This is a genomic window from Saccharopolyspora soli (assembly GCF_022678645.1).
Lineage (GTDB): Bacteria > Actinomycetota > Actinomycetes > Mycobacteriales > Pseudonocardiaceae > Saccharopolyspora > Saccharopolyspora soli.
In genome coordinates, this window is the sequence record NZ_JALBWV010000003.1 from 169686 (window position 1) to 226649 (window position 56964).

General features: G+C 68.9%; 54 protein-coding genes and 1 pseudogene (2 of these 55 running past the window's edge). 36 read left to right on the plus strand and 19 right to left on the minus strand.

What is annotated here, in order from left to right:
- From MOQ72_RS03640 to MOQ72_RS03665, 6 genes are all read left to right on the plus strand, one after another.
- Positions 1-909, plus strand: partial view of an ABC transporter permease gene (locus MOQ72_RS03640; RefSeq protein ID WP_242180525.1) — the 3' end only. Its footprint begins 1440 nt before the window's first position; only the last 909 of its 2349 coding nucleotides appear in the window; its start codon lies off the left edge, out of view; its stop codon occupies positions 907-909.
- Between the two features lie 205 nt (positions 910-1114).
- Positions 1115-1969, plus strand: a complete 855-nt coding sequence (locus MOQ72_RS03645; protein ID WP_242180526.1) for a siderophore-interacting protein — start codon at positions 1115-1117, stop codon at positions 1967-1969.
- Between the two features lie 469 nt (positions 1970-2438).
- The gene (locus MOQ72_RS03650; protein WP_242180527.1) at positions 2439-3056 is read left to right on the plus strand and encodes a LysM peptidoglycan-binding domain-containing protein; all 618 of its coding nucleotides are present in this window, start codon (positions 2439-2441) and stop codon (positions 3054-3056) included.
- A gap of 718 nt (positions 3057-3774) precedes the next feature.
- Positions 3775-3951: a hypothetical protein gene (locus MOQ72_RS03655; protein WP_242180528.1), complete on the plus strand. Its 177-nt coding sequence runs from the start codon at positions 3775-3777 to the stop codon at positions 3949-3951.
- Positions 3952-4013: 62 nt separating this feature from the next.
- Entirely contained in the window at positions 4014-5360 is a 1347-nt protein-coding gene (locus tag MOQ72_RS03660; RefSeq protein WP_242180529.1) for a Mur ligase family protein, read from the plus strand.
- Positions 5357-6082 (plus strand): type 1 glutamine amidotransferase, encoded by a 726-nt coding sequence (locus MOQ72_RS03665; RefSeq protein WP_242180530.1) that lies wholly within the window; start codon positions 5357-5359, stop codon positions 6080-6082. Before MOQ72_RS03660 ends, MOQ72_RS03665 begins: the two co-directional genes overlap by 4 nt.
- A 15-nt stretch (positions 6083-6097) precedes the next feature.
- Here the strand turns inward: MOQ72_RS03665 and murJ are convergent, their stop codons facing one another.
- Positions 6098-7726: a murein biosynthesis integral membrane protein MurJ gene (murJ, locus tag MOQ72_RS03670; protein WP_242180531.1), complete on the minus strand. Its 1629-nt coding sequence runs from the start codon at positions 7724-7726 to the stop codon at positions 6098-6100.
- A gap of 112 nt (positions 7727-7838) precedes the next feature.
- Here murJ and MOQ72_RS03675 point away from each other — a divergent pair, with 112 nt between their 5' ends.
- Complete coding sequence (locus tag MOQ72_RS03675) at positions 7839-8312, plus strand: YkvA family protein (protein ID WP_242180532.1); 474 nt, start codon at positions 7839-7841, stop codon at positions 8310-8312.
- 4 nt (positions 8313-8316) lie between these two features.
- Here MOQ72_RS03675 and MOQ72_RS03680 read toward each other — a convergent pair whose 3' ends face one another.
- The gene (locus tag MOQ72_RS03680; protein ID WP_242180533.1) at positions 8317-8748 is read right to left on the minus strand and encodes a DoxX family protein; all 432 of its coding nucleotides are present in this window, start codon (positions 8746-8748) and stop codon (positions 8317-8319) included.
- A gap of 223 nt (positions 8749-8971) precedes the next feature.
- Between MOQ72_RS03680 and MOQ72_RS03685 the strand changes: the two genes are divergently transcribed.
- The 10 genes from MOQ72_RS03685 to MOQ72_RS03730 all read left to right on the plus strand — a co-directional run bounded on the left by MOQ72_RS03685 (position 8972) and on the right by MOQ72_RS03730 (position 20349).
- A complete protein-coding gene (locus tag MOQ72_RS03685; protein WP_242180534.1) occupies positions 8972-10282 on the plus strand; it encodes an Nramp family divalent metal transporter in 1311 nt (436 codons plus the stop codon).
- A 314-nt stretch (positions 10283-10596) separates the two neighbouring features.
- Positions 10597-11706: an NDMA-dependent alcohol dehydrogenase gene (locus MOQ72_RS03690; RefSeq protein ID WP_242180535.1), complete on the plus strand. Its 1110-nt coding sequence runs from the start codon at positions 10597-10599 to the stop codon at positions 11704-11706.
- An 11-nt stretch (positions 11707-11717) separates the two neighbouring features.
- Positions 11718-13190 carry an aldehyde dehydrogenase family protein gene (locus tag MOQ72_RS03695; RefSeq protein WP_242180536.1) on the plus strand — a complete coding sequence of 491 codons (1473 nt, stop codon included), beginning with the start codon at positions 11718-11720 and terminating at the stop codon, positions 13188-13190.
- A gap of 16 nt (positions 13191-13206) precedes the next feature.
- The gene (locus MOQ72_RS03700; RefSeq protein WP_277953515.1) at positions 13207-14160 is read left to right on the plus strand and encodes an LLM class F420-dependent oxidoreductase; all 954 of its coding nucleotides are present in this window, start codon (positions 13207-13209) and stop codon (positions 14158-14160) included.
- The gene (locus MOQ72_RS03705; RefSeq protein ID WP_242180538.1) at positions 14157-15275 is read left to right on the plus strand and encodes an NDMA-dependent alcohol dehydrogenase; all 1119 of its coding nucleotides are present in this window, start codon (positions 14157-14159) and stop codon (positions 15273-15275) included. The genes MOQ72_RS03700 and MOQ72_RS03705 overlap by 4 nt, the downstream gene beginning before the upstream one ends.
- 27 nt (positions 15276-15302) lie before the next feature.
- On the plus strand, positions 15303-16592 hold the full coding sequence (locus MOQ72_RS03710) for a phenylacetate--CoA ligase family protein (RefSeq protein WP_242180539.1): 1290 nt from the start codon (positions 15303-15305) through the stop codon (positions 16590-16592).
- Between the two features lie 12 nt (positions 16593-16604).
- Positions 16605-17153: a UGSC family (seleno)protein gene (locus tag MOQ72_RS03715; protein ID WP_242180540.1), complete on the plus strand. Its 549-nt coding sequence runs from the start codon at positions 16605-16607 to the stop codon at positions 17151-17153.
- On the plus strand, positions 17150-18226 hold the full coding sequence (locus tag MOQ72_RS03720) for a hypothetical protein (RefSeq protein ID WP_242180541.1): 1077 nt from the start codon (positions 17150-17152) through the stop codon (positions 18224-18226). Before MOQ72_RS03715 ends, MOQ72_RS03720 begins: the two co-directional genes overlap by 4 nt.
- Before the next feature lie 6 nt (positions 18227-18232).
- Positions 18233-19336 (plus strand): zinc-dependent alcohol dehydrogenase, encoded by a 1104-nt coding sequence (locus MOQ72_RS03725; protein WP_242180542.1) that lies wholly within the window; start codon positions 18233-18235, stop codon positions 19334-19336.
- A gap of 11 nt (positions 19337-19347) precedes the next feature.
- Positions 19348-20349, plus strand: coding sequence for an amidohydrolase family protein (locus MOQ72_RS03730; RefSeq protein ID WP_242180543.1), 1002 nt, complete (start codon positions 19348-19350; stop codon positions 20347-20349).
- A gap of 12 nt (positions 20350-20361) precedes the next feature.
- Here MOQ72_RS03730 and MOQ72_RS03735 read toward each other — a convergent pair whose 3' ends face one another.
- From MOQ72_RS03735 to MOQ72_RS03745, 3 genes are all read right to left on the minus strand, one after another.
- Positions 20362-21189, minus strand: coding sequence for an IclR family transcriptional regulator (locus MOQ72_RS03735; RefSeq protein ID WP_372495272.1), 828 nt, complete (start codon positions 21187-21189; stop codon positions 20362-20364).
- 66 nt (positions 21190-21255) lie between these two features.
- Positions 21256-21921 (minus strand): response regulator, encoded by a 666-nt coding sequence (locus MOQ72_RS03740; RefSeq protein WP_242180544.1) that lies wholly within the window; start codon positions 21919-21921, stop codon positions 21256-21258.
- An 8-nt stretch (positions 21922-21929) separates the two neighbouring features.
- Positions 21930-23237, minus strand: a complete 1308-nt coding sequence (locus MOQ72_RS03745) for a GAF domain-containing sensor histidine kinase (RefSeq protein ID WP_242180545.1) — start codon at positions 23235-23237, stop codon at positions 21930-21932.
- Between the two features lie 546 nt (positions 23238-23783).
- Between MOQ72_RS03745 and MOQ72_RS03750 the strand changes: the two genes are divergently transcribed.
- From MOQ72_RS03750 to MOQ72_RS03795, 10 genes are all read left to right on the plus strand, one after another.
- Positions 23784-25385 (plus strand): ABC transporter substrate-binding protein, encoded by a 1602-nt coding sequence (locus MOQ72_RS03750; protein WP_242180546.1) that lies wholly within the window; start codon positions 23784-23786, stop codon positions 25383-25385.
- Positions 25382-26398 carry an ABC transporter permease gene (locus MOQ72_RS03755; RefSeq protein WP_242180547.1) on the plus strand — a complete coding sequence of 339 codons (1017 nt, stop codon included), beginning with the start codon at positions 25382-25384 and terminating at the stop codon, positions 26396-26398. The genes MOQ72_RS03750 and MOQ72_RS03755 overlap by 4 nt, the downstream gene beginning before the upstream one ends.
- Positions 26385-27251: an ABC transporter permease gene (locus MOQ72_RS03760; RefSeq protein WP_242180548.1), complete on the plus strand. Its 867-nt coding sequence runs from the start codon at positions 26385-26387 to the stop codon at positions 27249-27251. The genes MOQ72_RS03755 and MOQ72_RS03760 overlap by 14 nt, the downstream gene beginning before the upstream one ends.
- Positions 27248-28339, plus strand: a complete 1092-nt coding sequence (locus MOQ72_RS03765; protein WP_242180549.1) for an ABC transporter ATP-binding protein — start codon at positions 27248-27250, stop codon at positions 28337-28339. Before MOQ72_RS03760 ends, MOQ72_RS03765 begins: the two co-directional genes overlap by 4 nt.
- Positions 28336-29397, plus strand: coding sequence for an ABC transporter ATP-binding protein (locus MOQ72_RS03770; RefSeq protein WP_242180550.1), 1062 nt, complete (start codon positions 28336-28338; stop codon positions 29395-29397). Before MOQ72_RS03765 ends, MOQ72_RS03770 begins: the two co-directional genes overlap by 4 nt.
- A gap of 232 nt (positions 29398-29629) precedes the next feature.
- Positions 29630-30184 carry a UGSC family (seleno)protein gene (locus MOQ72_RS03775; protein ID WP_242180551.1) on the plus strand — a complete coding sequence of 185 codons (555 nt, stop codon included), beginning with the start codon at positions 29630-29632 and terminating at the stop codon, positions 30182-30184.
- A complete protein-coding gene (locus MOQ72_RS03780) occupies positions 30181-31260 on the plus strand; it encodes a hypothetical protein (protein WP_242180552.1) in 1080 nt (359 codons plus the stop codon). Before MOQ72_RS03775 ends, MOQ72_RS03780 begins: the two co-directional genes overlap by 4 nt.
- A complete protein-coding gene (locus MOQ72_RS03785) occupies positions 31257-31502 on the plus strand; it encodes a hypothetical protein (protein WP_242180553.1) in 246 nt (81 codons plus the stop codon). The genes MOQ72_RS03780 and MOQ72_RS03785 overlap by 4 nt, the downstream gene beginning before the upstream one ends.
- A gap of 148 nt (positions 31503-31650) precedes the next feature.
- Positions 31651-32766 carry a zinc-dependent alcohol dehydrogenase gene (locus MOQ72_RS03790; RefSeq protein WP_242180554.1) on the plus strand — a complete coding sequence of 372 codons (1116 nt, stop codon included), beginning with the start codon at positions 31651-31653 and terminating at the stop codon, positions 32764-32766.
- A gap of 14 nt (positions 32767-32780) precedes the next feature.
- Positions 32781-33713: an SDR family NAD(P)-dependent oxidoreductase gene (locus MOQ72_RS03795; protein WP_242180555.1), complete on the plus strand. Its 933-nt coding sequence runs from the start codon at positions 32781-32783 to the stop codon at positions 33711-33713.
- A gap of 35 nt (positions 33714-33748) precedes the next feature.
- Here MOQ72_RS03795 and MOQ72_RS03800 read toward each other — a convergent pair whose 3' ends face one another.
- On the minus strand, positions 33749-35125 hold the full coding sequence (locus MOQ72_RS03800) for an MFS transporter (protein ID WP_242180556.1): 1377 nt from the start codon (positions 35123-35125) through the stop codon (positions 33749-33751).
- Positions 35126-35631: 506 nt separating this feature from the next.
- On the opposite strand from MOQ72_RS03800, the gene MOQ72_RS03805 reads away from it, so the two are divergent.
- Positions 35632-37005: a PucR family transcriptional regulator gene (locus MOQ72_RS03805; RefSeq protein ID WP_242180557.1), complete on the plus strand. Its 1374-nt coding sequence runs from the start codon at positions 35632-35634 to the stop codon at positions 37003-37005.
- On the plus strand, positions 37002-38852 hold the full coding sequence (locus MOQ72_RS03810) for a bifunctional homocysteine S-methyltransferase/methylenetetrahydrofolate reductase (RefSeq protein WP_242180558.1): 1851 nt from the start codon (positions 37002-37004) through the stop codon (positions 38850-38852). Before MOQ72_RS03805 ends, MOQ72_RS03810 begins: the two co-directional genes overlap by 4 nt.
- A gap of 6 nt (positions 38853-38858) precedes the next feature.
- On the opposite strand, the pseudogene MOQ72_RS03815 reads toward MOQ72_RS03810, so the two are convergent.
- Positions 38859-39650: pseudogene (locus MOQ72_RS03815) on the minus strand (glycine/sarcosine N-methyltransferase); the annotation flags it as partial.
- Between the two features lie 269 nt (positions 39651-39919).
- Complete coding sequence (locus MOQ72_RS03820) at positions 39920-41074, minus strand: acyl-CoA dehydrogenase (protein WP_242180559.1); 1155 nt, start codon at positions 41072-41074, stop codon at positions 39920-39922.
- Between the two features lie 128 nt (positions 41075-41202).
- Between MOQ72_RS03820 and MOQ72_RS03825 the strand changes: the two genes are divergently transcribed.
- Positions 41203-41946 (plus strand): TetR family transcriptional regulator, encoded by a 744-nt coding sequence (locus MOQ72_RS03825; protein ID WP_242180560.1) that lies wholly within the window; start codon positions 41203-41205, stop codon positions 41944-41946.
- 95 nt (positions 41947-42041) lie between these two features.
- On the opposite strand, the gene MOQ72_RS03830 is transcribed toward MOQ72_RS03825, so the two are convergent.
- The 4 genes from MOQ72_RS03830 to MOQ72_RS03845 all read right to left on the minus strand — a co-directional run bounded on the left by MOQ72_RS03830 (position 42042) and on the right by MOQ72_RS03845 (position 45689).
- Positions 42042-42992, minus strand: coding sequence for a TIGR03621 family F420-dependent LLM class oxidoreductase (locus MOQ72_RS03830; protein ID WP_242180561.1), 951 nt, complete (start codon positions 42990-42992; stop codon positions 42042-42044).
- 304 nt (positions 42993-43296) lie between these two features.
- Positions 43297-43692: a VOC family protein gene (locus tag MOQ72_RS03835; protein ID WP_242180562.1), complete on the minus strand. Its 396-nt coding sequence runs from the start codon at positions 43690-43692 to the stop codon at positions 43297-43299.
- An 89-nt stretch (positions 43693-43781) separates the two neighbouring features.
- On the minus strand, positions 43782-43943 hold the full coding sequence (locus MOQ72_RS03840) for a hypothetical protein (protein WP_242180563.1): 162 nt from the start codon (positions 43941-43943) through the stop codon (positions 43782-43784).
- Positions 43944-44141: 198 nt separating this feature from the next.
- Positions 44142-45689: an N-acyl-D-amino-acid deacylase family protein gene (locus MOQ72_RS03845; RefSeq protein ID WP_242180564.1), complete on the minus strand. Its 1548-nt coding sequence runs from the start codon at positions 45687-45689 to the stop codon at positions 44142-44144.
- A gap of 99 nt (positions 45690-45788) precedes the next feature.
- Here MOQ72_RS03845 and lplAB point away from each other — a divergent pair, with 99 nt between their 5' ends.
- Positions 45789-46838 carry a lipoate-protein ligase LplAB gene (gene lplAB / locus MOQ72_RS03850; protein WP_242180565.1) on the plus strand — a complete coding sequence of 350 codons (1050 nt, stop codon included), beginning with the start codon at positions 45789-45791 and terminating at the stop codon, positions 46836-46838.
- Between the two features lie 77 nt (positions 46839-46915).
- Here the strand turns inward: lplAB and MOQ72_RS03855 are convergent, their stop codons facing one another.
- From MOQ72_RS03855 to MOQ72_RS03865, 3 genes are all read right to left on the minus strand, one after another.
- The gene (locus tag MOQ72_RS03855) at positions 46916-47134 is read right to left on the minus strand and encodes a DUF5703 family protein (RefSeq protein WP_242180566.1); all 219 of its coding nucleotides are present in this window, start codon (positions 47132-47134) and stop codon (positions 46916-46918) included.
- Between the two features lie 277 nt (positions 47135-47411).
- Entirely contained in the window at positions 47412-48413 is a 1002-nt protein-coding gene (locus tag MOQ72_RS03860) for a YncE family protein (protein WP_242180567.1), read from the minus strand.
- Positions 48414-48633: 220 nt separating this feature from the next.
- Positions 48634-49617: an aldo/keto reductase gene (locus MOQ72_RS03865; RefSeq protein ID WP_242180568.1), complete on the minus strand. Its 984-nt coding sequence runs from the start codon at positions 49615-49617 to the stop codon at positions 48634-48636.
- A gap of 266 nt (positions 49618-49883) precedes the next feature.
- Here MOQ72_RS03865 and MOQ72_RS03870 point away from each other — a divergent pair, with 266 nt between their 5' ends.
- Positions 49884-50714 (plus strand): undecaprenyl-diphosphate phosphatase, encoded by an 831-nt coding sequence (locus tag MOQ72_RS03870; protein ID WP_242180569.1) that lies wholly within the window; start codon positions 49884-49886, stop codon positions 50712-50714.
- Positions 50715-50831: 117 nt separating this feature from the next.
- Entirely contained in the window at positions 50832-51521 is a 690-nt protein-coding gene (locus tag MOQ72_RS03875) for a histidine phosphatase family protein (RefSeq protein WP_242180570.1), read from the plus strand.
- 8 nt (positions 51522-51529) lie between these two features.
- On the opposite strand, the gene MOQ72_RS03880 is transcribed toward MOQ72_RS03875, so the two are convergent.
- Positions 51530-52339, minus strand: a complete 810-nt coding sequence (locus MOQ72_RS03880) for a hypothetical protein (RefSeq protein WP_242180571.1) — start codon at positions 52337-52339, stop codon at positions 51530-51532.
- Positions 52333-52863: a hypothetical protein gene (locus MOQ72_RS03885; protein WP_242180572.1), complete on the minus strand. Its 531-nt coding sequence runs from the start codon at positions 52861-52863 to the stop codon at positions 52333-52335. Before MOQ72_RS03885 ends, MOQ72_RS03880 begins: the two co-directional genes overlap by 7 nt.
- A 360-nt stretch (positions 52864-53223) precedes the next feature.
- Here MOQ72_RS03885 and MOQ72_RS03890 point away from each other — a divergent pair, with 360 nt between their 5' ends.
- The gene (locus MOQ72_RS03890) at positions 53224-53886 is read left to right on the plus strand and encodes a class I SAM-dependent methyltransferase (RefSeq protein WP_242180573.1); all 663 of its coding nucleotides are present in this window, start codon (positions 53224-53226) and stop codon (positions 53884-53886) included.
- 36 nt (positions 53887-53922) lie between these two features.
- Here the strand turns inward: MOQ72_RS03890 and MOQ72_RS03895 are convergent, their stop codons facing one another.
- Together MOQ72_RS03895 and MOQ72_RS03900 are read right to left on the minus strand one after the other, a co-directional pair.
- The gene (locus tag MOQ72_RS03895; RefSeq protein WP_242180574.1) at positions 53923-54801 is read right to left on the minus strand and encodes a PhzF family phenazine biosynthesis protein; all 879 of its coding nucleotides are present in this window, start codon (positions 54799-54801) and stop codon (positions 53923-53925) included.
- A gap of 24 nt (positions 54802-54825) precedes the next feature.
- Positions 54826-55098: a helix-turn-helix domain-containing protein gene (locus tag MOQ72_RS03900; protein ID WP_242180575.1), complete on the minus strand. Its 273-nt coding sequence runs from the start codon at positions 55096-55098 to the stop codon at positions 54826-54828.
- A 50-nt stretch (positions 55099-55148) separates the two neighbouring features.
- Here MOQ72_RS03900 and map point away from each other — a divergent pair, with 50 nt between their 5' ends.
- Complete coding sequence (map, locus tag MOQ72_RS03905) at positions 55149-55916, plus strand: type I methionyl aminopeptidase (RefSeq protein ID WP_242180576.1); 768 nt, start codon at positions 55149-55151, stop codon at positions 55914-55916.
- Between the two features lie 124 nt (positions 55917-56040).
- On the plus strand, positions 56041-56964 hold the 5' portion of the coding sequence (locus tag MOQ72_RS03910) for a macrolide family glycosyltransferase (RefSeq protein WP_242180577.1). It continues 252 nt past the right edge of the window; only the first 924 of its 1176 coding nucleotides appear in the window; its start codon is at positions 56041-56043; the stop codon falls past the right edge of the window.

The window sequence follows — 56964 nt, forward strand, 5'->3', positions numbered from 1 at the left end:
CCCGGCCTCACCGACGTGCGGCGCGTGATTATCGCCGATTCCGATTACCAGTACGGCCAGCAGGTCGGGTCGGTGATCATCGGGGACTGCGCTGAACTGGCGCGCCTCGTACCTGTGCCGGACTGCCGCGACGGCGACGCGTTCGTGCCGCAGTCGACCGAAGGACCGGTGCGTCCCGGTGAAATGGTCCGGTTCACGGATCCCTACTACGACAGCAATACCCGTCCCATGACCGACGGTGTGAGCTGGCAGGTTCCGGGACAACTGCGTCAGGTGGGGCCTGTGGACATGGTCAACTACCAGAGCGCGGGGCTGCTGCTGACCCCTGCGGCGGCCACCGGCATCCCGGACAGCGTCCGCAAAGTCACCGTGGAGCTCAAGATCGCCCCGGCGGCCTCGCCGGATCTGCTCGAACACGTCCGCAACATCGCAGCGGCGTACCTGCCTGATTCAGGCGTGTCGTACCCAGCTGACCTGGAGTCGGTAGCGGCGTCCCAAGCGCGGCCGTGGTTGGCTGCCGTCCGGGCGGCGTTGCTGGCTGGCGCGCTGCTCACGTTCGCGCTGATCGGCTGCAGCATGTTCGTATCGGCGGCCGAACAGATCCAGGAAAGGCGTCGGCCGCTAGCAGTGCTCGGCGCGGTCGGCGTGCGCCGCCGAACCCTGTGGTGGTCGCTGCTGTTGCAGAACGCGGTCCCGATGCTGGTCGCCACTGCGCTCGCCGCGGTCGTCGGTGTACTCCTCGGCGTGCTGGCCGCAGTGGCGACCGACGCCGCAGAACGGCTGGTGTTCGACATCCCCGGCATGCTCGGCCTGTTCGTCTTCGCCGCGGCTGCGGTGCTCGTCATGACCGCGCTGACGCTCCCGGCACTGGGCCGCGCCACCAACCCAACCGGCCTGCGCACCGAGTAGACGGCGTGTGGTGGGCACTCGGTTGACTGGGTGCCCACCACGCCGTTAGTTGTAGCTGTTGTTTCAGTTATGAACGAAATTAGTCTGCACCGAGCAGTCGAAGCCAGGTGGGGGTGCGGACTGCCGGATTGGCGGTTAGGTTAGCCTTCGTTAAAGCGTTGATCGTTTCGCTGCGCTGACGAGTGCTGATCCGGAGTTTCACCGCATGACGATCTTGACCCCGCCGCGGCCCGACCTGGTCGCCGAATCTTCGCCGTTCCGGCTGTTCCGGATCGAGGTCGCCGAGGTGCGGCGGGTGAGCCGACACCTGGTCCGGATCACCTTCACCGGCCCCGAGTTGTCGGCGATGACCAGCGGCGGGCTCGATCAGCGGGTCAAGATGATCTTCCCGCTGTCCGGCCAACTGGAACCGGTGGTGCCTTCCGGCGCCCGGCCGTACCAAGCGCTGCGAGCGCTACCGCCGGAGATCCGGCCGAAGCTGCGCAGCTACACGGTGCGTGCGCACCGGCCCGAACTAGGCGAGTTCGACGTCGATTTCGTGCTGCACGGCGACACCGGACCGGCTTCGGCGTTCGCCGGGCGGGCCAAGCCGGGGGATCGGCTCGTCGTGTACGCGCCCAACGCCGAATGCCCGGCTGATCCGCAGCGCAGCGGCGTGGAGTTCCGCATGGATGCACTGCGGGACAGGGCGCTGCTCGTCGGCGACGAGACCGCACTGCCCGCGATCAGCGGCATCCTGGCGGCGCTGCCGATGGGCGTGCGGGCCCAGGTGTACGTCGAGATCCCGGCTGCGGCCGACGCGCAACACCTCGCCAGCGCGGCGAAGGTGGAGGTGCATTGGCTGCCCCGAAGCGATCGGCGCCCCGGCGCCGCGTTGTTGTCGGCCGTTCGCGCGGCCTCGCTGTCCGGCGGCGAGTGGTACGCCTGGCTCGCCGGTGAGACCGGCATGGTCACTTCGGTGCGCCGCCACCTGCTCGACGAGCGTGGGTTCGACCGGGATGCCGTGACGTTCATGGGCTATTGGCGCTACGGCAAATCCGAGGACGAACCGAAGGACTGATCAAGGCCGCGGACATCGTTTCCGCGCTCTCTGTCGCGTCCGCCAGGGGACTGATCGAGTCCATTTGAATACGCTCCGCAACCACACTAAAGAGTGAGACGTGGCCCATGTCTCACTCTGCGTGATCGACTTTGGCGACCGACTGATTCGTTGATCAAGATTTGAGCTGGGAAAATAGGGTAATCGCGGCGATCTTGCCGATGTTTCTGTGACGATGGCCACTCGCTCACAGTTTGGTCTCCGGATTTCCGCTACGTAGCGTGGCCCCCCGTCGGCACCCCCGAGCCGACGAAGGCAAGACCGGAAACCCGCTTCGCCGAACCCTGCCCCGCGGGCTTTCCGACCCCCGACACGCACATCAGGGCAGGGGCCTGACGACCACCGGTGAGTCCGACGTCCCGGCCGCGACCGATCGGCCGCGTCGATCGCCGCCCCAGCGTCAGCGCAGGTGTTGCTGGAGACGAAGAACATGGCTAGCTCCCGAGGCAAGCACCGCAAGAACGCCACCAGCCGCAACGTCGCGCGGGTGGCCCTGGCTGGCGCGGTGGTCGCCGCGCCGTTCGCCCTGGCCCTGCCCGCCAACGCCGCGTCGGAGTCCACTTGGGACGCTGTCGCCAAGTGCGAGAGCGGTGGAAACTGGCAGATCAGCACCGGCAACGGCTACTACGGCGGCCTGCAGTTCAGCCAGTCCACCTGGTCCGCATACGGCGGCACGGACTACGCCTCGAACGCCGCGAAGGCCAGCCGCGAGCAGCAGATCGCGGTTGCCGAGCGGGTCCTGCAGGCGCAGGGCCCAGGTGCCTGGCCGGTGTGCTCCAAGAAGGCGGGCCTGACGGCTGGCGGCGGTGTGCAGCACCAGGACGTCTCGTCGGGTGGTGCCAAGCAGGCCACCCCGAAGACCGAGACCAAGACCGAAACCAAGAAGACCGTTTCGGTCGAGGGCGCCTACACCGTGCAGGCCGGTGAGACGCTGAGCTCCATCGGCGCGAAGGTCGGCGTGAGCTGGCAGTCGATCTTCGAGAAGAACCGCGACGTCGTCCGCGACGCCAACCTGATCTTCCCGGGTCAGCAGTTGACCGTGAAGTGACCCGCTCGGTCCACGAGACCGGGCGATACGCAAGGGACCCCGCCTGCCTCTCTCCGGCGGGGTCCCTTGCATTTCTCGGCCGAGTGCGGGCGCACAACTTCTCGCGAAATTGCAGCGGCTACGCCGAGGGAGCCTGGCTTTCTCCGTGGCAGTGTTGGTCGTCGGCTGAAAGTGGTTGCGCCGCTTGCCTGACTCGTCTTGAGCTTCGCGCCAATCCGCGTGTCGTTACTTCAGCTTGCGGCGGCGCAGATCGCTGCGGATGTCCCAGGCGGTCCAGCTGATGCCCCCGAGGGCGAGGCTGGTCATCAGGATCAGCACCAGAGCTTCGGTCACGGCGAGCTCCCTTCGGGTGGTGCGGTACCGATCGGGATTGGTTCTGAGCCTAGTGACGGACCCAGTGATCGCCGTGCGTATTGCGCGATTCAACCCAATTGGACGAAGTCCATGAATCGGCGTGACGTCTTGACAGTGCTGAAATGCGTGCGCAGACGCCAAATCGGCGCACTGTTCGAATCAGCACCGACGCTTCTTCTTCTCCGCTGCGCTCACGTTCCGTGTCATCGACTCAGCGTCGAGGGTGAATGGCTCTCGGTGGGGTGATTCGTCGGCATGTTGGGGCCGGGCTCGGTACGGGCTGCCGGGGATCATGGCCGTGATCGGGTTCCGGCCGTTTCCCAGTGCCGAGAACGATCCGAAACCGCAGAAAGGGGGCACCACGATGTCCTCCGGCCAGCACTCCGCATTGGTCGAGCTGTCCTCCTTGCACGGCTGGGTGGGACCTGCGGCGATCGTCGCCGGTGTCCTGCTGTTGATCGTCGCGCTGTTTCGCCGAACCCGCGCCACACTGGCGAAGAAGCGACGGGCGACGCGACCAAGTGCGGCCGAGTGGTGGTGATGCGCCGCCCCGAGCTGAGCTGAGCGCGCCGTGTGCGGCGTGCGCCGCGGGGGAGGGGACGCATGACCGACACCACACGAGACCCCGGCGAAGTGGGGGCGGCCGGTACGTCGACCCAACAGCCACCGGCTGGACAGCGCTGGCGGGTGATCCCAGGTCCAGCTCTTCCACCGACACGCGGCGTGCACCGGTTGGACTTGCGGACCACGATCGCGGTGGATCTGGGGCGGTTGGCTTCGTCGATGTCGCGGCGGCTTGGTCTGGGCAGCGGCGGGATGATCGGCGGCAGACTGGCCCTCAGCCTACAGCCGCGGGTGTTGCAGCGATTGGCGATCGGCCGGCGTGTCGTGATGGTCACCGGTACCAACGGCAAGACGACGACCACGCAACTGGTGGCCGAGGCGCTGCGCTCCCTGGCGCCAGCGGTCAGCAACGGCACCGGTGCGAACATGCTGGACGGACACGTCGCGGCGCTGATGACCCGGCCGGACGCGCCGTTCGCCGCGCTGGAGGTCGACGAGTTGCACCTGGCGCAGGTGACCCGGGAGTTCGAACCCGCGACGATCCTGCTGCTCAACCTCAGCCGGGACCAGCTCGACCGGGTCGGCGAGATCCGCACCGTCGCCGCGAGCCTGCGGCGAGCCCTGGCGCAGGCGCCCGGCACGCACGTGATCGCCAACCGCGACGACCCCAACATCGTGTTCGCGGCGGCCGAACACCCGGCCGTCACGTGGGTGTCCGGTGGGGTGCGCTGGAAGGACGACGCGTTGAACTGCCCGAGCTGCGGCGCGTTCATCGGCGATACCGACCGGGATTGGCGCTGCGCCTGTGGTCTCGCGCGCCCTGACGCGGACTGGACGGTCACCGACACCGCAGCGGTGGCCGCCGACGGAACGCGCGTCGAGCTGAGCTTGTCGCTGCCCGGCCACGTCAACCGGGTCAACGCGACGTTCGCGCTGGCCGCGGCGCTGCAGCTGGGCTGCGAGCAGGAGTCCGCGCTGGCGCGCATTCGCCGGGTCTCGCAGGCCGCCGGGCGCTACGGAACCGTGCGGCTGGCGGGGCGTCCGGTGCGGCTGCTGCTGGCGAAGAACCCGGCGAGTTGGCTGGAAATGCTCGACCTGGTCTCCGGCGACGACCATCCGCTGGTGCTGGTGGTCAACAGCCGGGAGGCCGACGGCTACGACGTCTCGTGGCTGTGGGACGTCGACTTCGAGGTGCTGCGCGGCCGCCCGGTGCGGGTGGCGGGGGACCGGGCGCTGGACCTGGCGGTGCGGCTGCGCTACGCCGGGGTGCCCGGTGCGGTGGCGTCCAGTGTGGACGATGCGCTGACCGGCTCGGCCAGAGGTGTGCCGAACGTGATCGCCAACTACACGGCGTTCCGCGATCTCGTCGCCAGGAGCCGACGGTGACGCGCGACCGGGTCCGCCTCGCCCTGGTGCTGCCCGATCTGCTGGGCACCTACGGCGATCGCGGCAACGTCATCGTGCTGGCGCAGCGGCTGAAGTGGCGCAACATCGACAGCGAAACCGTGACCGTGCTGTCGTCTTCGGACGCGGTGCCGGAATCCTGCGACCTGTACCTGATCGGCGGTGGCGAGGACGTCGCGCAGGTCGCGGCGGTCCGGTTCCTGCACCGCGGTCCCGGACTGCGGCGCGCGGTGGACCGCGGCTGCCCGGTGTTGGGCATCTGCGGTGGGTTCCAGGTGCTCGGGACGAGTTTCGTGACCGGCGACGGAACGCGGCACGCCGGTCTCGGCCTGGTCGATGCGGCCACCGAGCCCGGCAACGGCCGCGCGATCGGCGAAGTGACCACGCGGTCCACTGTGGGCGGTGTCGGGACGCTGACCGGTTTCGAGAACCATCTCGGCCGAACCCGGTTGGGGCGCGATTCGCAGCCGCTGGGTCGGGTGGCGCGTGGCATCGGAAACGGTCACGACGACGCCGAAGGCGCCGTCAACGGGCACGTGATGTGCACCTACCTGCACGGGCCGGTGCTCGCGCGCAACCCGAAGTTGGCGGATCTGCTGCTGGAGTGGGCGATCGGTGAGCCGCTGGAGCCGGTGCCAGATCCACCGGAGTTGCGCGCCCTGCGCGCGGAGCGCACTCGCGTGCACGTCCGCAACCGGAAGTGAGCGTCAGAAGAGAACTCAGCGGCGCCGAGCAATGCGGGCCAACCGGTCCAGTGCCGGTTTGAGCTCCGGGGCGCGAATCAGCGCTAGCGCACCGAAGCTCACCGCCAGCACTACGACCGTGTGTACGACCAGCGAGAGCCACGCATCGGCGACCGGCCCGACCGGTCCGAGAATGCCGCGCAGGCCGACGATCGCCAAGACCGCGCAGCCGCAGCCGAGCAGGCTGGCGGCGAGTGCGCGCAGGATTCCGCCCAGCGTGCGCCAGGTCTGCAGGCGGCCGACGCGGGAGCGCAGCCAGACCTGACCGATGATCGCGCCGACCACGAAGCTCGCCGACATCGCGCCGGTGACCGCGATGACGAGGTCGCGCGGATCCAGCAGCGCGAGCGCGGCGTAGCACAGCACGCTGCGCACCACCACCATGATCACGTTGATCCAGGTCGGCGTGCGGGCGTCCTTCATCGCGTAGAAGGCGCGCAACTGCAACATCGTGATCGCGAACGGAACGACGCCGAGCGCGGCGGCGGCCAGCGACCAACCGAGGCGATCGGCGGCGGCCACATCGCTGGCGCCCAACGAGAAGAAGGCGACCCCGATCGGACCACCGGCGACCACCAGTAGCGCGCTGACCGGCATCAGCAGCACCGCGCTCATCCGGGTGCCCAGGGACACGTCGGCGACGAATTCGCCGGTGTTCCTGGTCGCGGCGGCTCGGCTGATGCGGGGCATCAGCGCGGTCAGCAGCGAAACGCCGAGCACACCGTAGGGGACCTGGGACAACAGCCAGGCGTAGTTGAAGGTCGCCACGCTGCCGGTGGTGCCCTGCCCGGTGACGCGGGTGATCACCACCATGCCCGCCTGGCTGACCAGCGTGTAGAGCACGACCCAGACGGCGAGTCCGCCGAACTCCGAAAGCCTGCGGTCCCAACCCCACCGCCAGCGGAGCCGGAACGCGCTGCGGCGCAGCGAAACAGCCATGATCAACGTTTGCGCGGCGATGCCCAGCGCGGTGCCGATGCCGAGGATCAGCAGCTTCGGCTCGCCCATCCGCACCGGGTCGGCGGAGATCTCGCCGGGCACGAGTGCGTACACCACAACTGTGGCGATGACAACGACGTTGTTGAGTACCGGTGCCCAGGCGGGCGTGCCGAACACACCGCGAACGTTGAGGATCGCCTGCAACAGCGCGGACAGGCCGTAGCAGATGATGCCGGGTAGCAGCAGGTAGGCGAAAGCAGTGGTCAGTGCGGCGTTGGCGCGGGTGTCGGGGCCTAGGTAGAGCTCGGTGAGCAGGGGAGCGGCGGCCACCGCTGCGGTGGTGGCGGCGATCAGCAGCACCCCGCCCATGGTGATCATCCACTGGGCGTACGCCTCGCCTTGCCGGGTGCCGTCCTGCTGCGCCCGCACCAGCAGCGGTACCGCGATGCTGGTGAGCACGCCTCCGAGCAGCAGTTCGTTGACCACGGTCGGCAGCGTGTTGGCGACGGTGTAGGAGTCGTTGACCATGCCCAGCCCGAGGACGGCCACCAGCAGCACTTTCGCCAGCAGACCGCTGACCCGGCTGACCGCGGTGGCCAGCGCCATCGCTGCGCTGGCACGGGCCAGCGAGGTGTCGCGCACGCGCGATTCGGCCTGATCGACCACGTCGTTCCCCAGTTCTCAAAGCCTGCGCCGACCGTGCCACGAAATACCCGCCATCGCCGCGCGAGGCGCAGTCGTGGCAACCTGATCACACCGAAGGGGAACGGAGGCGGCCATGATCGTGATCGGCGGGCTGCTGCTGGTGGCCGGGGTGATCGTGGCGGTCGTGACCGGCGGTGACGTCGCGGGCGGCTGGCTGCTACCGGTCGGACTGATCGCCGCCGGGCTCGGCATGCTCGTCGCTGGTGTCGTCGCGGCGGCGCGCCGCCGCGTCCCGCTGCGGGCGGCGATCCGCGCGCACCGGACGGCGCCGGTGGGCAGTCCGGTGCGGAGAGCGCGCGCGGTCCCGGCGATGATCGTCGCCACCGCGAGGGGGCGCAATCCCGCGTTGCCGCGCTACCAACTCCTGCTCTGGGTGGTAGCGGTGGTCTACCTGATCTCGCCGATCGATTTCATCCCGGAGTTCCTGCCGCTGCTGGGCATCGGCGACGACATCGGCGTCGGAACCTGGCTGCTGACCAGCCTGTACGCCGAAGCGGGCAACTACCTGGCGGTCCGGGACTCCCCGCGCGAGGCGGACGCGGAGTAAACCGTCACGCAGCGGCGGCGGTGGGTTCGACCGCGGTCCGGCGGCGGCCGAAGAGAGCGTGATCGATCGACCAGTTGCCGCCGTTGAAACCCAGCGCCAAGGCGGCGACGCCGATGGCCAGCGGCAGTTCGAAACCCATCGGGGAGAACAACCCGAAGGGCAGGTGCACCAGGAACACCGCGCCCGCCATTTCCGCTGCTACCAAGATGCCGACCAGTGGCAGCAGCAGCCCGATGATCAACATGGCGCCGCCGACGAGCTCTACGAGGGCGGCGTACCAGGCGGCGACCTGCGGTAGCGGGATGCCCATGCCGGTGAAGCTCTGCGTGACCGCGCCCAGGCCGAAGTCGACGATCTTCTGCCAGCCGTGGGCGAACAGGATGACTCCGATGCCGAGTCGGCCGATGAATGCGAAGAAATCGCGAACGACGTTCATGGTTTCCCCCCGTGCCGTGCGCCGACCAGCCGGAAGGGCGAAGTCGGTACCACCAGTGTGGTGGGCGACCGAGCGGTAGTCATCTCGATGCTCCGCGACGGCGAGCAACAGGGTTTCTGCAGATCCGAGTATTGGTATACCAGGATATGATACACCAGGATCCCCATCGATTCCGCGTTGAGCCAACGCAGTCGAACCAGCAACGCCGCTGATCGGGGGCGCGATGAGCCAGCAGTTGTCCAGCGACGATTCCCACCGTCGGGCGGAGCCCGACGTGCCCAAGGGATTCTTCTCCTACCTGCGTTCCTTCGGTCCAGGCATCGTGGTCGCGATGAGCTGGGTCGGCACCGGCGACCTGATCGACAACTCGGTGGCTGGCGGCAACTACGGGTACGCCCTGCTGTGGGTGCTGCCGCTCGCGGTGGTCCTGCGGTTCGTGTTCGTCAACGCGCTCGGCAAGTACGTGCTGTTCAACGTTCGCGATGACCCGAGCCTCATCCGCGGCCTGGCGCGGCTGCACCCGGCGATGGGGTGGCTGCTGCTGATCTCCTTCGTGCTCTACACGCACCTGCTCATGTCGTTCAGCCTCAGTGCGGTCGGCGTGGCGATCAACGGCTTGACCGGCGGTGCGGTGTCGGCGTTCGTCGGGGCGCTGATCGGCGCCGGTTCGGTGTTCCTGGTGACCGCGCGGGGCGTCTACCAGGTGCTGGAGAACGTGCTCAAGGGCGTGCTGGCGATCAAGGTGGTGACCTTCATCGTGGCCATCGTCCTGGTCGGCGTCAGCTGGCGGGCGATGCTCGGCGGTCTGGCGTTCGACTTCCCGGAGCAAAGCGGCCCGTTCGACGCCACGCTCGTGGCGGCGAGCCTGGTGCTGGCCACCATCGGGTCGATGGCCAACTTGTTCTACCCGGAGTTCCTGCGCGAGAAGGGTTGGCTGGCACCGCGTTATCGACGGTTGCAGCAGTACGACCTGCTGTTCGGTTCGATCGTGGTGCTGTTCCTCGGCGGCGTCGTGTGGGTGCTCGGCGCCGAGGTGCTGCACGGTGCGCAAGGCGTGTCGGAAGCCTCCGACATCGCGGACGCCCTCGCCTCGGCCATCGGTCCGGTGGGCGCGTTCATCTTCTACTTTGGATTGCTCGGCGCGGGCTGGACGGTCGTGGCGGGCTCGGTGTTCGCGCTCGGCAAGATGGTCGTCGAATCGCTGCACGTGGTGCGACCGCAGCGGGAGGGCCGTTATCCGGAACGCGGTAAGGACCCGGTCTACATCGCGGTGGTGATCTGGGGGTTGTCTGCCGTGCTGTGGTCGCTGCCCGGCGGACCGGGATTCATCCCGCTCGTGGTGATCGCGCACGTGCTCACCGCGCCGTTCCTGGTGCTGATCGTGATCGGGGTGATCACGCTGCTCAACAGCAGGCATTCGATGGGGCCGCACCGGAATTCCTGGAAGGAGAACATCGCCCTGGGACTGGTCGCGACGCTGGTCTGCATCGCCGCAGTGCAGGGCTTCGTGCAGGCATTCACGACGATGTTCTGAGCGGCCTGTCGCCGTGCTCGTTCCGCGTGGGCGGTACAGGCGATCTCCGATCGCGTGATGGGTGAGGGGCACCCGTGACCAAGTAACTGGGTCACGGGTGCCCCTCACCCGCACCACTGGGTCGTTCGGGTGTGTGGGCCTGGCTTCCGTGACGTGAAAGCAGTCTCGCTTGCCCGTGGTTCCGCGCGGCATCGTGAGAACTGCCGCGGGTGAGCGCGATCACCACGGTTCTGCGGCGCCTGCGAAGTCCTTTCCCGCGTCGCCCGGCCGGTCCGGACGTCGCGAACTGACCCGATCACAGGAACGGGGCCCCAATGAGCATGACCACGCGTGCTGCCATCTGCCGGGAGCCCGGTCGCCCGTGGGAGATCACGGACATCGAGCTGGACGAGCCGAAGGCCAACGAGGTCCGGATCAAGTTCTTCGCGGCCGGGTTGTGCCATTCCGACGACCACATCCAGAAGGGCGACGCGCGCATGCGCTTCCCGGTGGTCGGCGGCCACGAAGGAGCCGGTGTCGTCGATGCGGTGGGCGAAGGCGTGACGCGGGTCGCGGTCGGCGACCACGTGGTTTGTTCGTTCATCCCGGCCTGCGGCTCCTGCCGCTACTGCTCGACGGCGCGGCAGAACCTCTGCGATTCCGGCAAGAACGCGTCGACCGGTGAGTTTCCCGACGGTACGTTCCGGTTCCACCTCGACGGCGAGGACCTCGGTGGTCTCTGCGTGCTCGGGACGTTCTCGCAGTACGCGGTCGTCTCCGAGTTCTCCGTCATCCCGATGCCCGAGGACATCCCGTTCGAGATCGCCGCGCTGGTCAGCTGCGGCGTGCCGACGGGTTGGGGTTCCGCGGTGTACGCGGCGGGGGTCCGGCCCGGCCAGACCGTCGTCATCTACGGCGCTGGTGGGGTGGGCAGCAATGCGGTGCAGGGCGCGCGGTATGCCGGGGCCAAGAACGTGGTGGTGGTCGATCCCGTGGAGTTCAAGCGGGAGATGGCGAAGGTCTTCGGTGCGACGCACGCGTTCGCCGATGCCCAGTCGGCGCACGAGTTCGTCGTGGAGACCACCTGGGGCGAGCTCGCCGACCACGCGATCATCACCGTCGGCGTGCTGCACGACGAGGTCATCGACCACGCCATCAAAGTGGTCGGCAAGAGCGGCCAGGTCACCATCACGGCAGTCGGCAACGGCTCGGTCGTCGCACCGTCGGGAATGCTCATCGGCTACCAGCGCCGCGTGCAGGGCGCGATCTTCGGCGCCTGCAACCCGCTGTTCGACGTTCCCCGGCTGCTGGGGCTGTACCGCTCCGGTGATCTCAAGCTCGACGAGCTGATCACCCGCAAGTACCGGCTCGACGAGGTCAACCAGGGCTACCAGGACATGTTGGACGGCAACAACGTTCGCGGCATGATCATCCACGAGCACTGAGGAGCCAATCCATGACGATCGCCCCTGCCAACCCGCGGGCTGGTTCGCCGCCCGTCGAGAACGCCCATCTCATCGGGGGTGAATGGGTTCCGGCGGCCAGTGGCCAGACCATCGAGGTGATCAACCCGGCTACCGGGCAGGTGCTGGCCAACGTACCTCGTGGCACTGCGGCGGACGTCGACGCCGCGGTGACGGCCGCCCAAGCGGCCTTCCCGGCGTGGCGCGACACCAATGCGACCGCACGCGGCGCGCTGATCGCCGCCTGGGCGCGGCTGATCGAGCAGCACGAGGCCGAGATCGATCAGCTTGAGTCGCAGGAGGTCGGCCGCCCGCACTGGGGTCCGCCGCCGATGGCCCGGATCCTCACGTTCATCGCCGGGCAGGCCGACAAGGTCAGCGGGCTCTCGCTGCCCACGCACAGCCCCGACGTGCTCGGGCTGACGCTGCGCGAGCCCTACGGCGTGGTCGGCAGCGTGATCCCGTGGAACGCGCCCGGACCGATGTTCGTCAACGACGTCGGTGCCGCGATCGCCGCGGGCAACACCATCGTGATCAAGCCGGCCGAAGACGCTCCGCTGACTCCTCTGATGCTGGCCAAGCTCGCGATGGAGGCCGGTATCCCGCCTGGCGTGATCAACGTCGTGACCGGTTACGGCGGGGAGGCGGGCGCGGCCATCCCGGTCCACAAAGGAATTCGCCGGATGAGCTTCACCGGATCACCGGCCACGGGTTCCGAGGTCATGCAGGCGTGCGGCAAGAACCTGGTACCGCTGCACCTGGAACTCGGCGGCAAGTCCCCGCAGGTGGTGTTCCCAGACGCCGACCTCGACGCCGCGATCCCGGCGATGGTCAACAGCATCACGCTCAACACCGGGCAGATCTGCGCCGCGGGTTCGCGGGTGGTCGTCGACCGCTCGGTGCACGCCGAGGTGGTGCACCGCCTCGCCGAGGCCATGGGGCGGGTCAGCGTCGGACCTTGGCACGAGAAGGTGCAGATGGGCCCGCTGATCAACGCCAAGCAGCACGCCAGAGTGCTGGACTACATGCGGGTCGGCGAGGAGGAAGGCGCCGAACTCGTCCTCGGCGGCGGCGTGCCGGACGGTGCGACCTTCGAGCAGGGCTTCTTCGTCGAACCCACCCTGTTCGACCAGGTCGACCCGAAGATGCGGATCGCTCAGGAGGAGATCTTCGGCCCCGTGCTGTCGGTGATCCCGGTCGACGGCGAGGAGGAGGCCCTCGCGGTGGCCAACGGAACCGACTACGGCCTGGTCGCCTCGGTGTGGACCCGCGACGTGGGCGCAGCGGTGCGGATGTCGCGCGGGCTGCAGGCCGGTCAGGTGGCGGTGAACGCGGCGCTGGGATCCGGCGTGATCGGCGGTCCGTTCGGCGGCTACAAGCGCAGTGGGTTCGGTCGGACGATGGGAGCCGATGCGGTGCTGGAATACACGCAGGTGAAGACGGTGTCGCTCCGTGGCACGGCGTGACCGGGACGGGATCCGGATGCGGGTGCTCATGGAGCCCCGGCACGGATCCCGCTACGACGAGATCCTCGCGCTCGCGTTGGCGACCGAGCAGGCGGGCTTCGAAGCGTTCTTCCGCTCCGACCACCTCTTCGGCGTCGACCCCGACGACCTGACCTACCGGCCGACCGACTGCTGGACCACGTTGGGCGGGTTGGCCCGCGACACCCAGCGAGTGCGGCTGGGTTCGCTGGTCACCGCATCGACCTTCCGTTCGCCGGGCCTGCTCGCGGCCATCGTCGCTTCCGTCGACGAGATGAGCGGTGGTCGGGTGGAACTGGGCATCGGGACGGGGTGGTACGGCCGCGAGCACGCCGCGTACGGGTTGCCCTTCCCGACGACCGGCGAGCGGTTCGACCGGTTTGAGGAACAACTGGCGATCATCACCGGGCTCTGGCGCACGACGCCGGGGGAGGAACCGGGTTTTTCCTTCGAAGGCAAGCATTTCCGGGTGGAGGCCAACCGAACTCCGCCGCAGCCCACGCAGTCCCCGCACCCGCCGATCGTCATCGGCGGCACCGGTCCGAAGCGCACTCCGGCCATCGCGGCTCGATACGCCGATGAGTTCAACGGCGCACTGGGCGGTGACCTGCGCGAGCGGTACGCGGTGTTCGCCAGGGCTTGCGAGGCGATCGGCCGCGATCCGGACGAGGCGCGGCGCTCCGCTGTGCTGCCGGTGGCGTGCGGGTCCGATCCTGGCGAAGTGCGGCGCCGGGCATCGATCATCGGCTCCGAGCGGATGCGCGCCGAGGCGGCGATCGGCTCCCCGGAGCTGGTCACCGAACAGGTCATCGGACTCGCCGAAGCCGGGGCCGACACCGTCTACCTGCACATCTACGACATCCACGACCTCGACCACATCGCGCTGATCGGCGCGGAGGTTCTGCCGCACGTGACCAGTGCGGCTCGGGAGGAAACGGGGGCCACCGCATGAGCACCACGACCCGTGCCGCCATCGCACGCGGACCGCACCTCGGCTGGGAGCTGGCGGATTTGCAGCTCGACGAGCCGAAGGCGCACGAGGTACGAGTGAAGTTCGCGGCGTCCGGCCTGTGCCATTCCGACCGCCACATCACCCAGGGCGACGCTCCCGTGCGGTTCCCGATGGTCGGCGGCCACGAGGGAGCCGGAGTGGTGGACGCCGTGGGGCCGGACGTCCGCCGGGTGAAACTCGGCGACCGGATCGTCTGCTCCTACATCCCGGCCTGCGGCGCCTGCCGCCCCTGTTCGACCGGCCACCAGAACATGTGCGTCAAGGGGCTCAACGCGGGCACCGGCATGTTCCTCGACGGCACTTTCCGGTTCCACCTCGACGGCGAGGACCTCGGCGGTTTCTGCTCGCTGGGCACGTTCTCGCAGTACGCCGTGGTGTCGGAATGGGCCTGCGTCCCGCTCGCCGAGGACATCCCGTTCGAGGTCGGCGCGCTGGTGGGGTGCGGCGTGCCGACGGGCTGGGGTTCCGCGGTGCACGCGGCCGGAGTGCGGGCCGGTGACACGGTGGTGATCTACGGCGCTGGCGGGGTGGGCAGCAATGCCGTGCAGGGCGCGCGGTTCGCCGGGGCCAAGAACGTGGTCGTCGTCGATCCCGTCGAGTTCAAGCGCGACATGGCGAAGGTCTTCGGCGCGACGCACACCTTCGCCGATGCCCAGTCGGCGCACGAGTTCGTCGTGGAGACCACTTGGGGCCAGCTCGCCGACCACGCGATCTGCACCCCGGACGTGGTGACCGAGGAGATCGTGAACGCGGCCGTGCAGGTGGTCGGCAAGGGCGGCAAGGTCGTCATCACCGCCGTGAGCAAACTCGGCGAGAACGCGGTGCGCGTCCACGCCGGGCACATGATCAGCTACCAGCGGCAGGTGCGCGGCGCGTTGTTCGGCGACTGCAACCCGCTCTACGACATACCTCGACTGCTGGGACTGTACCGCTCCGGTGATCTCAAGCTCGACGAGCTGATCACCCGCAAGTACCGGCTCGACGAGGTCAACGACGCCTACCAAGACCTGGCCGACGGCAAGAACATCCGCGGCGTCGTCGTGCACGAGCACTGAGCATCCCTCGCATCCCGGAGGAATCCCTTGGTCACACCGAGCTTCGTCGCCGTCGAGGATCAGGACGCCGTCACCGAGCTGCTCCGTGCGCAGCTCGACGGGCTGCCCGCGCGATCCCCGATCTACGCCGACCTCTTCGCTGAGCACGGGGTGACGCCGTCGACGTTCGCGTCGCTCGACGACCTTCCCAAGTTGCCGTTCACCACCAAGCAGATGCTGCGCGATTCCCAGGCAGCGGCCCCGCCGCTGGGTAGGCACGCCGCCGTGGACATGACCGAGGTCATCCGGGTGCACGCCTCCACCGGCACGACCGGGAAACCGAGCTGGGTCGGGGTCACCCGCCGGGACGCCGCGGCCTGGACCGACATGGTCACCCGCGCGTTCCGCACGATGGGCGCGAGCCGCGAGGACGTCGTGCTGCACGCGGCGGGGCTCACGCTGTTCGTCGGCGGCCTGCCGATCCGCGACGCGTTCGAACGGATCGGGGCCACCTTCCTACCGATCGGCACGGGCGCCTCGGAGAAGGCGGTGCTGGCGTTGGAGACACTGGGCGTCACGGCGCTGCACTCGACTCCTTCCTACGCCCGGTACCTGGCGGAGTACTTGCGCGCTCGGGGCCGGGACCCCAAGGAGTTCGGCCTGCGCAAGATCTTCGTGGGTGGCGAGCCCGGTGGCGGGGAACCGGCGTTCCGCCAGCTCGTGGAGCAGGAATGGGGCGCCCCGGTCACCGAAGGGCTGGGCAACGCCGACATGGCGCCGGTGCTGTTCGGCGAAGTCCCCGGCAGTCCGGGGATGCGCTTCACCGGTGGGCGGCACGTCGTGGTCGAGCTGATCGATCCGGAAAGCGGCGAGCCGGTCGCGGCCGAACCGGGCGCCACCGGTGAGCTCGTCTACACCTCGGTCGACCGCGAATGCTGCCCGCTGGTGCGGTTCCGCACCGGCGATCGGGTCGTCGTCAACGGACTCGCGGACGACGGCGCACCGCTCATCCGCTGTTACGGGCGCACCGACGACATGCTCATCGTGCTGGGCGTCAACGTCTTCCCCTCCGCGATCCGGGACGTCATCCAGGCGCTGCATCCGCGCACCACCGGAGCGATGCAGATCCTGCTCGCCGAGGACGGTCCGCGGGTCGAGCCGCCGCTGCGAGTGGAAGCCGAGTGGGGCGAACAACCCGGCGACCGGGACGAACTCGTCCGCGAGCTGGAGGGGCTGATCCGCTCCCGCCTGTCGGTGCGCGCGGCTGTCACGCTCGTGCCGCCCGGCTCCATCGAGCGTTCCGAGGCGAAGACCCGGCTCACCCGGCGCACGAGCTGAAGGAGGTATCCAATGCCCAACGCCATCCTCGACCCGACGGGGCGCGCTGCCGCGCGAACCACCTCGACGAACGCGGCTCGGGCGAGCCGCCGCGTCGACCTCACCAGCGCCCGGATCGGTTTGCTGGAGAACACCAAGCAGAACGCCGCACTGCTGCTGACCGAGCTGGGCAAGCTCCTGGTGGCCGAACACGGCGCCAGCGCAGTGGTGCTCATGCGCACCAAGACCGCGTTCGCCCAGCCCGCACCCGCTGAGCTCATCGCCGAGTACGCACGCGAATGCGACGTGGTGATCACCGGCGTCGGCGACTGCGGGTCGTGCAGCGCCTCGGCCGTGGCCGACGGAATCCTCTTCGAGCAAGCGGGATTGCCCGCCGCGGTCATCTGCAGCGATGCGTTCGTGGCGACCGCGGATGCGATGGCCGAGCTGCGCAACGCGCCGGGTTATGCGTACGTGACCACTGCGCACCCGGTCGCGATCCTGACCGAGCAGCAGGTCCGGGACCGTGCGAAGGACGTGCTGCCGGGTGTCATCGCACTGCTCACGGCGGCGGGCTCGTGACCGCCGAACACGACCCGGACGCCGCGCAGGCCGCCATCGAGTACTGCTACGAGCAGGACTGGTCGGACGGTCTGCCGCTGGTGCCCGCCTCCCAGCCGCTCGTGGACCGGTTCCTCGGCACGGTCGACCTACCGCGTGATGCGGTCATCGGGCGGCTACCGCAGCTGGACCGCCTCGTCACCGTCGAGCTGGCCGCGATCAACGCCGCCATGGCGGGGTGCAAACCGGAGTACTTCCCGGTGGTGCTCGCCGCCTGGGAGGCGCTGATGCGCGAGCGGGCCGCCAGCGGTGGCGGCTGGCAGTCGACGAGCGGACCGGCCCCGCTGATCATCGTCAACGGGCCGGTCCGCGAGAAGCTCGGATTCAACTGGGCGGGTGGCGTTTTCGGACCCGGCTTCCGGGCGAACGCCACTGTCGCCAGGGCGATCGGGCTGATCGTGCGCAACGTCTTCGGCATCCACCCGCACGTGCTGGAGCAGGCCACCCAAGGGCTTCCCGGCCGGTGGTCGATCTGCGTGGCCGAGAACGAGGAGGAGAGCCCGTGGGAACCGCTGGCCGAGGAGGCCGGGCTGCCCGCGGGGACTTCGGCGGTGGCGGCGACCCTGCTGCGCACCTGCGAATTCGTCGACAACCGGCACACGAGCAGCGCCGAGCAGCTGCTCGCCGACTTCGCCGACACCATCTCCCGTGCCGGTGCGTGGATCTTCCGGCACGCCTCGGCGGGCATCGTGTTCTGCCCGGAACACGCGCAGTTGCTCGCCGGTGCCGGATTCGGCCGCGCCGAGGTGCGGGCCTGGCTGGCCGACCACTGTGGACGGACGGTGGACCAACTTGCTTCGGTGGGCAAGGACGGGCTCGGCGACAACGGGGTCCGGCACGCCAGCGGGCAGCGCGACGCCGGGTTCGACCGCCTGCTGCCCGCCGCCGACCCCAAGAACCTGCTCATCGCTGTGTCCGGTGCGCGCAACGCCGGGATCTCGATGGTGGTCCGGCTGTTCGCCGACTGGTCCGGCACCGCCGTCGGGATCGACGACGCCGCCACGCCCAGATCCGTTGCCCAGGAAGGAAGGTAGGACCCGATGAGCGATATGGTCCGAGCCGCGGTCCAGGTCGGCCCCCGGCAGATCGAACTGCGCGAGTTCCCCCGCCCACGCATCGGCGCCGACGACGGCCTGCTGCGGGTCGAGGCCAACGGCATCTGCGGCAGCGACGTGGAGATGTACAAGGGCCACCTGCGCATGGGCCAGTACCCGGTGATCCCCGGACACGAACCGCTGGGCATCATCGAGGAGGTCGGCGAGACCGCCGCGCAGCGGTGGGGCGTGCAGCCCGGCGACCGGGTGGCGCTGGAGGTCATCGTGCCGTGCCGCGTCTGCCACGACTGCCTGATCGGCCGCTACCAGTCCTGCCGCAACCGCACCATCGGCCACGGGGTCACCGGGCTGGGTACGCCGCCGGGCCTGTGGGGCGGGCTGGCGGAATACCTCTACCTCACGCCCAATGCGATCCTGCACAAGGTCGACAACCAGCTGCCCGCTGAACTCGCGGTGATGTTCAACCCGCTCGGCGCCGGGGTGCGCTGGGCAGTCCACCTCGGCGACGTCCAACTCGGCGACACGGTGCTGGTGCTCGGCAGCGGGCAGCGGGGCATCGCTTCGGTGATCGCGGCCCGCGCCGCCGGTGCCGGAACGATCATCATCACCGGTCTTGCCGCCGACGCGCACAAGCTCGCGCTCGCCAGGGAGTTCGGTGCCGACCACACCATCGTCGTCGACGGGGACGAAGCCGTGGACACCGTGGAGCGGGTGCGCGAGATCACCGATGGTGCGATGGCCGACGTCGTCCTCGAACTGACGCCGATGGCCGCCGAGCCCGTTTCGGACGCGCTGCTCGCCGCTCGGCACGGCGGCCGGGTGGTGCTGGCCGGTCTCAAGGGCAACCGCGACGTGCCGGTGCGCACCGACCTCATCATCAACCGGGCGCTGCACGTCATCGGCGCGTTCGGCGTAGACGCCGGTTCCTACGCCGAGGCGATCGAGATCATCGAGTCCGGGCGTTTCCCGCTGGAGAAGCTGCACACGCATTCGTTCGGCCTGGACGACACCGCGCTGGCGATGGAAACCCTCGCCGGTGAGGCAACGGGCGATCCCGCAGTGCACGTCTCGGTTCATCCCCACAGCTGACGGAGGTCCGCGTGCTCGTCGACGCCCACGCCCACCTGTTGCCCTTCGACTACCCGGCCGACGCACCCGAGTGCTTCCCCCGGATGGAGCCGATCGACGGCGACACCGCCCGGACCTTGCTGTTCGGTGCGACGCGATTCCGCGCCCGCGACGTGTTCTTCAACGCCGAACGCCGCATCGAGGCGCAGGACGCGTCGGGTGTGGACGTCGAGGTGCTCACGCCGATGCCGCCGCTGCTGCGCTACGACCTGCCAGCCCGCGACGGGCTGTCCCTGGCCCGGCACGTCAACGAGTTCACCGCCACCCTGTGCGCCGCCCACCCGAGCCGCCTGATCGGCTTCGGCATGGTCCCCATGCAGGATCCGAACGCCGCCGCCAAGGAATTGACCGCGATCCGGGACCAGGGCCTGCGCGGTGTGGAGATCGCGTCGAACGTCGTCGGCGCCTCGATCGGCGACGAGCGCTTCCTGCCGTTGTTCGCCGAGGCGGAGCGGCTGGAGCTGCCGATCTTCGTGCACGCCATGCCAGCGGCCACCGACCGGCTGCCCGCCGCCGCGATGGGTACCTACGTGGTCGGCATCGAGGGCGCGCTCGCGGCCGCGTCGCTGGTCACCGGTGGGACCGCCGCGAAGTGCCCGGAGTTGCGCATCGCGTTCAGCCACGCGGCCGGTGGATACCCGTTGATGTTGCCGCGCGCGCAGTACTTCTGGGGCGGTTCCTGGAACGAGGCACCACCAGTGCCCGAACGCGCGGTCGCACCGGATGACGGTCCGTCACCGCTGGAGTACGCGCGCCGCTTCTACTACGACTCGCTGGTGTTCGACCGGCGCGCCGTGCGGTACCTGATCGACCTGCTCGGCCACGACCGGCTGCTGGTCGGCTCGGACTTCCCGGCCATGCCCCGCGAAGAACCCACTGGAGCCACCCTGCGGTCGATGGACCTGCCCGAGGACGTGCACGCGGACATCACCTGGCACAACGCCTTCCGCTGGCTGGGGATCAACCCCGCGTAACTCCCGGCGTGCTCAGACGCGCGGCGTCGGCCGCTCCGGCGAAACCTGCTGGTGCGGCCGGAGTGCTCGCGTGATCGCTCGCGATGCCTGGGTGAGCAGTGCCGCCAGCTCGCGCGGCCGCGCGGCCGCGGTCTCCACCACGACGCTGATCGCCGCCGTGATCTCGCCGTCGGGGCCCAGCACCGGCACCGCAACCACGAGGTCCGGCAGCGTGATCTGCCCGCGTGCCACCGCGACGCCGGTCTGCCGGACGTGCGCGAGCTTGCGGCGCAACTCAGCTGGATCGACCACGGTCAGCTGGGTGAAACGCTCCAGCGACGACTGCAACACCTGCTCCTGCAGGTCGGGTTCGGCGTGCGCGAGGAGCACGAGTCCGGTGCCGGTGGCGTGCATCGGCCACCGATCGCCGACGCGGCTGCTGACCGGGTTGCGCACCCGCGCGCGCAGCGCCTCGATGTAGACGACCTCCAGGCCGTCGCGCACGCCGAGGTGGACGTTGCCGCGGGTGATCTGGTGCAGGTCTTCGAGGTAGGGGAACGCCGCCTCGCGCAGCTCCAACCCGCGCGGCGCGAGGGCGGACAGTTCGAGCAGTCGCAGCCCGACGGAGTAGCGGCCGTCGGCACCGCGTTCCAACGCCCCCCAGCCCACCAGCTCGCGGACCAACCGGTGGGCGGTCGGCAGCGTCAGCCCGGCCCGGCGGGAGATCTCGCTCAGCGACAGCGTGCGGTGCCGCGGCCCGAACGCGTCGAGCACGGACAGCACCCGACCGGCCGCGGTCTGCCGTGGTGCTTCGGGCGGGTCGGTCGGCGTGGGTCTCCTCATCTCGGGTATCACTGCCATGTCGCACCTCCGGTCCACCGGCGCGGATTTGGGGAATCGGTCGCATTCCGTCGTCCATGGGCGGGGCTAGCTGGGTGGCGCGATCAGTCCCTCCCGGATGGCCACCAGTGCCGCTTGGGTTCGCGAGGACAGCTGCAGTTTCGCGAGGACGTGGCTGACGTGGGTCCGGGCGGTGCGCTCGCTGATGTACAACTCGGCGGAGATCTGCCGGTTGGACATGCCCTGCGCGACGAGCGCGAGGATGCTGCGTTCCCGGAGGGTGAGGGCGGCCAGCCCGGTCGGTGGTGAGACGAGTCGGCGGGTCAACCGCCCGGCCACCGCCGGGTCGAGCAGCACCTCGCCCCGCGCCGCGGCTCGGATGGCGGTCGCGATCTCGTCCGGATCGGCGTCCTTGAGCAGGTACCCGGCGGCGCCCGCCCGCAGTGCCGCGTGCACCCGCTCGACTTCGCCGAAGCTGGTCAGCACGACTATCCGCACCTCGGGGTAGCGCTCGACGATCGCCCGGATCGCGGCGATGCCGTCCATCCGCGGCATCAGCACGTCCATCAGGATGACCTGGGGCGGTCGTTGTTCTTCGACCAGCCGCGCGAGTTCGTCCAGGGCCTGCTCGCCGTTGGCCGCCTCGGCGGCGAGTTCGATGTCGGGGGTGCTCTCCAGGTAGGCCGCCAGGCCGCGGCGCACCACGGCGTGGTCGTCGACGACGAGTACGCGGATGATCTCTGGCTCGGTCATCGGTCGACTCACCGTCCGCCGCCGTGCGCCGCGGGTAGCCGAACCCGGACCCGGCAGCCGCCGTCCGCGTTGTCCACCGCCATGTGGCCTCCCCACCGTTGTGCCCGTTCTTTCATCGACACCAGGCCGAGCGCGCCGCGCCGTTCCTGCGTCGGCTGCCAACCCTTGCCGTCGTCGGAGATCTCCACCAGGAGTTGGTCGCCCCCCAACCCGTCAACGGTGCTGATGCGGACCAGGGCACGACTCGCGCAGGCGTGCTTGACCACGTTGTGCAGCGCTTCCTGCACGATGCGGTAGAGGTCTTCCTGCAGCTCGGTCGGCAATTCGGGTACCAGCCACGGTTCGTCGGTGCTGACGTCGATGGCGAGCCCGGTGGCCGCCTGCACGGACTCGGCGTGCTCGCGCACCGCTGCGACGAGGCCGCGTCCGACGAGTTCGGTGGGGTGCAGTTGCAAGACCAGGCCGCGCAAGTCGGCGAGCGCGTGCTGGGCGAGACCGAGCAATTCGTCGGCCACCGACCGCACCCGCTCCGAGCTGCTGGTTCGACCGGGCTCGACCTGCGCGCGCAACGCCTTGGCCTGCATGCGCATCGAGAAGACGTGTTGCACCACCGAGTCGTGCAGCTCGCGGGCCAGCCGGGCTCGCTCGTCGAGTTGGGCGTCACGGCGACCGCGCACCAGCAGGTCGGCCGAGTCGACCGCGGTCGCGGCCTGGTCGGCCATCGCTTCGAGGAATTCCAGCGCGCTCGGCCCCGGCGTCTCGCCCGGTTCGTAGTAGGCGTTCAACACGCCCACGGCCCGGCCGCGCACCACCAGCGGCACGGCTACGAAGCTGTCCCACTCCGGCGCACCCATGATCGCGTGCAGCGGGGCCCACTTGGGGTCGTCCAGGATGGCTTGCTTGCGGTGCGGCACGACGATCCGCTGCCGGGTTCGGAACGCCTCGACGAACATCATGCGGGCGCCCAACTTGCGGCATTCCTCAAGCCGGTCGGTGAAGTCCTCGGCGTCGGTGAACCCGGCCTTGCCGACGATCTGCATCGTCGGGTGCTCGACGCGCAGTATCTGGGCAGCGGCGATGTGTTCGGCCTGCACGACTTCGCGGGCCACCACGTCCAGGGTGACGCGCAGCGATCCGGCGTCGGCCACGCTCGACGCGGCCCGCGCGATGGCCGCCAGCCGCCGCTGCACGTGGCGGGCGTCGCCGCCCGGATCGTGCGCCTTGGCCGCGTCGTCGCCGGTCGGCTGCCCGCACGTCGGACAGCCCTCCGGCACGCCCGGCTGGTGCAGCTCGCCCGCGGTGGCCTGTTCGGTCACGCCGACCCCTTTGTCAACGTTGTTGCAAATCAGGGCGGTTCGCCCTGTTGGAACGGCTACAGTCTCGCGAGCGGACGACAGGGCCACAAGGGATGGGAGCAGGTTTGCGCTGGTCTGCCGTAGATGCCCATGCGGACTGCGACAAATGACGTAGCAGGTCCGCGATGGGCAATTTCTCGCGAAATTGCAACACCTACCCCGGCGGAGGGAAGCAGCTGGCGCCGCCGTCCGGGTCGCTTGGGGTCACGCCTGGTCTTACCCGAATTGCAGCATCGAATCCGCGCGCTGATGGCCCCCGAATGTCGGTTGCGCTGCGCCGCGGCACGGCGAGGCGTGAACTTCTCTTTCGCCCGGCGAAATCCGCCTGCAGCGCGGTGCGCCTGAGTCGCGAGGCTGTAGCGGCGAGATAGTGAGCCCAGTCACTCCGCATGCGGGCAGTGCGCTGTTCGACCCGCTCGGGGGCTGAGCGCTCGCCCCCCACGACGGATCGGCACCGGAGCCGCCTTCGGTAGCCGCGCCGATCGCTACCGAAGCGGGAGTACGCACGTGAGAAGCAGGTTGCGAGCACTGTCCCTCCTCTTGGCGCCGCTGCTGTTCGCCTCCGCTTGCGGCGGTGGCGGCAGCTCGTCGGACGCGCGACCAGCGGGACCGCCCCAACGCGGTGGGGAGATGACCGTTCTCGAAGACGTCAGCTTCGCCGGTGGCTGGCCGACCGGGCTCGACCCGGCGACGAACACCACCGGCGGGGCCAACATCCCGCAGATGAGCGCCATCTACGGCGGACTCTTCCTGCTGCGCGCCCAGGACGACGGCACCGGTGCGGAAGTCGTGCCGAACCAGGCCGAGGGCTACGAGCTGCTCAACGGCGGCAACGACGTGCGGATCACGCTGCGCGACGGGATCCGGTTCAGCGACGGCACCCCGCTGGACGCCGAGGCAGTCGCGTTCAACCTGCGGCGGGCGGTTACCTCGCCCTGCACCTGCCGACCGACGTGGCCGCTGGCCCAAAACGGCGTAACCGTCGAAAATCCGCGCACCGTCGTGCTCCACTTCACCCGGCCGTACGCCGCGGCGATCAACTCCTTCCCCGCGTCCAACGCCAACTGGATGGCGTCGCCGACCGCGCTGCAGAACCTCGGTGCGGAGCAGTTCAGGATCAAGCCGGTGGGCGCCGGGCCGTTCGTCGTGGAGTCCAACAAGCTCAGCTCCGAGCTCGTGCTCACCCGCAACCCCGGATACTTCAAGCAGGGACTGCCCTACCTGGACCGGTTGACGTTCAAGTCCATCGGCGGTGACCAGCCCGCCTACCAGGCGCTGCTGTCCGGGCAGGCGCAGGCGTACGAGGGCCTGAACACGACGCCGCTGCTCGAACAAGCCCAGAACGACGATCGGCTGGTCGTCACGGTGCAGCCGCCGACCTCGCCGTACGTCGTGCAGCTCAACACGAAAACCGCGCCGTTCAACGACCAGCGGGCCCGGGAGGCGATCTACCGCGCGACGGACTTCAAGGCGATTTCGCAGGGCCTATTCCGCGGCGAGTACCCGGTCAGCCAGACGTTCACCGGCGTGGGCGGGTTGTTCCACCACGAGACCGTCGACGGGTATCCGGCCTACGACCCGGCGCGGGCCCGGCAGCTGGTCAACGAGCTCGGCGGGCTCAACGTCGAGCTGGGCACGCTCGGCAACTACGTGGCCGAGCAGGTCATGACCGCGCTGCAGACGCAGTGGCAGCAGGCCGGTATCAACGTCAAGGTCACCAAGTACGAACTGTCCACATTGGTCCAGCAGTTCCAGTCCGGCCGGTGGCAGTCGATGCTGCAGACCGCCGGGGCGTGGGATCCGGCCTCCGGGGTGGGCGTCACCTTCCGCTTCGGCTCGAACTCGCCGTTCAGCGGGGTCAATGATCCACAGCTCGACGGACTGCTCAACGCGGCCGCCGCCTCGATCGACCCCGCCCAACGCGATGACCTCTACCGCCAGGCGAGCAAGCACATCAGCGACAACGCCTACGCGCCCTTCGGCCTGGCGTTCGCGGCGGCCAACCTCGCGACCACCGACGTGCACGGCCCCGGCCTGACCACGAAGATCCCGCCGATCGTCGTCAACAGCGGGATCATCTGGGACGAAGTGTGGAGGGCCAAACAGTGACGGCAGCCATCGAGTCGCCTCCGCAGGACTCCCGCGCGGCGCGGCTGGCCACCTCGCCCAGCGTTCGGTTGATCGGCAAACGGCTGCTCATGGCGGTGCCGATCCTGCTCGGCGTGAGCATCCTGACCTTCTGGGTGCTCAACCTGATCCCTGGCAACGCGGCCCAGCAACTGCTTGGGGCCGAGGCCACTCCGGAGCAGGTCCGGGCCTTGGAGCTGCAACTCGGCCTGGACCAGCCAGCGGCGATGCGCTACCTGAGCTGGCTGGGTGGTGCGGTCACGGGGGACTTGGGCACCTCGGTGGTCAGCGGCCAGCCGGTGACCGGGCTGCTCTGGGAGCACCTGGCTGTCAGCGGTGAACTGGTCGCGCTGGCGTTCCTCATCTCGCTCGGGCTGGCGATACCGGTCGCGTTGCTGGCCGCCTACAAGCCGAACGGGCTTTTCGACCGCGTCAGCATGGTCGTCAGCATCACCGGGCTGTCGGTGGCCAACTACGTGCTGGCGCTGCTGCTGGTGCTGGTGTTCGCGGTGAACCTGGCGGTGTTCCCGGCCATCGGGTACGTGTCGCCGTCGGAAAGCCTGGGCGGGAACGTGCATTCGCTGATGCTGCCAGCCCTGGCGATCGCGTTCCCGCTGTTCTGCTTCTACACCCGGTTCCTGCGCGGTGACCTGGTCGACCAGCTCCGCGGCGAGGACTACATCGTGGTGGCGCGCGCCAAGGGCATCGGACCGTGGCGGGTGTTGTTGCTGCACGCCTTCCGGAACTCGGCGTTCGGGCTGATCACCGTGGTCGGCTTGAACCTGGGAACGCTGATCGGCGCCACCGTGATCATCGAGCAGATCTTCGCCCTGCCCGGATTGGGCCAGCTCATGCTGCAGGCGATCAACACCCGCGACTTCGTCGTCGTGCAGGCGTGCGTCGTGGTGTTCGCCGTCGTCACCGTGCTGGCCAACCTGCTCGCCGACCTGCTCTACACCGTGCTCGACCCGAGGATCCGCTATGGCAGTCGCTGAGGCCGCGCCGACGTTCGCCCGGGAGACGCCCGCCGCTGGCCGGGCGTGGCTCCGCTACCTGGAAATCCTGCTGCCGTCGGCAGCGCTGGCGATCATCGTGGCCGCTTGCTTCCTGGGGCCGCTGGTCCTGCCGGTCCCGCCACCGATCGGTGGCAACGTCCTGGAGTCCTACCTCCCCGCGTTCTCGCCCGGCCATCTGATCGGCACCGATCCCAACGGCAACGACATCTTCTCGCGGATCCTGCACGGCGGACGTTCGTCGCTGATCGTGGCGGTGGCGGTGAATCTGCTGGGCCTCGCGGTCGGGGGAACGCTGGGCGCGCTGTCGGGTTATGCGGGCGGGCTCACCGACACCGTGATCATGCGCGTGCTGGACGTGCTGATCGCGTTCCCGTCGCTGGTGCTCACGCTCGCGGTGGCGCAGAGCCTGGGGCCCAGCCAGACGAACACCATCCTGGCCCTGGCGTTCTTCAGCATTCCGGCGTTCGCCAGGATTTCCCGAGCTGCCACGCTGCGGCTGCGGGAGCAGCCGTTCATGGCGGCGGCCGAACTGTGCGGGACTTCGAGGTGGCGCGTGCTGCTGCGCCACCTCGCCCCGAACATCGTCCCGCAGCTGACCACCTTCGCGATGCTCGGGATGGGCATCGTCATGGTCATCGAAGGCGCCCTCAGCTTCCTGGGACTGGGCATCCCGCCACCGGCGCCGAGCTGGGGCAACATGATCGCGCAAGGCCAGCAGAGCCTGTCGGCGACGCCGATGCTCGTGGTGTGGCCCTGCCTGGTGCTGCTCGTCACCGTGCTCGCCTTCAACCTGCTCGGAGAAACCCTGCGCGCGCGATGGAGCGGCCAATGACGACCGACCGCACGACCTACGCCAGCGAGGACGTCTCCGCCACCGCGCGGTCCGCCGAACCCGACCGGCCAGCCGAGTCGGCCACCGCGCCGCTGCTGCAAGTGCGCGATCTCCGCGTTCGGTTCGCGCAGCGCGGCCGCAGCGTGCACGCGGTGAACGGGCTGTCCTACGAGCTCGCGCCGGGCCGCATGCTGGCCATCGTCGGCGAATCGGGATCCGGCAAGAGCGTCGGTGTCCGGGCGTTGATGGGGCTGTTGCCGCCGAGCGCCCAGGTGTGGGGTTCGGCGCTCTTCGACGGCACCGAGCTGGTCGGCATGCCGGAACGGGAGATGCGTCGCCACCGTGGCGCTGACATCGCGATGGTGTTCCAAGATCCGGCGCGGTCGCTGAACCCGACCATGCGGATCGGCAGCCAGATCACCGAGGCGATCCGCGCGCATGCCGACATCGACCGCGGTGCGGCCCAGGAGCGGGCGGTGGAACTCCTGCGGCTGGTCCGGTTGGCCGCCCCGGAGCAGCGCTTCTTCGAGTACCCGCACCAGCTTTCCGGCGGCATGCGGCAGCGCGTGATGATCGCGATCGCGCTGGCCGCGCAGCCGCGCCTGCTGATCGCCGACGAGGCCACCACCTCCCTCGACGTGACGACACAGGCGCAGATCATGGAGCTGCTGCTGGAACTGCAGCAGCAACTGGGCATGGCCGTCATCCTGATCAGCCACGACCTGGGGCTGGCCGCGAGCTACGCGCAGGACGTGATCGTCATGTACGCGGGCCGCGCGGTGGAGTACGCATCCGCGAGCACGCTGTTCGAGCACGTCCGCATGCCCTACACCCGAGCCCTGCTCGGGGCGATCCCGCTGCTGGAACGGGAAGCGCACACGCTGCTGCCGGTCATCCCCGGACAACCTCCCGACCTGAGTTCACCGCCGGTCGACTGCCCGTTCCGACCGCGCTGCGCCTCGGCAACCGAGCAGTGCGCTGAACCACCGCCCTTCGCCGAGCACGAACCGGGGCACTGGTGGGCGTGTTGGCACCCGACCCCCGACGAGGGCACCCACGACAACGCCGGAGATGGAGCGCAGCGATGACATCAGTCGACGAGCGCGTGGACGATCCGCCCGCGGAGACCGCGGATCCGTTGCTGCGGGTGCGAAACGTGGTGCAGCAGTTCACCTCTCGCGGCGCGGGCGGGCTCAAGGGCGGCGTGGTGCACGCCGTCTCGGACGTGTCGTTGGACATCCAACCCGGCGAAACCCTCGGCGTGGTGGGGGAAACCGGCTCCGGCAAATCCACGCTGGCCCGCTCCATCCTGCAGGCGCCGCCGCCGAAGTCCGGTGAGGTGCACTTCCAGGGCACCGACCTCATGCGCCTGCGGCGCCGCGATCTGGTCGAGGCCCGGCGGCAGATGCAGATGGTGTTCCAGGACCCGTTCGGTTCGCTCAACCCGCGCTGGCGGGTCGTCGACCTGGTGGAGGAACCGCTGCTCGGCTACGGCGTGCGCGGTGCGGACCACCGGCGGGAACGGGTGCGGGAACTGCTGGACCTCGTCGGCCTCAACCCCGACACCTACGGCAAGCGCCGCCCGCGCGAGCTCTCCGGTGGGCAGTGCCAGCGGGTGGCCATCGCCCGCGCTATCGCTTTGAACCCGGCGCTGGTGATCTGCGACGAGGCCGTGTCATCGCTGGACGTGCTGGTCCAAGCCCAGGTGCTCAACCTGTTCGAGCAGCTGCGCCGGGAGCTGGGACTGTCCTACCTGTTCATCTCGCACGACCTCGCACTGGTCAAGCAGGTCAGCGACCGGGTCGCGGTGATGCACCTCGGCCAGCTCGCCGAGGTCGGTCCGGCCGAGCGGCTGTATCGGCAGCCCCGGCACCCGTACACCTCGGCGCTGCTGGCGTCGATCCCGGGCCTGGCCCCCGGCGCGGGCCGCACGCGTGGTCCCGCACCGCTCAGCGGTGAACCGCCGTCGCCGCTGCACCCGCCGAGCGGCTGCCGGTTCCGCACCCGCTGCCCCCGCGCCCAGCAGCGCTGCACCGACGAGCAGCCAGCGCTGCGCGAGCACGCTCCCGGCCACTTCGCGGCCTGCCACTTCCCGCTGGAAACCGATGGCGACCGATCGGCTGCTCCGAACCAGCCCGCCGCATGACCGTGCTGTCCAAAGTGGACGTGCGGTTTGGTGGGAATACCGGCGGGGTGTTGTTTCCGCGACGCGAAAGGCCGGTAGCGACCGGGTTCGCGCCGCCCCTACTGTGCAAATCAGGCCGTCGGCTGCGGTCCTCCTCCGGAGCCGACGGCATCCAGGACGTTTCGACGTCGCCGTATCGGCCGTCGAGCCACCGCGTGTCCGTCGGCCGCGCCGTCCGACCTAGGGAGCCCCGATGTTCGAGGCGATGATCGATCCCACCTTCCGCCCGGCTGCCAACGCCGAAGCCGGTGCCCGCGCGGCGCGGCCCGACGGGCTGAGCGGCCTGACCGTCGGTTTGTTGGCCAACACCAAGAAGAACGCCGAGCAGTTCCTCGACGCGGTGGGTTCGCAGCTCGCCGCGCAGCACGGCACGGCGGGTGTGGTTCGCCGCAAGAAGCTGAGCATCGCTGACCCGGCGCCCGCCCCGATGCTGGCCGAACTCGTCGAGTCCTGCGACGTCATCGTCGTCGGAGTCGGTGACTGCGGCTCCTGCAGCGCCTCGGCCGTCGCCGACGGGCTCGCGATCGAGGCCGCTGGCCGCCCGGCAGTCGTCATCTGCAGCGACGCGTTCCGGCTGAGCGCGGACGCGATGGCCGAAGCGCAGGGCGAGTCCGGGTACGCGTACCTGACGACCCCGCATCCCGTCGCGCCGCTGACCGCCGACGAAGTAGGGGAGCGGGCCCAGGAGATCTTGCCCGAGATCGTCGGGATGCTCACCGCGCCGTCGAAGGCGACGGTCGTCGCGTGACCGGCGAGGTCGAGCGCGACGCCGAACGGCTCGACTACGCCCGCCTCGCCATCGAGCACGCCTACGCTCAGGGTTGGACCGACGGGCTACCGGTTGTGCCGGTCACCGCTGGAATGGTCGAGGAATTCCTCGCCGCCACCCCACGCGCGCGAGACGACGTGATCGCCGCCGTCTCGCACCTCGGCCGGGAGTGCACGGTGGAACAGGCCGCGGTGAACGCCGCGCTCGCCGGATGCCTGCCGGAGTACTTCCCGATCGTGCTCGCCGCGTGGGACGCGCTCATGCGGCAGCGCATCGTGACCGGCGGTGGTTGGCAGAGCACGAGCGGACCCGCGCCGTTGATCGTGGTCAACGGCCCGATCCGCGCCGAGGTGGGCATCAACTGCACCGGCGGGGTGCTCGGCCCCGGATTCCGGGCGAACGCGACCATCGCGCGCGCTGTCGGCCTGGTGGTGCGCAACGTGTTCGGCATCCGGCCGCAGGAGTTGGAGCAGTCCACCCAGGGGATTCCCGGTCGCTGGACGCTGTGCATCGGGGAGAACGAGGAGGAGAGCCCTTGGGAACCGCTGTCGGTGGAGCTCGGCCTGCCGCCGGGTGCCGACACGGTCTCCGCCATGCTGCTGCGCACCTGCGAGTTCGTCGACAACCGGCACACCCAGGACGCCGAGGAAGTGCTCTGGGACATCTGCGACACCGTTGCCCGCACCGGCGCGGCGATCGGTTCGCACTCCTCGGCCGGGCTGGTGCTGGGTGTCGAACACGCCCAGCTGCTGGCCGGAGCCGGGTTCGGCAAGGCCGATGTGCAGCGGTGGCTCGCCGAGCACGCCGTGCGCAGCCACGCCGAGCTGGCACGGGCCGGTAAGGGCCTGAAAGCGGGCGAGTTCCCCAACGTCGACGAGGACGGCCTGCACGCGGTGCCGACACCGGAGCAGATCCCGATCGTGGTGGCAGGGGCCCGCAACGCCGCGATGTCGATGGTGGTGCGGCCCTTCGGCTTCGCGGGCTGGTCGCGCACCGCCCATCCCGTCCAGCGGACCACCGCGCCGCAGGTATCCACGCAGGAGGTGTTGGGGTGACGATCGATCCGTCCACATTGGACAAGCTGCGCCAGACCCTGGCCGCGGACGACTACCAGCTCGCCGTCGCGGAGTCCGAAACCGAGGTGCGAGTGAGCATCACGGCCGGACCGGGGGCGTGCGCCGAGTGCCTCGTGCCCAAACCGCTGATGCGCGGCGTCCTGCACAGCGCGCTGGGCGTGCCCGAGGAGCGGATCACCCTGATCTACCCCGGCGAGTCGGAGCCAGGAGAGAACGCATGACACCCCCTGTGTCAACCCAAGTCCCCCCGAACCGCACCTCAGGGGACCGTGACGCAAGCCAGCCACCGGAAACCGCGAAACGCGAGATTCGTGCTGGACGCACCACCACTGTGAATCGCGGAGAGGCGGAACTGGAGGCGGAACAGTCATGACCGGGACCGCACGCGCCGTCGTCCAGACCGCGGCGCGCAACCTGGAAATGCGGGAGTTCCCGCTGCCTGGCATCGGCACCGAGGACGGGCTGCTGCGCGTGGAGGCTTGCGGGATCTGCGGCAGCGACGTCGAGACCTACCGGGGCGCGCTGGGGCGGGACCGCCCGCCGTTCGTCCCCGGTCACGAGATCCTCGGCCGGATCGAGGAAATCGGTGATGCGGCAGCGGCGCGCTGGGGCGTGCAACCGGGAGACCGGGTGGCCGTGGAGATCTTGCTGCCCTGCCGCGCCTGCCACCACTGCCTGACCGGCGGTTACATGTCCTGCCCGAACAAGCGCAGCGCCTACGGCGTCACCCCGGTCGACGTGGCGCCGCACCTGTGGGGCGGCTACGCGGATTTCCTCTACCTGCATCCCAACGCGATCCTGCACCCGGTCCGCGCCGACCTGCCCGCCGACCTCGCGGTGATGTTCAACCCACTGGGCGCCGGAGTGCGGTGGGCGCTGCACCTGGGTCAAGTGCGGCTCGGCGACACCGTGGTCGTGCTCGGCAGCGGACAGCGCGGTATCGCCGCGGTGATCGCGGCACGCGCTGCGGGCGCGAGCACGATCATCACCACCGGCCTGGCACAGGACACCGAAAAGCTCGCACTGGCAAGGGAGTTCGGTGCTGACCACACCCTCGTCGTGGACGGCCCCGATGCGGTCGACGTCGTCGCTGCGGTGCACGACCTGACTGGCGGTCGGCTGGCCGATGTCGTCCTCGAACTGACACCGATGGCGCACCAGCCCATCGCCGACGCGCTGCGCATCGCCCGCCACGGTGGGCGCGTCGTGCTCGCCGGACTCAAGGGCCGCGCCGCGGTACCGCTGGTCACCGACGAGATCATCAGCAAAGGACTGACGGTGGTCGGTGCCTACAGCGTGGACGCTCGCGGCTACGCGGAGGCGATCCGGATCATCGAGTCCGAGCAGTTCCCGCTGTGGAAGCTGCACAGCGCCACCTTCGCCCTCGAAGAGGCCGAGCAGGCCATCCGCACCCTGGCGGGCGAAACCGATATCGCGGGCGCCACGCACGTGACGATCTCTCCGACGGCTCCACGCCGGAACTGACAACGGGAGTACAGGTGGACATCTCGCTGGAAGGCAAGGTGGCGCTGGTCACCGGTGCTGGCCCGAACATCGGCAGCGGTATCGCGCTCGCCCTTGCGCGCTACGGCGCCAAAGTGGCCTGCAACGACATCGACGCGGACGCCGCGAAAACCGCGGTCGAGCGCGTCGAGCGCAACGGAGGCACCGCGATCGCAGTGCCCGGCGACGTCACCGACGAAGAGCAGGTGATCGGCTACGTGCGGGCCGTCGTCGAACGGTTCGGCCGGATCGACATCCTCGTCAACAACGCCGCGCTGCTCGGTGGCAAGGGCGTGCTCGACGAGAGCACTGAGTTCTTCCGCCGCGCCGTCGAGGTCGCTGCGCTGGGCAACTTCCTGAACACCAAGCACGTGGGCCGGTACATGGCCGAACACGGCATTCGCGGCTCGATCGTGGCGATCTCGTCGTCCAACGGCTGGTCCGGGTCGGCTGGCGTGATCGCCTATGCGTTCCACAAGGGCGGCGTCAACAACTTCGTCCGGGCCGCCGCGATGGACCTGGCGCCCTACGGCATCCGGGTCAACAGCTTCACGCCCACGGCGCCGACCCCGGACAACCCGGAGCTGATCGCCGAGCGCGGCGCTGGTGGTGTCCTCGACCGACCGCGCAGCCACGGCATCGGTGGTGAGTCCGGCACGGAGTCGTGGCGCCGCCCGGCGCGCTGGGCCGGGGAGCGTGCACCGATGGTGCCGATGGGCACCACGGGAACCCCGACGGACATCGGGCATTGCGTGGCATGGCTGTGCTCGGACTACGCCCGGCTGATCACCGGGACCGATCTGGTCGTCGACGGCGGTGCGAGAGCGAAGAACTTCGCCTTCGCCCCCGCTGCCCCGGCCGACCTAGCCGGGCCGCTGCCGCTGATCCCGCTGGACATCACCGGCGAACTCGACCAGGACATGTCGTAAGAACCCGTCCGTGCCGCGCGCCGATGCGGGTTCGCTCAGGTCGTTGCGGTGGTCGGCTGCGGGGTGCGGATGGCCAACAGCGCGAGCAGGCTCAACAGGCACGCCACCAGCAGGTAGGCCGCGATCGCGTTCGACGATTGGTACGCGGCGTACAGCGCCGTTGCGATGATCGGCGTCAGGGCGCCGCCGACCATTCCACCGAGTTGGTAGGCGATGGACACCGCGCTGTAGCGCGTCTCCACGTCGAAGATCTCGGTGAACAGGCCACCCTGCGCGCCGGACATCAACGCCTGCACGACCGCCGCGACCAGGAAGCCCAGCAGCGCCGCCCACCCGTTGCCCGTGTTGACCAACCAGAACAACGGGAACGCCCACAGCACGCCCAGCACCGCTCCGGCGATGTAGATCGGCTTCGCGCCCCAGCGGTCCGCCCACAACGCCGCGACGTAGATCATCACGATCCACAGCACCGCGGACAGCAGGATCAGCGCCAGCAGTGTGGGGCGGCTGAAACCAACGACCTGGGTGCCGTAGTTGAGCATGTAGACGATCACCGCGTAGCCCACCGCCGGGGCCGCGATGGACGCGACGCTGGCCAGCAGCAGGGTGAGGGGTCGGCGGCGGAACAACGCGGCGACGGGCAGCTTGCTGACCGCCTGCTTCTCCTTGAGCCGCTGGAACTCGGGGCTGTCGTTGAGCTTGCGGCGCACGACCAGACCGACGATCAGCAGCGCGATGCTGAGCAGGAAGGGGATTCGCCAGCCCCAGGCGCGGAAGTCGTCCTCCGGCAACCCGGCGACCGCCAGGAACGCGAGGTTGGAGGTGATGACGCCGATCGGCACGCCGAACTGCGCGAAACTGCCGAACAGCGCCCGCTGGCGGGGACCCGCGTGTTCGGTGGCGACCAGGACGGCGCCGCCCCACTCGCCACCAACCGCGAAGCCCTGCACCAGCCGGAGGAGCACCAGCGCGACCGGTGCGGCCACCCCGATCGCGGCGTAGGTGGGCAGCACACCGATGAGGAACGTCGACAACCCGGTGAGCAGCAGGGTGAGCACGAGCATCGACTTGCGGCCGATGCGGTCACCGAAGTGCCCGATCACGGCGCCGCCCAACGGCCGCGCGATGAATCCGACGGCGAAGGTGGCAAACGCCGCGAGGGTGCCCGCGACGGGGGAGAACTGCGGGAAGAACAGCATCCCGAACACCAACGCGGAGGCCGTGTTGAAGATGTAGTAGTCGTACCACTCGATCGAAGTGCCGATCGTGCTGGCGAGCAGGAGGGTGCGTCGACTCGGTGAACTGGTCGCCGTCCCTCCGGATCTTGCGGAAGCGTCTGCGGTCAGGGTTCTCGCCCTCCTGCTGGTCTTTGCGGCGTGCGCACTACTTCTCGAAAGGTGTGCGAGAACCACGGAGCTGTGCGACGGTCTCTTGCAACAGCCGTACCTCGCGCACTAGTTCTTGGATGCGTTGGCGTTCTTCGCCGGGGCCGCATTCCTGGCGGATTGTAGCGCCATTGGTTGTCGGCCGGGACAAAGGAAATCCGCAGTGGGGACACTCCGCTTCCGCATGCATGTCAACGCCCCCTTGTTCACCCCGTTGTTGCGGCAGACGGTACGCGGCGCGTTTCGACGCTGACAATGAGCGCGAAACCAAAGCGGAAACCCGAAATCTGTGGCAGGACACATGCCCGGCCGTACCCGGCGGGGCAGCAGCGCTGGTCGGCCGCGGATGGCATTGGCCCGCGCATCGCGAGGAGAAGATTCCGTTCGCCTGGCGGAACTGGACTTGACATCCAGTCCTTCGCTGGTCCGAGCAATGGGCATTCCATTCCGCGAAATCACGGTTCTCAGTTGTTTGATGGGCGATTGTGATGCGGCACAACGTTTTCCAGGGGTGCCGCTGTTAGCCTGAGCAGGTGGCAGAGCTGCGCCCGAGTTTCCACCGCGGCAGCGGCCCGGCAGTGATTGGTGCGGCGGACAGCAGCGGAATCGACCGGGAGAACCTCGCGCTGCGGAAACTCGTCGCGCTCTACCGCCACCTGTCCGGCCTCGCCGTCCAGGATGCCGGGATCGAGGCGGTCGCCGAGCTGATCGCCGAGCGCATGGACACCACGGTCGCGGTGGTCGACGAGACGATGGACGTGATCGCGGCGGCGTCTTCGACGCACCGCCTCGCGGACGCAGCCGAGTACGTGCAGGGTCGGGTGGCCCATCCGCGCTTGGCCCAGGTGCTCGGCATCACCGGCCGCACCCGGCGCGCGGTCCACCTGCCCGAGGTCGGGGAGACCGCACCGGTGATCGTCGCGCCGATCCTGGTCGGCAACGACGTGCCCGCCTACCTGATCACGCTGGACGACGGCGGCCCGGAGACAGGTGAAGATCTCCGCCTCCTGCTCACCGAGCACGCCGCCACGATCTGCGGAGTCATCCTGGGCCGCGAGCGGGTGGTCGCCGCCGCCGCGACCCGAGTGCGCCACGACCTGGTCGAAGGTCTGCTGTCGGGCAAGGGCAGCGACAGCGAGGAGCTGCAGCGGTGGGCACGGCACCTCGGGTACGACGACAAACGTGATCATCGGGTGATGGCGCTGGTCCTCGACGGCCCGGACAGCTCGGCCGAGCAAGCCGAGCTCGACCGGCGCGTTTCGACCGCTGCCGAGCGGTTCTTCACCACCCATGCACCCGACGCCATCACCGCGGTGCGGGACAGCGAAGTCGCGGTGGTCATGGCGGAGCCGCAGGGGACAGGGCTGCCGGAGCGGTCCCGCGCCGCGCGGTCGGCCGAAGCGTGCCTCCAGCGGCTGGGCGAACTGTTCCCCGGATCCACCGTGACGGTGGGCATCGGCGGTCTGTGCCGGGCTCCGCTGGAGATCAGCAGATCCTACGACGAGGCACGGCGGACCATCGACGCCACGCGGCGGATGGGACGCGGTGGCACCGCAGTGGTCTTCGACGACCTCGGCATCCACCGGTTGCTCCTCCAGGTCGCCGATCCCGGACAGCTCCGCCGGTTCGCCACCGAGGTGTTCGGCAGCCTCACCCAGCAGTCGCGCGGCAACCTCGCTGCGTATCTGTCCACATTGGGCTGCTACTTCCGGGAGAACAACAGCCCGCAGCGCGCCTCCAAGCGCCTGCACGTGCACCCGAACACGGTCACCTATCGGGTGCGTCGGGTCGAAGAACTGACCGGGTTGGACTTCGGCAACTACCGCGATCGACTCATGGCGCAGGTCGCGCTGGAGATCATGGACGCCGTCCCCGGTGTCCCGCACGACACCGGGGAGGGCCTGTGACCGGGCGGATCGTGGCAGCCCTGAACGAACGGCTGCTGGTGTGCGAGGGCGCGATGGGCACGATGCTGCACGCCGCCGGAAACTCGCTCGACCGCGCGCTTCCGGAGCTCAACCTGTCCAACGGGGAACTGGTCAGCACGGTGCACGACAGCTACATCGACGCGGGCGTGGACCTGGTGCTGACCAACACCTTCGGCGCGAACCGGCTGCGCCTGGGGGAGCACGGGTTCACCGGCAGCGTGCCGGACATCAACCTGGCGGGTGTCCGACTGGCGCGGCAGGCGGTGCGGGCCGCCGGGCGGCCGTTGTTCGTCGGCGGATCTGTCTCACCCGCGGTGAGCGCCAGCCAGCGCCAGCAGGTTCGCGCCGAAGAGCGCATCGACGCGGTGCGCGAGCAGGTGAGCGCGCTCATCGAGGGAGGCGTGGACCTGCTCGTCCTGGAAACGTTCGGGCACCTGGCGGAACTGGTCGAGGCCATCACCGTCGCGGCCGAGCTCAGCGACCTGCCGCTGCTGGCGCAGGCCACCTTCACCGCCGAAGGCCATACGCCAGGCGGTGAAACACCCGCCGAAGTCGCTCGGACGTTGAACGAACTGCCCGTGACCGCCCTGGGCGCCAACTGCACGGTGGGGCCGCAGCGGATGCTCGCGGTGGTGGAAGAGCTGCGCAGGCACACCGCGCTCCCGATCAGCGCCCAGCCGAACGCGGGATTGCCGCGGCGGATTGGACGGCGGTTCGAATACCGCTTGGTGGATGACTACTTCGCCCGATACGCGCGGCGCTGCGCTGAAGCAGGCGCGTCGATCATCGGTGGCTGCTGCGGTACGACACCGACGCACATTCGAGCGGCGGTGGACGCGGTGGCCGACCTCGATGCGCGGCAGCAGCCGCACCCCGCCCCGCAACCGGTAGCTGGTCCGACGTCGAAGGAGGTGCCGCAACTGGAGCAGGGCGGTCTGGCGCAGCGGCTGAACGAGAACCGGTTCGTGGTCGCCGCGCACATCGCACCGCCCGGCGGTGGCAGTGCGGACGAGGCGACCGAACTCGTCTCCGCGTTGCGGCGCAACGGGATTGAGCTGGTCTTCGTCGCCCCCGTCCAGAGCGCACAAGCACAGGTGAGCTCGGTCAGCTTGGCCCTGCACCTGCAGCAGCAGTTGGGCGCCGAGACCATCGCGACCGTGACCACCTGGGACAAGACGATCATGACCTTGCAGGCGGATCTGCTGGGTGCGCACGCGTTCGGGATGCGCACGGTCGTCTGCGAGACCGGGAACCCGCCACTTCGCGGCGACTACCCAAACGCGGACGGCATCTGGGAGGTCGAGTCCGTCGGGCTGATCGAGCTGCTGGCCGGGCTGAACGAAGGGCGGGACTGCAACGGCCTGCCACTGGCCATCAAGACGTCCTTCGCCATCGGCGCGCGGTTCAACCCCGGAGCGGAGGACGTCGCAGCCGAGATAGCGCGCACCCGAGCGAAGATCCGAGCCGGTGCGCAATTCCTGGTCACCAGAGCGGTGTACGAACTCAGCACCCTGCGGCGGATGCTCGCGGAGCTCGCCGACGAGGGAGTGCCGGTGCTCGTCTTCGTGTCGCCGCTGACCAGCTTCGCCGAAGGCGAATACCTCGCCCACGAGGTTCCCGATGTCACCATTCCGCAGTCCACGCTGTCGGCGCTCGAACGAGCCGGGACTGATGGCCGAGCAACCGGGCTGAGGCTGGCGACCGAGCTCCTGGCGCAGGCCCGCTCGCTGGTGCAAGGAGCGGTCATCGTGGTCCGCGACACCGACCGCGAGTCGGTCGAACGGCTGCTCGCCGCATCGGGTCTGGCGCCTTCGGCGGAAGACTGATCACGCCGACTTCTCGGCCACGTGGATGAAGAAGTCCGGATCCGCGTCGGTGTAGTTCTCCTGGAAATCGCCGTAGGTGTCGATGCGCTGGAAGCCCGCTTCCCGCAGCAACCGCCGCAGGTAGTTCTTCCGCAGCGGGTACATGTTCAAGTAGTACTCGGCCCCGTCCGGGAACGTGTACTTGAACCTGGCCAGTCCGTCGTCGACGTGATCCGGTTCCGCGGTGACGTCCGCACCGGCGTAGTAGTAGGTGTGCTTGGTGGCGAAACCGTGGTCCAGGATCGCGTCGTAGTTGCGCTGATCGATGATCAGCACGCCGTTGTGCTTGAGCATCGCGTAGAACTCGGCGAGGGCCTTGCGGCGGTCGCGCTCGGAGAACAGGTGCGTGAAGGAGTTGCCCAGCACGATGATGGCGTCGTAGGTGCCCTGCACGTCACGACTCAGCCAGCGCCAGTCGGCGTGCACCGTGCGCAGGACGTGGCCGCCGTGGTTGAGACCGTTGCGGAAGGCGCGGGCCAGCATCTGCGGACTACCGTCCGAGCTGACCGTCTCGAAGCCGTGTTCAAGCAAGCGGACCGAGTGGAAACCGGTGCCGGTGGCGGCATCCAGCACGGACCGCACGCCGCGCCTGCGGAGCTGGTCGACGAAGAAGTCCCCTTCGCTGGCGCGGCGCTTGTCCCAGTCGATCAGCTCGTCCCACTTCGCGACGAAACCCGTGACGTACTCCTGCGCGTAGTGATCGGTATCGCGCACCTCAAGCGGTTTGTCGCCGAACACCTGCTGCACGCTGCTGCTCATGGTTCGCTCCTAGCGCTCGCGCTACGCGATCCGCGGGCACGGGCTGCTGCCTCCGCCGCGCGGTCGTGCGGAGTCCGAGCGACGCGGGACCGCCGAACATGCGATGACATGGTCGACTTTCGCGTCCGCTCGCCTGCCTGACCAGATCGCGCGGAACAGAGTCAGCGGCCCCCACCTGGGGGCTTGGCACAAGGCAGCAGTGTCGGCACAACGGGTAGCCGAACTTTTTGTGATCGGACCACAATCCCGATCACGTCTGCGGCGATCGGCTACTTGAGCAACTGGCGGGCCATCACCATTCGCTGGATCTGGTTGGTGCCCTCGTAGATCTGGGTGATCTTGGCGTCGCGCATCATCCGCTCGACCGGGAAGTCGCGGGTGTAACCGGCGCCGCCGAACAGTTGTACCGCGTCGGTCGTGACCTCCATGGCGACATCGGAGGCGAAGCACTTCGCCGCGGCGGAGATGAACCCGAGGTTCGGCTCGCCGCGTTCGGCGCGGGCCGCGGCGATGTAGACCATTTGCCGCGCGGCCTCGATCTTCATCGCCATGTCAGCGAGCATGAACTGCACGCCCTGGAAGTCCGCGATGGCCTTGCCGAACTGCTTGCGCTCCTTAACGTAGGCCAGCGCGGCTTCCAGCGCGCCCTGCGCGATGCCGACCGCCTGGGCGCCGATGGTGGGCCGGGTGTGGTCCAGGGTGCGCAGCGCCGTCTTGAACCCGGTGCCGGGCTCGCCGATGATCCGATCGGCGGGGATGGTGCAGTCCTCGAAGTACAGCTCCACCGTCGGCGAACCCTTGATGCCGAGCTTCTTCTCCTTCGGACCCACCACGAATCCGGGATCGTCGGCGTGCACCGCGAACGCGCTGATGCCATTGGCGCCCTTGTCCGGATCGGTCACCGCCATCACGGTGTACCAGCTCGACACGCCGCCATTGGTGATCCAGCACTTGCTGCCGCGCAGCACCCAGTGGTCCCCGTCGAGGCGCGCGCGGGTCTTCATCGACGCAGCGTCCGAACCCGCCTCCCGCTCGGACAGCGCGTAGGAGGCGGTCGCCTCGCCGGTCGCGATGGACGGCAGCACGAGCTTCTTGAGGTCTTCGGAGCCAGCGAGCAGGATCGGCATGGTGCCGAGCTTGTTCACAGCCGGGATCAGCGATGATGCGGCGCAGACCCGAGCGACTTCCTCGATCACGATGCAGGTGGCGACCGAGTCAGCACCCTGCCCGTCGTATTCCTCCGGCACGTGCACGGCGATGAACCCGGCCTTCGCCAGCGCGTTGCGCGCTTCGCTCGGGTAGCGCTCCTGTTCATCGAACTCGGCCGCGTGCGGTGCGATCTCCTTGTCGGCCAGCGCGCGCACCGCGTCCCGCAGCGCTTCGTGCTCCTCGGCCAGCTGGTAGGTGCCGAAGTTCGGATCCACCGCTGCCTCCTAGATCCCGGCACCGGGCCGGGGTTGTTCCTCGCCGTCCGCTCCAGCGGACACCTGATTGCGCCGACATCGTAACGGCACTGAGTGCCACTAGCAATCTGCTGCGCTATAGTCCGGCCATGTCCGAGCCAGCGACTCCGGCGGCCAAAACCCGTACCGGCCGAACTCCGCACGGCCGCCGCCGAGTGCGCAGCGCCCTGGCACTGGCCGCGATGGAACTGTTCGCCACGAAGGGCTTCGAGGCGACCACAGTGGAGGAGATCACCGACGCCGCCGGGGTGGGACGCCGCACGTTCTTCCGGTACTTCCGGTCCAAGGAGGACGTCGTGTTCCCCGGACACGACGAGCGGCTCGCCGAGGTGGTGGAGCGGCTCGCGGCGGCCGACCCGGCGGCTGATCCGTTGGCGGTGCTCGGGCAGACCGCCGAAGTGGTGCTGGACATGTACCTGGCCGAACCCGAGGTCTCGCTCAAGCGATTCGAGTTGACGCGCGAGGTTTCTGCCTTGCGCGACAAGGAGATCGCCAGCATCGACCGCTACCAGCGGGTGTTCGCGCGCTTCCTGCGCGATCGCTACGCCGGGGAACCGGGCGGTGACCTGCGGGCGGCAGTCGCGGCTGCGGCAGTTGTCGCCGCGCACAACCACGTGCTGCGGCAATGGCTGCGCAGCGGGGGAGAGCTCGACGCGAAGCCGATGCTGCGCGACGCGGTGCGGCAGGTGACTGCCGCGCTGTCGGCGCAGCGGACCGACGAGCCCCCGGCCGTCGAGGTGGGGGACAACGTTGTCGTGGGCGTGGTGCGCACCACGGCGAGCACCGGTGTCGTGCTCAAACAGCTCGAAGACGCGCTCCGCGACCTTCAGTAATGGCTCCTGCGGCACTCGGTGCCGCAGAGCGCTGGCAGCTATAGAATATCGATAGATTCTATCTCTTCAGTGTTGAGTGAAATAACCTTGACGACTCAGCTGGCGATCTCGCGGACGCGGCTGATCACCGGGGCGAAGGTGTCCATGTACGGGCCGTGCACGGTGTAGTAGGTGAAGCCGTAGCGGTTGTAGTTGCGCAGCACCTGCTCGGCCATCTGCTCGATGCTGCCGATGAACACGAACGGCGTTTCCAGGAGTTCGTCGACGGTCATCATCGGGCCGTACTTCGCGAGCATCTTCTCGGCCTCGGCGCGTCGATCGTCGGTTTCCAGCACGGTCTGCGTCAGCACGTGCCACTGGACCTGATCCGCGCGTTTCCCGACATGTTCGCGGGCGTAGCGGACCCGGTCGTCGGCTTCGGCGGCGGTACCGATGCGCAGCGTGCCCGGCGGCTGGCCCTTGAGCTGGAACGCCCCGGCGATGCCGATGATGTCGGCGGTCTCGGCGGCGATCTTCAGGATCCGGTCGCCGGTCCCGCCGACGAGCAGCGGTGGCCCGTAGCCGCCGAAGCCGTCCCGCTGCACCGGGCGCAGGACGGGAACGCCGAGGTTCTCGCGCATGGCGGCCTGTTGGTCGTAGCCGTCCGCGGCGAACAGGCGGCCGAGTTCGTCGATGGTCTCCCTGAGCCGCTCGGCGCGTGCCCCGAACGGCTGCCACGCGATGCCCGCCTCGTCGAACTCCCACTTCATGTGCCCGGAGCCGAGTCCGACCTCAAGGCGGCCGCCGGTGAGGAGGTCGGTGGTGGCGATCTCGCGGGCCAGCAGGGCTGGATTCCAGAACGACGCGTTGAGCACGAGGGTGCCGACCTTGAGGCGCTCGGTTGCCTGCGCTGCGGCGACGAGAGCGGGGAAGGGCGAGGCTGTCCCGAGATGGTCGGCGGCGAAAACGGTGTCGTAGCCGTGCTGCTCCGCACGGCGACAGGTCTCGACGAAGGTGCTGTGCGATTCGATGCCGAAGATGTTGTAGGAGAAGCGGAAGTCGGTCATGCGGAGCACGCTGCCGCAGGCGGCCGGTGATCACCACCGGATACGCCACAGGCGAACTCTCAAATCATTAACATCTATGGATTCAGTGTAGACCGAATTAAATCACTACAACCCGGCAAAGCTCGCATCTCTAACAAAATGCCATCGCTCCAGAGGAAAACCGTTCGGCAGTGGGCGGCTGGCCATGCCCGCGACCTCCGGTCCACGCCTGAGCGCGCCACCGACCAGCGAACGGCCTGCAGCCCCAACGTCCGTCGTCCTCCGGGGCGGTTCGACGTTGGGGCCGGAAGTCCACAGGGGACTGTCAGTCGAGTCGTGGTGCGAACAGGTCGATTTCGTTGCCGTCGGGGTCGTGGACGGTGGCGTAGCGCTGTCCCCAGAACGCGTCCCACGGTGCTTTGCCGCCTTCGTAGCCCGCCTCGGTCAGCTGCTGGTACATCGCGTCGACCTCGACGGGGCTGTCGAGCAGGAAGGCCAGGGCGATCTGCGGGCCACCGGTGGCCGGTTGCCAATCCGGGCTGAACGAGCGAACCGTGTCGACGGTGTCCCAGGCCAGCCGGAGGCCGCCGGGCAGCGTGGCCTCGACGTGCGGTTGCTGGTCCGCGTCGGCGGGCAGGTCGAGGCCGAGCCGCCGGTAGAACGCCAGGGAGCGGGCCATGTCCGCGACGACGAGTCCGACTAGATCCAGTTGGGCTTTCATGTGCTTTCTCCGGTTGGTCGATTTCGTTCGGTGCCCGCAGGCTAGGTCTCGGGGTGGGTGCCGGGCTTGAACGAATCGGCCACCGGGGCTCAGTCGTAGCCGCGGATCAGGTGGCTTTCGTCGAACTCGTCGGGATCCGGGGTGGGGGCGGGGTCCGGCCGGTCCTGGGTGGGCAGGTGGATTTCGATCGCGTCCGCGTCGAGGGAGCTGGTGCGTTGGCGGGGGGCTGCGAAGTGATCGGAGAGCGTCATGGCTGGGCTCCTCTGGAAGCGGAAGTCATTGCCTGATGTTGCTTCTCGGCTCTGGAGATCGCACGTGCGAGGTGATCAGAATCGCCCGGTTGGGCTGATATCTGGTTAAGTATTAACTTCTATAACTTCAGTGGTAATCAAAATTAATACCCTAGACACAAACCTTCCAGGGAACGAGCAAAAGCCGCAGAGAGGTCGTCAGATCTTCGGTGCCAGGCGGGTTCCGTTGCGGGAACCGAGGTATTCGCCGTCTGCGACCACAGTTCGGCCGCGCTGGCAGACCCAGGGGATGCCCTTCGGCGGCCGCATCGGGTCTTGGTAATCGCCGACGTCGATCACCGTGTCGGCGTCGAAGGCGACCAGGTCGGCGACGTGGCCGGGGGTGATCGTGCCGCGGTCGGGGATGCGGAAGGACTTGGCGGGCAGCGAGGTCATCCGGCGGATCGCGTCGGGCAGCGCGAGGACGTCGCGTTCGCGGCTGTAGCGGCCGAGCACGCGGGGGAAGGTGCCGGTGAGTCGCGGGTGGGGCTTGCCGCCCATACCGGGTGGCAAGCCGTCCGAGCCGATCATGGTGTGCGGATCGGCGATGGCCAGTTCGAGGTCGTCCTCGTGCATCGAGAAGTTGATCATCGAGACCCGGAGGCGTTCGCTGATCAAGATGTTGATCAGGGCGTCGACCGGTTCGGTGTCCTCGGCCGCGGCGATCTCGGCGATGGTGCGGCCTTCGAACCGGTGGCTGGCGGTGGTGGCGATGAGGATGCGGTCCCATTGGGTCCGGTCGCCGATCGAGGCGGCGAGCTCGTCGCGACCGCTGCCCAGGCGGGCGAGGGTTTCCTCAGCGGTACCGGCGAGGTAGCTGGTGGGCAGGACGGCGGTGAGCATCGTCGAGGATGCGGTGTACGGGTAGACGTCCTGGACCACGTCGTGGCCAGCGTCGCGGGCCTGGTGGATCTTGGCCAGCGCCGGGCGCATCTTGCCCCAGTTGTCCGGGTGGGTGGCCTTGAGGTGGGACAGGTGGGTGCGTCCGGCGGTGGCGCCGATGTGCAGTGCCTCGTCGATGGATTCCAGCAGGTTGTCGCCTTCGTTGCGCATGTGCGTGGCGTAGAGGCCGGTGCCGCCGAGGGCTTCGGCGACCGTGCTGAGTTCGTCGGTGGTGGCGAAGACCGCTGGTGGGTAGATCAGGCCGCTGGAGAGACCGAACGCGCCGGCGGTCATGCCTTCCTCCAGCGCGGTGCGCATGGTGCGCAGGGCGGTGTCGTCGGGTGCGGCGTCGGTCATGCCGAGTGCGGCGATGCGGAGCGTTCCGTGGCCGACGAGCGGGCAGTAGTTGGTGACGTAGCCAGTTGCGTCGGTGGCGGCGAACAGGTCGTGGAAGCCTGTCCAGCTGAATTCCAGTGGTGGGAACAGGCGTTGCAGGAATGTCGAGAGGGTTTCGGCGTGGTCGGTGCTGCGGGGTGCGAGGCTGAATCCGCAGTTGCCGACGACTTCGGTGGTGACGCCCTGCAGGATCTTGGTGGTGTCGTCGGTGGTGAGCAGCGGTGCGTTGTCGGCGTGGGAGTGGACGTCGATGAAGCCGGGGGCGAGGACGAGTCCGGTGAGGTCGCGGCGGGGCAGGTCCGAGGGGAGGGTGCCGCGGTTTTCGACGGCGGTGATGTGGCCGTCCTGGACGAGGACTTCGGCGGGCCGCAGGGGTGCTCCGGTGCCGTCGGCGAGGAGTGCGCCGGTGAGCAGTTCGGTGTCGGTCACTCCTGGCCCGCCTTTCGGGTGCTGCGGTCGATGTGCGCTGGAATAAGGGATGTTGTGTGCTGTTGTGGCAAGCGTAGGCGTCGATTGCAGGGGTGCGCGGTGCACGGTGAGTACAAGGTTCCGGGCGGAAAGCTGGTCGTCGTCGATCTGGACGTTGTGGACGGTCGGCTTTCGGATGTGCGGTTGAGCGGGGATTTCTTCTTGGAGCCGGATGAGGCGTTGGAGGACATCAACCGCGCGTTGGTGGGGGCGCCGGTGGATGCCGATGGCGCGGAGCTGGCCGGGCGGATCCAGAGTGGACTGCCGGTTGGTGCGCGGTTGGTCGGTTTCAGCGCGGAGGCGGTTGCGGTCGCGGTGCGGCGGGCGTTGACGCATGCCTCGGATTGGGTCGATCACGAGTGGCGGTTGATCCATGATGGGCCGCAGACGCCGTTGATGCACATGGCGTTGGACCAGGTGCTGGCCGAGGAGGTCGGTGCGGGGCGGCGGGCGCCCACGTTGCGGTTCTGGGAGTGGGCGGCGCCTGCGGTGGTGATCGGTAGTTTCCAGTCGGTGCGCAACGAGGTGGATGTGGTGGGTGCGCAGCGGCACGGGGTCGAGGTGGTGCGGCGGATCACCGGTGGTGGGGCGATGTTCGTGGAGCCGGGGAACACGGTGACGTATTCGCTGTACGCGCCGGGTTCGTTGGTGGCGGGGATGACGTTCCCGGAGTCGTATGCGTTCTTGGACGACTGGGTGCTGGGTGTGTTGCGGGAGTTGGGGTTGAACGTGTGGTACCAGCCGTTGAACGACATCGTTTCGGATGCCGGGAAGATCGGTGGTGCGGCGCAGAAGCGGATGGTTTCGGGTGCGGTGCTGCACCACGTGACGATGTCCTACAGCATCGATGCGGCCAAGATGGGTGAGGTGCTGCGGGTCGGCAGGGAGAAGTTGTCGGACAAGGGGATCGCAAGCGCGAACAAGCGGGTGGATCCGTTGCGGCGGCAGACGGGGTTGGCGCGCGAGGTGGTCATCGAGCGGTTGATCGAGGGTTTCCGGCGGCGGTTCGGGTTGTCCGATGGGCCGGTGACCGAGGGCGAGCGGGCGCGGGCGCGGGGCTTGGTCGAGTCGAAGTTCGCGACGCAGGAGTGGCTGCTGCGAGTCCCGTGACCGGTCGCGGCAGTGTTGTCTAAGACCGGCACCGGGGTTGTGGTGCTGGTCTTAGACAACACTGTCTGTTGGTGCCGCTAGGTCAGCAGGCCGGGTACGCCGGGGGTGGTTCGGCGGCGGCGTAGCCAGACTTTGCGGGTTCCGTCGGAATAGAGCAGCACTCGGGACAGTTCCCAGCCGGAGAATTCGGCGTGGATGCTGAGTTGGGTCGCTGCGCTCCATCGGGTGGTGCTCGGTGGTAGGCGCAGCGGCCGGTACTCCCAGTCCTGATCGCTGTCGATTCCTTCCGTTTTCATCTGTTCTCCAATCGACGGGCACTTCGTCGTGCGTGGCCGTTGTTGAGGAGAGGCCGATCAGTGGATCGGGAAGGTCCAGGTCGGCTGGCGTGGGATGGACGCCGATGACATGGCGTGACGATACATTGCGCAGCGTGCGGCAGGTGATCAAGCGCGTGCGGTGTCCTGTTGGGCGCGCTGATCGCGGTGTAGCGCGCGGCATCGACGATCGCCTGAGCGCAGCGTTCGGACTTGCCGCCGGTCAGCGGTGCGGTCCGGGAACGCTGGTGGCTTGCCACTACGGGCCTCCGGTGGTGGTCGGGTCGGTGACCACCTGTATTCCGGCGCCGTTGGCGGAGGCGATGTAGATCGTGCCGCTGTCCGGGTCGACGGCGACCGAGTTGGGTTGGTTGATGGTCGGTAGCCGGTGGCGTTCTTGTGGTTCGCCGCCTGCGATGTCGTAGCCGACGAGTTCGTTGGTCGCGGTCAGCGTGATCCAGGCCAGGTCGCGGGTGGGGTCGTAGGCGAGGCCGTAGGGGGCGCCGGGGACCGGGTAGCGCTGTTTCATGACCAGCGGGTCGGTGCTGAACGCGAGGAGTTCTTCGCCGCGGGTGTCGATGGTGATGATGCGGCCGTAGCGGTCGGTGATGGCGTTGGTGGCGCCTTGTCCGGCGCGCAGCCCCGCGCCTTTGCTGCCGGTTGCCGGGTCGACCGGGGTGAGTGCGGTGGTGAGGCGGTCGAGGACGTAGATGTCGCTGGGGGTGGGCAGCAGTTGCGCTGGGCCTTGGAACTTGTCGGCGGTGGCGGTGGGTTGGCCGTTTTGCAGGACGGTGACCGTGGCGGTGTTGCGGAGGGCGACGGCCATGCGGTTGCCGTCGAGGTCGACGGCGTCGACGGGACCGCCGGGTACCGGGGTGGTTTGCGCGGTTGCGGTGCGCAGGTCGACGCGGGTGACGAGGTTGGTGTCGGGCAGGGCCGCGACGAGTTGGCCTCGTTCGGTGTGCAGCGCGGCGGGGGCGCTGGGCAGCGGGACGGTGCGCTGGGTGTTGGTGCTCGGGTCGGTGAGGATCAGGCTGGGGCCGCTGGCGAGCACGAGGGTGTGGGTGTCGCGGTCGTAGGCGGCGAGTTGCACCGGGGGTGCGGGGCGCACGGTGCCCGCTGGCGGGGTGGTTGTCGGGGGTGCGGCGGCGGGTGTTGCGGCGGTGAGGTGGTCGGTGACTTGGAGGGGGTCGCTGGCGGTGTCCATTCCGCAGCCGGTGAGCAGGGTTGCGGTGAGACAGGTGATGACCAGACGACGCAACGAGGCCCTCCTTGGTGTTGCTGGTCCGCGTGGTGCGGGTTTCCTCCTCCAGGATCCCTGATCGGGTGGGTGGGCTGGTGGTTGGCCTGGGTGGGCGGGGTCTCAGTGCTCGGTTCGCGCGGTTGCGCACCGGGTCCGAGGACGAGTTCTCAGGGTGGCATGTCGGGGGTGGGGCCGGAATGGGTGCGGTGGAGGTTCCTCCGATGGGCGGCAGGGCTGGTCAGGGCTGTGCGGGGTTGCGTTCGGGGTAGTTCTTGTCGGGGGCGCTGATGTCGTCGAGTGCGGCGCGGATGGCTGGGGGGAGGGTGAGGTCGTCGGCGGCGAGGGCGGTTTTGAGCTGGGTGGTGGTGCGGGCGCCGACGACGGGGGCGGTGACGCCGGGGCGGTCGCGGACCCAGGCGAGGGCGACGTGTGCGGGGGAGGTGCCGAGTCCTTCGGCGGCGGTGAGGACGGCTTGCACGATGCGGGCGGCGCGTTCGGTGCGGTGGTGTTCGACGTAGCTGGCGAGGTGGTTGGTGGCGCCGCGGGAGTCGGGTGGGGTGGCGTTGCGGTATTTGCCGGTGAGCACGCCGCGGCCGAGGGGGGCCCAGGCGAGCAGCCCGAGGCCGTGGTGGCTGGCGGCGGCAGTGACTTCGCGTTCGATGCCGCGTTCGACGAGGGAGTATTCGACTTGGGTGGAGATCAGGGGGGTTCGGGTGGGGTGGGCGTTCTGGTGGGTGGCGGCGGTGGCCAGTTGCCATCCGGAGTAGTTGGAGATACCTGCGTAGCGGACGCGGCCGCTGGTGACGGCGGTGTCGAGGGCGGCGAGGGTTTCGTCGAGGGGTACTGCTGGGTCCCAGGCGTGTAGTTGCCAGAGGTCGAGGTGGTCGACTTGGAGGCGGCGCAGGGAGCCGTCGAGGGCGGTGAGCAGGGCGCCGCGGGAGGCGCCGCCGCCGAAGGGGCCGGGTTTGCGGCGGGCGACGGCTTTGGTGGCCAGTACGATCTCGTCGCGGGGCAGGTGGGTGTTGAGCAGGTCGCCGAGGATTTGTTCGCTGTGGCCGTCTTGGTAGACGTCGGCGGTGTCGACGAGGGTGCCGCCGGCTTCGTGGAAGAGGGACAGTTGCTCGGCGGCTTCGTCGGCGTCGGTGTCCAGTCCCCAGGTCATGGTGCCGAGGGCGAGTCGGGAGACGCGGAGGCCGCTGCGGCCGAGCTGTCGGTGTTCCACGGTGGGTGAGGGTATTCGGTGGGGCGGCCGCGGTTGGTGAAGCTGGAGCGGCGGGTCTGATTCTGAGTGTTCCGGATCACAGTGCCCGGTTGGTGCGGGCCTGGTGGTTGCGCGGTGTGATCGGCTGCTAGCTGACCTGGGTGGATGTGGGTTGGCAGGGTGGCGGTGGGTGGCTGTTGGCGATGCTGCAAGATTTGGGTTCTGGCTTCGCGGCCGGTTGGCCGGTGGATGTACAAGTTCTTGCGATCGTGCTGGAGTGTGTTTCGGTGTCGTGGTTGCAGGCCATGGTGTTGGCCGTGGTCCAGGGGCTCACCGAGTTCCTTCCGATTTCCTCGTCCGGGCACTTGCGGATCGTCTCGGAGTTGTTCTTCGGTGATGATGCGGGTGCGTCGTTCACGGCGGTGACGCAGATCGGGACCGAGTTGGCGGTGGTGGTCTACTTCGCCAAGGACATCGTCCGGTTGGTGGCGGTGTGGTTCCGCGGGTTGGGCAGCGCCGAGGTGCGGCGGACGCAGGATTATCGGTTGTCGTGGTATGTGATCGTCGGCAGTCTGCCGATCGGGATCTTGGGGTTCTTGTTCCAGGACTACATCCGGTCGACGTTTCGGAGTTTGTGGATTACCGGGACGACGTTGATCGTGTTCGGTGTGCTGATGGGGTTGGCGGAGCGCTTCGGTCAGCAGCGTCGGGGTCAGGATCGGTTGCAGCTGCGTGACGGTGTGCTGATGGGGTTGGCGCAGTCGTTGGCGTTGATTCCGGGTGTGTCGCGTTCGGGTGGGACGATCACCGCTGGTCTGGCGTTGGGGTTGGATCGGCCGACTGCGGTGCGGTTCTCGTTCTTGTTGGCGATCCCGGCGGTGTTCGCGGCGGGGTTGTCGGAGATTCCGCACGTGTTCGAGCCGAGTGCTTATGGTTTGCAGCCGTCGGTGGCGCAGATGATCGTGGCGACGATAGTGGCCGGGGTGATCGGTTACGTGGTGATCGCCTGGTTGCTGCGGTTCGTGCAGCGGCACAGCGTGTACTTGTTCGTGTGGTACCGGATCGCGTTGGGTGTGCTGGTGTTCGCGTTGTTGGGTTTCGGTGCCATGCAGCCGTGATCCGCTGTTCAACGACAACGCGGCCCGCGCCGGTGGTGCGGGCCGCGTTGTCGTTCGACCCGCACTTGTGGGGGTTGAGGTGGGTGGCGGTGGAGTGGGCGCCTACCCTCGGCGGACGTGGCGACTCTCATCCTGTTGCGGCATGCACGGTCGGCGGCCAATGGTGCCGGGACGTTGGCGGGGCGAACACCCGGCGTTGGGTTGGACGAAACCGGGGTGACGCAGGCGGCGGGCCTGGTCGGTCGCCTGGCGGGGGTCCCGTTGCGGGAGATCGTGGTGTCCCCGATGCAGCGCTGCCAGGACACCGTGGCGGGGTTGGCGGCGCAGCGGGAGCTGTCTCCGGTGGTCGAGCCGGATCTGGCCGAGGTCGATTACGGGGAGTGGACCGGGCGCAAGATCAGCGAGCTGGCCGAGGACGCGTTGTGGAAGGTGGTGCAGCAGCACCCGTCGGCGGCGGTGTTCCCCGGTGGTGAGGGGTTGGCGCAGGTCCAGGCGCGGGCGGTGGCCGCGGTTCGGGCGCATGATCGTCGGATGGCCGCGGATTCGGTGTGGTTGGCCTGCACGCATGGGGATGTGATCAAGGCCGTGCTGGCGGATGCGCTGGGTATGCACCTGGACGCGTTCCAGCGGATCATGGTGGATCCGTGTTCGGTGAGCGTGGTGCGCTACACGGAGACCAGGCCGTTCGTGTTGAAGATCAACGACACCGGTTCGGACGTGTCGGGGCTGTTGCCGCCCAGCGATGCGGTGAAATCGGATGCGGTCGTGGGTGGTTCGACCGGTGCCGCGGAGGCCGAGCGCAGCTGACCGTGGGGTCAGCTGCGGAGGTAGACGACGTGGCAGCGGGTGTCGGCGGGCAGGAAGCGTTGGGTGCCGCCGGTGAACCGGATGAGGACCTGCCGGTAGCTGGCCGGGGTGACCTGGTCGACGATGCCGACCGGTCCGATCGGGCCGTAGATGCGCACCGGATCGCCGGGGTGGAGTTCGTCGGCGCGCACGCGGTTGATGTTGGTGGCTGACGATGCCGGTCGCAGCCAGCGGACCGTGCCGAACCAGGCGGCGTAGGCGGCGGCGGGCAGGATCAGCGGCAGCCACGTGTTGAGGTCGATGAGTGCCAGGCCGAGTGCGGCTCCGGCCAGTGCGGCCCACAGTCCGGAGCTGATCGGCCAGCGGCCCAGTTGCAGCCAGCCGGTGGTGCGGACGGTGCCGTCGAGTTGCTGCCCGCGGGGTGGCGGCGCGGGTTCGCCGGGGAAGTCGAAGTAGGTCTCGTCGGTGTCGCTGAGGTCGTCGCGGGTGCTTTCCGGGGTGATCTTGCCCAGTGGTTCGCGGGCGGTGTTGTCGGGGCGCACCGGCGGTATTTCGATGGTGGCGGCCAGCGACGGGTTGTCGGTTGGGACTGCCAGCGGTTGGTCGAAGTTGGCGTGCCCGGGGTTGAGCAGGGTGCGCAGCATCGCGGCTTGGGCGCCGCGGTGTCCGCAGGTCGGGCAGATCATGGCCACGCCGGTCGGGGCGTCGTGGTCGGCGGTGGTGGTCAGCGGGCCGTGCCCGTTGGGGCATTGCGGCGCGTAGGGGCCGTTTTCCAGGACGCGCAGGGCGCTGGTGCGGTCGGTGGCTTCGTTCACCATTGCGTGGTCCACCTCAGCTTGCCGTCGTCGGCCCGTTGGCAGGTGGCGGCCGCGCCGGATGAGGTGCGGGCGAAGTCGCCTTCTCGGGAGCAGCGTTCGCCTTCGGCGACCACTGGGACCCAGCCGTCGTCCGGGTTGGAGGTGGTGGGGTTCGGGCGGTCGTCGTCGGGACGGGTCGGGCGCGGCGGGCGGGTTTGCTGCGTGGTCGTTGTCGTTGTGGTGGTTGTGCTGGGCGGTTGTGTCGTCTTCGTGGTGGTCGTGGTGGTTGTGCTCGGCGGCGTGGTCGGTTCCGGTTCGGAGGTGGTGGTCGTCGGTGTCGGTGTGGTGCTGGTCGGTTCGACGTAGCTCACGGGTGCCCGTGGTGGTGGCGGTGGATCGGCGATGTTGTGGCCACCGCTGTTCGGCAGGGCGTGGACGGCACCGGCTCCGGTTGCGGCCAGCAGCGCGACGGCGGGTAGCAGCCGTGCCGCCAGCGGGGTCTTCCACCACCAGCGGCGTAACTGGTCGGGGTGCTCGGCGGGCAACTGGTGACTCCTTCGGTGTTGTGCCGTTGTTCTCCCCGACCCGGCTGGCGAATCGTAGCGAATTCGTCATGAATCTGTGCCCTGCGTCTGGGCGACATGTTCGGTTTCCGGTGGATTGTCGGAGCGTATGGAGTCGAAGACCGCCGGTTGTGATCTGCATCGCGACACCTCGAATGCGCGCACCGAGCAACTGAACACACATGCGCGGCCACGAAGAGTGTGCACGCGACCGTACTATGTGGACTGTCCGCAGCGGAATGTTCGGAAATGTCGGCGGAATAGACCGAAATGTCATTTCAACTGGACTTAAGGCTGTCTTAGGGCTCGCTGTGGCGCGCAGAGGATCTATGCTCGTCGGACATGACGGCATCCACAGCCGTGGCCTGGCTGGTGCGGGCCTGCGACCGGTTCAACGCCGCGCATCCCTGGGACCACAACGCCCACTACCACCGGTGGATCCTGCGGCAACTGCCCAGCCGCGCCGGGCGGGCCTTGGATGTCGGCTGCGGCAGCGGCGACCTGGTACGAGCCTTGGCCACCCGCGCCGAACGCGTGCACGGCATCGACCGGGACGCCACGATCACCGACCACGCCCGCCGATTGACCCCGCGCGCCGCCCGCATCGACTACACGGCCGCCGACGCGTTGGCACACCGACCGGCCCAGCGCTACGACGTGATCACCTGCGTGGCCGCCCTGCACCACCTGCCTTTCGCCCCGGCGTTGACCGAGTTCCGGCGATGGCTCGCGCCCCACGGCACGCTCGTGGTGCTCGGCGTCTACCGCGAAAACACCACCGCTGACCGGTTGCTCGCCGGGGTGGCGGTCCCGGCCAACCTGCTCGTCGGCTGGGCCAGCGGCCGCGGGAAGCGCCCGGTCGCGATGACCGCACCCACTCGCCCGGCAACGATGACCTTCGCCGAGATCACCCAGCAGGCCCGTCGGATCCTGCCCGGCACCCGCGTTCGCCGCCACTTGTTCTGGCGATACAGCCTCGTCTGGACCCACCACGAGCCCAGCTGATGACTACCGCGTCTGTTCCTGGGCAGTGCGCGCCGATCAACGTGGTTGCGTGGTTTGGAGTTCGGCGCTGCCGCCCAGCCACAGGCCATCCGCCTGGCCGTCGCGCATCACGAAGCGGACCGCGATTTCCGATGGTCTGCCCATCGCCCGTCCCTGCCGCACCCGGATCCGGCGGTCGGTGTTGTCGACGAGACCGTTGGCCAGCAGTCCGAACGACAACGCGGCCGCCGCGATTCCGGTGGCGGCATCCTCCGGGTAGCCGGACGCCCGCGGGAATTGCCGCGCATCGAAAACCTGGTGATCCGCGTCGGAGACCGCGTACGGGTAGAGACCGGTCGAAGCGAGCAGCCCGCAGACGCGTTCGACACGACCGAAATCCGGTCGCAGCCCGTCGAGCACGGCCACGTCGGCTACCGGTATCAGCGTCTTGACCCGGCTGGTGCGGGCATTCTGGACGGGCAGCGGCGCGAGGTCGGCTGGCGTCATTCCAAGCACGTCGAGCAGCGCTGGCATGGCGTCGTCGTCCACCGGCTCGACTTCGCCGCGCGGCTGCGTTATCTCCACCGTTCGGTCACCGACGGGACCGGACAGGCGCGCGTGCACCGGGCCGCTGCGCGTCGAAACGGTCAGGTGGTCACCGGCCAGTTCGCCGAGCTGGTCGAGCAGCCACACGGCGGCGACGGTCGCGTGTCCGCACATGGGCATTTCGTGGTTGGGCACCCAGAAGCGCAGGGCGTAGTCGCAGCGGGAATCGGGCGGGGCGGAGCGCACGAAGCCGCTTTCGTGCCCGTACGACCGGGCTAGGGCCTGCATGTCGCGGTCGGACATCGGGTCCGCGTCGACCACGATCGGGGCTGGGTTGCCGCCGCCGGGTCCTGCGGCGAAGACGTTGACGAGGTGGGCTTTCGGGGGCATCGGACTCGCTCGCGAAACCGAGGGTCATGCCGACATGCGTTGGTGGGTGGCCTGTGCGGCCGCGACGTCGCGGCGCAGCTCGTCCAGCGATAGGCCGACCGCGTCGGCCACCGCCGCGACGGTGAAGAACGCCGGGGTGGGGATGCGGCCCTTCTCGATCTTGCGGAGGGTTTCGGTGGAAATCCCGGACGCGGCGGCGATCTCGACCATGCTGCGTTCGCCGCGAGCCGCTCGCAGCGCTTGGCCGAGCAGTTCGCCGCGTTGTCGTTCCTGCTCGTTCAGCGGCACACGAACCATGCCCGTGATACTAATATCGGTATAGTTATTGGGTCCAGCGGGAGATGTGCATGATCGAGCTGAAAACGGCCACCGAGATCGACGTGTTGCGAGAAGCGGGCCGGATCGTCGCCAACGCCCTGCACGCCGTGCGCGCGCACGCCACGGTCGGCACGTCGCTGCGCGAACTCGACGAACTCGCGCGCACCGTAATCACCGACGCCGGGGCGCAACCGGTGTTCCTCGGCTACCGGCCCAACTGGGCACCCACCCCGTTCCCCGGCGTGATCTGCGCCTCGGTCAACGACGCCATCGTGCACGGCATCCCGAACCGGCAGCGGTTGGCCGACGGCGACCTGGTCAGCATCGACTGCGGGGCCCGCGTGCAGGGCTGGGTCGGCGACGCGGCGATCACCTTCAGCGTCGGCACCGCCCGCCCCGCCGACGTGCTACTGACCGAGACCACCGCGCAGGCCCTCGCCGACGGCATCGCCGCCGCCCAGCCCGGCGGCCGCATCGGCGACATCTCCCGCGCCATCGGCCTGGTCGGGCGCAGCGCCGGGTACGGCATCCCCGGCCCCCTCGGCGGCCACGGCGTCGGCCGCGACATGCACGAGGCGCCGTTCGTGCCCAACGACGGGTCGCCTGGTCGCGGCGCCCCGCTGCGACCAGGACTGGTCCTGGCGATCGAGCCGATGTTCCTCGCTGGCGGCCACGACGACATCCGCACCGCCGAGGACGGCTGGACCGTGTGCACCGGTGACGGCAGCCGTGCCGCCCACGTCGAGCACACCATCGCCATCACCGAGGACGGCCCGCGGGTGCTCACCGCGCTGTGACGCCCCCGGCCGAGTCGACCGGCCACAGTGGAAACGCGTCGATGAGCAACGCCACATGCCGCCACCGCCGGAGATCCGGATACTGGACGACGCGGAACCGCGCCCGTCCACCACGAGGAATTCGATGAAAAAGCACTTCGCCTTCGTCAGCATGCCCGCCGCCGGTCACCTCAACCCCACCCTGCCGCTGGTGGCGGAACTGCTCGACCGCGGTCACCGGGTCAGCTACGCCGTCGGCCACGAGATGGTGTCCGCAGTGGAGGCCACCGGCGCGGACGTCATCGCGCTGCCCACCGAAATGCCGAAAACAGCGCCGAACGCGCAGCTGGGCCCGCAACACCTCGACACCCTGGCGCGGTTCCTGCTCGACGACATCCAGGCCAGCTTCCCGGTGCTGCACCAGCGGTTGCGCGCCGACCCGCCAGACGCGGTGTGCTTCGACGGGATGACCACCATCGGACGCATGCTGGCCGAAAAGCTCGGCGTGCCGGGGATCGCCCTGGTGCCCAATTTCGCGTCCAACGAGAACTTCTCGGTGCGCGACGTCATCGCCGCCAGCACGCCCGAATTCCCCGTGGAGATCTTCGCCGACCTGGCCCGGCGGATGCAGCAGGCCGCCGCGGAGTTCGGCGTGCACGCCGAACTGCCCTTCGGAGCGCCCCCGGCCGGGCTGAACCTGGTGTTCCTACCCCGTGAATTCCAACTGGGCGCCGACACCTTCGACGATCGGTTCCGGTTCATCGGCCCGCTGCTCGGCGATCGTGCGGAGCAGCCCTGGCAGCCCCGCGATCCGCATGCCCCGCTGCTGTTCATCTCGCTGGGTACCGCGTTCAACGACCGCCCCGAGTTCTACCAGAAGTGCTTCGCGGCTTTCGCCGACAGCCCCTGGCAGGTCGCGATGGCCACCGGGCAGCGCACCGACACCGACGCCCTCGGCCCGATCCCGGCCAATTTCGACGTGCGCGCCTCCTTCCCGCAGCCCGCGGTCCTGCGCCACGCCACCGTCTTCTGCTCGCACACCGGGATGAACTCCACCATGGAGGCCCTG

What these genes read in the sequence shown, in the direction of transcription:
- MOQ72_RS03790 (WP_242180554.1), top strand. Translation starts at nt 31,651, where the DNA reads ATGACCGGGACCGCACGCGCCGTCGTCCAGACCGCGGCGCGCAACCTG.
- MOQ72_RS03740 (WP_242180544.1), bottom strand. Translation starts at nt 21,921, where the DNA reads ATGACCGAGCCAGAGATCATCCGCGTACTCGTCGTCGACGACCACGCC.
- MOQ72_RS03895 (WP_242180574.1), bottom strand. Translation starts at nt 54,801, where the DNA reads ATGCCCCCGAAAGCCCACCTCGTCAACGTCTTCGCCGCAGGACCCGGC.
- MOQ72_RS03840 (WP_242180563.1), bottom strand. Translation starts at nt 43,943, where the DNA reads ATGACGCTCTCCGATCACTTCGCAGCCCCCCGCCAACGCACCAGCTCC.
- MOQ72_RS03675 (WP_242180532.1), top strand. Translation starts at nt 7,839, where the DNA reads ATGATCGTGATCGGCGGGCTGCTGCTGGTGGCCGGGGTGATCGTGGCG.
- MOQ72_RS03695 (WP_242180536.1), top strand. Translation starts at nt 11,718, where the DNA reads ATGACGATCGCCCCTGCCAACCCGCGGGCTGGTTCGCCGCCCGTCGAG.
- MOQ72_RS03880 (WP_242180571.1), bottom strand. Translation starts at nt 52,339, where the DNA reads ATGGTGAACGAAGCCACCGACCGCACCAGCGCCCTGCGCGTCCTGGAA.
- MOQ72_RS03900 (WP_242180575.1), bottom strand. Translation starts at nt 55,098, where the DNA reads ATGGTTCGTGTGCCGCTGAACGAGCAGGAACGACAACGCGGCGAACTG.
- MOQ72_RS03830 (WP_242180561.1), bottom strand. Translation starts at nt 42,992, where the DNA reads ATGACCGACTTCCGCTTCTCCTACAACATCTTCGGCATCGAATCGCAC.
- MOQ72_RS03890 (WP_242180573.1), top strand. Translation starts at nt 53,224, where the DNA reads ATGACGGCATCCACAGCCGTGGCCTGGCTGGTGCGGGCCTGCGACCGG.
- MOQ72_RS03660 (WP_242180529.1), top strand. Translation starts at nt 4,014, where the DNA reads ATGACCGACACCACACGAGACCCCGGCGAAGTGGGGGCGGCCGGTACG.
- MOQ72_RS03855 (WP_242180566.1), bottom strand. Translation starts at nt 47,134, where the DNA reads ATGAAAACGGAAGGAATCGACAGCGATCAGGACTGGGAGTACCGGCCG.
- MOQ72_RS03705 (WP_242180538.1), top strand. Translation starts at nt 14,157, where the DNA reads ATGAGCACCACGACCCGTGCCGCCATCGCACGCGGACCGCACCTCGGC.
- MOQ72_RS03680 (WP_242180533.1), bottom strand. Translation starts at nt 8,748, where the DNA reads ATGAACGTCGTTCGCGATTTCTTCGCATTCATCGGCCGACTCGGCATC.
- MOQ72_RS03645 (WP_242180526.1), top strand. Translation starts at nt 1,115, where the DNA reads ATGACGATCTTGACCCCGCCGCGGCCCGACCTGGTCGCCGAATCTTCG.
- map (WP_242180576.1), top strand. Translation starts at nt 55,149, where the DNA reads ATGATCGAGCTGAAAACGGCCACCGAGATCGACGTGTTGCGAGAAGCG.
- MOQ72_RS03650 (WP_242180527.1), top strand. Translation starts at nt 2,439, where the DNA reads ATGGCTAGCTCCCGAGGCAAGCACCGCAAGAACGCCACCAGCCGCAAC.
- MOQ72_RS03725 (WP_242180542.1), top strand. Translation starts at nt 18,233, where the DNA reads ATGAGCGATATGGTCCGAGCCGCGGTCCAGGTCGGCCCCCGGCAGATC.
- MOQ72_RS03715 (WP_242180540.1), top strand. Translation starts at nt 16,605, where the DNA reads ATGCCCAACGCCATCCTCGACCCGACGGGGCGCGCTGCCGCGCGAACC.
- MOQ72_RS03690 (WP_242180535.1), top strand. Translation starts at nt 10,597, where the DNA reads ATGAGCATGACCACGCGTGCTGCCATCTGCCGGGAGCCCGGTCGCCCG.
- MOQ72_RS03655 (WP_242180528.1), top strand. Translation starts at nt 3,775, where the DNA reads ATGTCCTCCGGCCAGCACTCCGCATTGGTCGAGCTGTCCTCCTTGCAC.
- MOQ72_RS03835 (WP_242180562.1), bottom strand. Translation starts at nt 43,692, where the DNA reads ATGAAAGCCCAACTGGATCTAGTCGGACTCGTCGTCGCGGACATGGCC.
- MOQ72_RS03760 (WP_242180548.1), top strand. Translation starts at nt 26,385, where the DNA reads ATGGCAGTCGCTGAGGCCGCGCCGACGTTCGCCCGGGAGACGCCCGCC.
- MOQ72_RS03735 (WP_372495272.1), bottom strand. Translation starts at nt 21,189, where the DNA reads ATGGCAGTGATACCCGAGATGAGGAGACCCACGCCGACCGACCCGCCC.
- MOQ72_RS03775 (WP_242180551.1), top strand. Translation starts at nt 29,630, where the DNA reads ATGTTCGAGGCGATGATCGATCCCACCTTCCGCCCGGCTGCCAACGCC.
- MOQ72_RS03770 (WP_242180550.1), top strand. Translation starts at nt 28,336, where the DNA reads ATGACATCAGTCGACGAGCGCGTGGACGATCCGCCCGCGGAGACCGCG.
- MOQ72_RS03825 (WP_242180560.1), top strand. Translation starts at nt 41,203, where the DNA reads ATGTCCGAGCCAGCGACTCCGGCGGCCAAAACCCGTACCGGCCGAACT.
- MOQ72_RS03765 (WP_242180549.1), top strand. Translation starts at nt 27,248, where the DNA reads ATGACGACCGACCGCACGACCTACGCCAGCGAGGACGTCTCCGCCACC.
- MOQ72_RS03685 (WP_242180534.1), top strand. Translation starts at nt 8,972, where the DNA reads ATGAGCCAGCAGTTGTCCAGCGACGATTCCCACCGTCGGGCGGAGCCC.
- MOQ72_RS03700 (WP_277953515.1), top strand. Translation starts at nt 13,207, where the DNA reads ATGCGGGTGCTCATGGAGCCCCGGCACGGATCCCGCTACGACGAGATC.